Origin of the sequence: Aquabacterium sp. CECT 9606, assembly GCF_918741295.1 — a bacterium.
Classification (GTDB): Bacteria; Pseudomonadota; Gammaproteobacteria; order Burkholderiales; family Burkholderiaceae_C; genus Aquabacterium.
The window spans coordinates 794,994-849,694 of sequence record NZ_CAKKNB010000001.1 but is presented as its reverse complement, the minus strand read 5'-3'; the positions used below and the strand labels follow the sequence as shown (position 1 = coordinate 849,694).

Below are 54,701 nucleotides of genomic sequence, written 5' to 3'. Positions count from 1 at the left end.
GCGGTGGCCTGTTGCTGTGGGTCTTTGCCCGCAGCAACTGGAGCGTGATGTTCCTGTGCATGGCCGCGATGCTGGCGATCACGATCGTGCCCGTGTTCAGCCTGCGCGAACCACCACCGCACGCCGAACACCACGCGCGCCCGGGTGGATGGTCCCTGGCCATTGCCTGGGTGCACCGCGCGCTCAGGCCCGGCATGCTCGCCATCGCGGGCCTGATCTTTTGCTACCGCTTTGGCGACCAGATGGTGAGTTCGCTGATCGTGCCCTTCCTCAGTGACCAGGGTCTGGGCAAGGAAACCATCGCCGGCATGAAGGGGGCGGTTGGCTCGGCCACCAGCCTGGTCGGCGCGGTGATTGGTGGCTGGCTGACCTTCCGAGTGGGCCGACGCCAGGCCCTGCTGTTCAGTGGCCTGGCCCAGGCCCTCGGCTTTGGCTTGTACATTGCTGCGGCAATGGGCTTGGGTGGTGTTGAACTGCTGTGGACGGCCACCATCGTCGAAGGCCTGGTGGGCACCATGGCCTCAGTGGCGCTCTTCGCTTTGATGATGGACGCTTCCGACCCTTTTCACGCTGGCACTGACTACACCCTGTTGGCCAGCGTGGTCGTGCTGGTGAGCAGCCTGGGCGGCATCGCTGGAGGCTTGGCCGGCGACCTGCTGGGTTATGCACCGGCCTTCACCATCGGTACTTTGCTTGCGGCCACGGGCTGCGTGTTCGTCGTGTACTGGCTGGACCGTCACCCCACCCATGAACGGGTGGCACAAGCCTGGCTATGAAATCCCAGCGGCGAGCCTGAGCTCAGGCTTCAGGGCCTTGTGGCTTCATGCCCAACTCATCGGCCATGCGCAGCACCAAAGCACGCAAATTGGCCAACTCCAAGGCCATGTCGGACTGCCGGGCCTTCAAGGCCACCAGCTCTTCGGCCAGCACCGACTCTTCGCCTTGCCCTGTGGCCAATGTCGCCACGGGCATCGCCACTTCACCACACAGCAAATGTGCCCAACGCGACTCGCGGGCACCCGGCGCACGCGGCAGTTTGACGACCATGGGCTGCGCACGCTCGGCCAGTTCGTCCAGGAAGCCTTCCACCGACGAGACATCGGCAAAGCGGTGCAGCCGCTCAGTATGCAAGCGCAACTCGGCCGAAGTTTGCGGCCCGCGCAAGGCCAACAAGGTGAGCAAGGCCACGGCCTGGCTCGGTACGCCCAGGCCACGCGCCGCATTGTGTTCAAAGCGGACCACGCGGTTGCCGCTCACCTCATTGACCAAGCTGAGCTCGCGCAGGCCTTCAATGGCTTGCAGCACCTGGGCCTCGGTGGCCTGCATGACCGGGTCGCGCGCGGTCTTCTGATTGCAGCCCAAGGTCAAGGCGTTGAGCGACAAAGGGTAGCTGTCAGGCACGGTGTGGTGCTTTTCGACCAGCACACCCAAGACGCGGACTTCAAGTGGGGTGAGTGTTCTCATGGGATTCAGAACGCCTCGCACAAACAATGCGCGCTCACGCTGAAGGGCTTGCGGCCGGTGGCCATGTCATTCACCAGCCCCAGGTCGCGGCGCAGGTCGCGCGCCACTTCGGGGGGCGTGCCCAAGGGCATGAGGCGGAGGTCCCACTGATTCGCCCACGCCAAGGCGGCATCGCCCCCCAAGGCGCGCAGCAAGCCCGCCAATCGGCCAGGCTCACGCTCAATGTAGGCCACGCGGTACCCCTCGGACAGCTTGGCGCTCACCGCCGCCGCCTTCAGGGCATCACCATACGAGCCCAGCTTGTCGACCAGCCCGCGCTCTTTGGCTTGAGCGCCCGTCCACACGCGCCCTTGTGCCACCTCGTTGATCTTCTCGGGCGTGGTCTTGCGGGCCTGTGCCGCCTTGGCCGTGAAATCAGCGTAGATGTGGTCGATGGTGGACTGCACCATGCTGGCAAAACGGGGGTCGAGCGGACGGCGTGGGTCCCCGGCGCCACCCAGCCAGGTGGTCGGGACACCGTCCGTGTGCACGCCCAACTTGTCCAAGGCCTGGTCGGCCGTGGGCAGCAAGGCGAACACGCCGATGGAGCCTGTGATCGTCGCCGTGTCGGCGATCACCTGGTCGGCCGCCATGGACATCCAGTATCCCCCCGAGGCCGCCAGGTCGCCCATCGACACGACCACCGGCTTGCCAGCCTGGCGGGTCAATTCCAGTTCGCGCCGGATCAGTTCCGAGCCAAACGCACTGCCGCCGGGGGAGTTGACCCGCAGCACCAGGGCCTTGATGTTGCTGTCTTCGCGGGCCTTGCGGATCAGGTTGGCGGTGGAGCGACCACCCACCACGCCCGCGGGGGCCACGCCATCCACGATCTCGCCTTCAGCCACGATCACGCCCACGGCATCACCGGTGATGGGCTGATGTTGCCGGGCCAAATAGTCGCCAAACGAAATCTGCCGGAAGCCTTTGGCGGGATCTTCGTCCTGGGCGCCGCGCTGGACGAGCAATTGGCGCAACTCGTCGCGCGTCTTGATGCCATCCACCAACTTGGCCTGCAATGCCAGCTTGGCCGAGTCACCAGAGACCGCCGCCAGTTGCTCGGGCGCCCCGTCGATGTAGGCCATCACGGCGCCCGCCGGCAGCTTGCGGGCTTTCTCGACCCCACTGGTGTAGGTGTCCCACAAGCTCTTGTACAGGAAGGATTCGGCCTCTTTGGCCGCTTGCGAAGACGCATTGGCGATGAACGGTTCGGCGGCACTTTTGTAAGTGCCCACGCGGATCAGGTTGACACTGACGCCGACCTTGTCCAGCGCATCGCGGTAGTAGTTGCGGTAGCGGCCAAAGCCTTCCAGAAACACCATGCCCATGGGATGAACAAACACCTCGCTGGCATGCGCGGCGAGGAAGTACTGGCGCTGGTCGTAGCTGCTGCCCCAGGCGATCACCTTCTTGCCGCTGGCTTTGAAACGGTCCAGCGCAGCGGCCACTTCACGCAAGGTGGCCAAGCCTGTGCCTTGGAAATCATCCAGCACCAGCACCACGTGCGCGATGTTGGCATCCTTGGCCGCCGCATCCAGCACCGTCAGCAGATCGCGCAGCTGAGTCTTCTGCATGTCCTGCCCGCGCACCTGCTGCATGGCGGTGGTCCGAAGATCTCCCGCGTCCTGCTCCACGACCAAGCCTTGCAAGTCCAGAACCAAGGCGGTTTTGTCGGACAAGGCCGGCCCCCGGCTCTTGAACACGGCCACCACGATCATCACGATCAGCAACAGGAACACCAGATTGAGGATCAACCGGCGACCGGCATCCAGCCAGGACCACAGCTTGCCGAACCAGGACAGCGCGGATGCGCGATGAGGATGGGACATTCAGACTCCAGCAGGAAAAATGAGGAAGAAACTCAAGCGAGGTCAAACCACACACCCGCGCACAAACCCAGACCAACCAGGTACAGCAACCACGTCGACGGCACGGCGTAGGGGTAGAACATCAGCGCCACGCCCAACCATTTGGTGCGAGGCCGCTGCGCCTTTTTGCCATGCCAGTACGCCGCCATGCCGAGGATGCCAAACAGGATGGCGCCGACAATGTAGGCGGGGCTGGGCAGGGTCAAGCCCATCGATTGCAAAGTAGCCAGGGTGTCCATGCGGCCTATGATGCCGCTTTTTGGGCCGCCAGGCGTGTCAGCACTGCCAGCTTTTCATCCGGGCTCATGTTGCTCCAACGGGCGATCTCGTCGAGTGTGCGGCCACAGCCCGCGCACACCGCCCCCTCCATGCGACACACCTTGGTGCAGGGGCTGGCAGGCGGCTCAAGCGGCAAGCTGTTCACGGTTGGCGCGGGCCCAACACCCGCTCCGTGTCTTCGCCCAGGGTCGGCGCGCGCCGCGAGATCAAACCCGGCGTGGCCGACAGCTTGGGAATCACGCCGGGCACCTGCACGGTCAGGCCATCGTGGGTGGTCACGGGCACGATCATGTCGCGCGCCAGGTAATGCGGATCCTCCGCAATGTCGCGCGCGGAATAGATGCGGCCCACAGGCACGCTGACGGCATTGAGCACGTCCACCACCTCGCTCACGGGGCGCTGTGCGGTCCAGGCGCCAATGGCTTCGTCGATCTCGCCAACGCGCTGGACACGGCCCGGGTTGGTGGCCAGCTCGGCATCCACCGACAAGTCCGTGCGGCCAATGGCGATCATCAGGCGCTTGAAGATCGAGTCGCCATTGCCGCCAATCACCACCATGCCATCGGCACAGGGGTAAGCGTTGCTGGGCGCGATGCCGGGCAAGGCCGAACCCGCGGGCTGGCGCACGGCACCAAAGGCGCTGTACTCGGGCAGCAGGCTTTCCATGCAATTGAACACGGCCTCGTACAAGGCCACGTCCACCACCTGGCCTCGGCCTTTGGGCGCCGCCGCGCTGACGCTGGCATGGCGGGCCTGAAGGGCCAGCAACACGCCGATCACGCCATGCAGGGCCGCCAGGGTGTCGCCCAGGCTGACACCGGCACGCACGGGCACGCGACCGGGTTCGGCATTGAGGTAACGCATGCCGCCCATGGCCTCGGCCACCACGGCGAAACCAGGGCGCTCACGGTAGGGGCCGGTCTGGCCATAGCCGCTGATGCGCAGCATGATCAAACCCGGGTTGGTGCGGCTAAGCTCATCAAAACCCAAGCCCCATTTTTCCATCGTGCCAGGCTTGAAATTCTCGATGACGACGTCGGCCTCGTCGATCAGGTGGCGCACGGCCTCCCGGCCTTGCTCGGTGCGCAGGTCCAGCACCACGCTTTGCTTGTTGCGGCTTTGCACCTGCCACCACACGCTGGTGCCTTGGTGCAGCATGCGCCACTGGCGCAAAGGGTCGCCGCCAGGGCTGCCCTCGCTGGCCGGCGGTTCGATCTTGATGACATCGGCCCCGAAATCGGCCAGGGTTTTGCCAGCAAAAGGGCCAGCGATCAGCTGGCCCAATTCGATCACCTTGATGCCGGCCAAAGCCTGCGGTGGGATGGGAGAAGAGGTCTGCGCAGTCATGGGCGCCGATCCTACCTCCACTGCCTCATTTCTTGGCGGCGGCAGGCTCCGGATCGGTCACAAAGCCGATTTTGCTCAAGCCGGCTTTCGACGCATCGGCCAAGGTCTCGGCCACGGCCTTGTAGGCCACGGCCTGGTCAGCACGCAGGTGGATTTCCGGCTGCGTGGGCTTCTGGCCTTCGATCACGAAACGCTGCGCGGCTTCCTCGCGTGTCAGGGCCTGGTCGTTCCAGTACCGCACGCCATCGGCGTCGATCGAGAAGTTGATCTTCTCGGCCTTGGCCGACACGACTTGCGAGCTGGCCTTGGGCAGCTCCAGCTTCACGGAATGGCTGAGCAAAGGCGCGGTCACGATGAAGATGACCAACAGCACCAGCATCACATCGATGAGCGGCACCATGTTGATCTCGGCCATGGGCGCGCCGCTGCTTTTGCTGTCAAAACTGGCGAAAGCCATGGTGTGCTCCTCAGTTGCCTGTGGTGTTGGTGACCTTCAAGGGATGCACGTTGGCATTGGTCTTGAGCGTCTGGCCGGTCGACAGGAAGGTGAACAACTCAAAAGCGAAGGCATCGAGGCGAGCGCCCCAGACGCGGTTGCTGCGGGTCAGCCAGTTGTAGCCCATCACGGCGGGAATGGCCACGGCCAGGCCCACGCCCGTCATGACCAGGGCTTCGCCCACGGGGCCAGCCACCTTGTCCAGCGTGCCGGCACCCGTGGCGCCAATGGCCAGCAGCGCGTGGTACACGCCCCAGACGGTGCCGAACAGGCCCACGAAGGGCGCGGTGGCGCCAATGGTGGCCAACACGGCCAGGCCGCTTTCCAGGCGCATGGTTTCTTCGTCCAGCACCTTCTTGATGGTGCGGGTCAGGAAGTCCTGGGCCGAACCGGCCTCTTCCAGCTTGGCCGCGCCATAACGCGCATGGTGGGCCTGGGCGTGCATGGCGTGCGAGGTCAGGTGGGCAAAGGGCTCGCTCACGCCATGCGTGGTGATCTCATGCTGCACGGCTTCCAGCGAGGTGGCGTTCCAGAAAAAGTTCAGGAAAGTCCGGCTGCGGCGCTGGCGCAGGACCAGTCCCACACCCTTGGTGATGATCAGCGCCCACGACAGCAGCGACATGACGACCAGGATCACGAACAGGCCCTGCCCGACGACATCGGTGTTCTTGATGAAGTGCCCGAAGCCCATCTGCGCGGCGGGATTGCTGGCCTCGACCACGGAGGTGGTGGTGACAGGTGTGGTGGTTTCGTTCATGGTCGGTCAACGCTCTTCGAGATTGAAAGTAATGCTGTGGGGTACCCAGACGCTGCGTGGCACACCCGCTTCAAGGTAGGGCTGAAAACGAGCAGCGTTCTCTGCAGCCACTGCCGCGCGATCCAGGCGGGGATAGCCCGACGATTTGGTCACCTTGACTTCTTTGGCCCGGCCTTGCTCGTCGACCAGGATCAACATGGTCACCGTGCCTGATTCGCCCAACTCGAGGGACGCTGGCGAATAAATCGGCTGTGGCTTGACCAGGAAGCGCACGGCGGACGACGGCAAGGTCTTGGGAGGTGGCGGCACAGCCGGCTCAGTGGACGGCGCGGCACTGGCGGCCGGTGCCGCCGCTGCGGCCGGCGTGTTCTGCACCGGCGCGGGCGTGGGCACTGCCGGCGCAGGAGTGGGCTCGGGCGCCGCCACAGGCACCTGCATGTCTTTGGGCTGCGGGGGCCGGTTGGCGGCCAACACCGGGGGCTGAGTCTTCTGAGGTGCCACTTGCGCCACGGGTTTGGGGGCGGGCTCGGGTTTGGGCGGCTCCAGCTTGGGTGGTGTGGGTGGGGCCAACTGCACCACGTCATCGGTGATCAAACTCACCATCAGCGGTGCCGGATCCGGGGGAACCGCTGGCAGCTTGGAGGCGTGCCACACCACGGCGGCCACCATCCCGTGCAGCAGCACCGCCACCGCTGTCAGCGTCCAACGCTGGTTGCGGGACAAGTCCGCGCGCGGCGTGTATCCGCCGCCGCCCGCCAATGAAAACTGAGTCAACACCATCTGGCGACTTTAACATTTATTGCAATTGAGAATCACTCACATCCAGTGAATCAGTCGGACATCCACCCATTGCGGGGGGGTGCTTTACACACTCGAGGCGGGCACTCCTTCATGGGAAAATCGCTGGCTGACAAATCCGCACGAATACACAGGGAATCCATGAACAACGAAGCCTTGCTGGCGCCCATTGCCGGCGGTCTGCCCTGCGGCGCAGACCTCTCCTTTTCCGCCGAGTTCGACCAGATCGCCGAAATGCGGCGCGAGGACGACCCCACGCTGGACCAAGGGGAATGGGTGACCGCCTTGAAAGTGGCCGACTGGCCGGGCGTGGTGCGGCAGTGCTCCCAGTTGCTGAGCCAGCAGACCAAGGATTTGCGCTTGGCCCAATGGCTGACCGAAGCGCTGGCCCTGACCCAGGGCTACGCGGGCCTGTTGCAGGGCTTGCAGTTGTGCACAGCCCTCTGCGAACACCACTGGGACGACCTGCACCCGCAGGCCGACGATGGCGACATGGACCAGCGCGTGGGCAACATGACCTGGCTGCTGCAACGCCTGGTGAGCCTGGCCCACACCCGGCCCCTGGCCCGGGGACGGCAAGGCGCGGTGTATTCCCTTCAAGACATGGCGGCCGCGCACCAATGGCAGACCCAACTGGAACGCTCCCCGCAGGGCGCCCGTGCGCAGGCCAGCGACCGCGTCACGCTGGAGCAATTCATGCGCGCCCTGCGCGAAACACCGAAAGACCAACTGCGCGCCACCTTGCAAACCGTGCAAGCTTGCGAGCAACAGCTGTTGGCTTGGCAATCGGTGGTGGACTCGAAGCTCGGTCAGCAGGGGCCTTCTTTCGTGTCAGCCAAGGACGCCCTGTCAGGTGCGGTGCACGACATCGAACGCCTGGCACGGGAGGTGGGCGCCTTGAACGCAATCCCCAACGAGGAGCTGGCGGACATCGGCGAACAAGCAGCGCCTGAATTCAACGGCGCCACGGCGGCGCACGATTCCTCGGCGTCCGGACCGGTCAAAGGCCCCTTGCGCAGCCGCACACAGGCTTTGCAGCAACTGCGCGATGTGGCCGCCTTCTTTCGGCGCACCGAGCCCCACAGTCCTGTGGCCTACCTCGCCGAAAAAGCCGTGAAATGGGGCGACATGCCATTGCACGAATGGCTGCGCAAGGTCGTCAAGGACCAAGGTTCGATGTCACACCTGCACGAACTGCTGGGCGTGGAACCCGAAGAAGGCGAAGCCGGTCTGTGACCTGAGCAGCTCCGCCCACCTTGGTCGCTCAGGGCTCCACCCTGAACTCGATGCGCCGGTTGCGGGCCCGGCCTTCTTCGGTGGCATTGCTGGCCACCGGCCGATCAGGCCCCAGCCCTGTGGTGCCAATTGCGTCGGCCACCAGCCCTTTGCTGACCAGGTAGGTCTTGACCGCTTGTGCGCGCGCCAATGACAGCGCCACGTTCGCCACACGGCCGCCTTGTGCATCGGTGTGGCCAATGACCTCGACCTTCTTGCCTTTCAACTTGGACAGGGCCAGCGCCATCTCGTCCAGGATGCCGGTGCCGGCCGGCCTCAAGACCGCGCTGCCCGCTTCGAACTCGACGATGCGGTTGCCCAAGGTCTGGTCCACCAGGCTTTGCTCCTGCGCCGCCACGCGTAAACCATTGCGCACGGTGTAGGTGGGGTTGAGCGAGGCAGCCATGTCACTGGCCATTTGCTGGCGCACAGCCTCGTTGGCCACCTCCCCCTTCAGGTCGATGGTGTTGCCTTGCACGCTCAACTGCCCACGGCTGACCTGCTTCAATGAGGGCGACAGCACCTTCTGAAGGTTCTGAGACCACTGCGGGGGCGCCACCACCGCGCCCAGGGTCAACTGGTCGACCACCCGGTCTGCGCCGTAAAGCTCGCGCAGACGCGACACCACTTGCACGCGCGTGGCCTCGTCGGGCACGGTGCCGGCAACCACCACCTGATTGGGGCCCAGCACCTGCGCCCCTGTTGCGGGTGCCATTGCAGGTGCCGTGGTTTGGGCGCCGACCACCGCGCAGCACAGTGCCAGGGACCAGGCCAGGACTTTGGTGTGCTTCATGCTCGTCATACTCCCAAAAATATCTCTTCGAAGGTGCGCAGGGCTTGGGCCAAGGACAGGGCCGGGTCGCGCAGGTAGTTCGACAACTTGCGCAGGCCGTAATCGTCTTCCAGGCAGTCTTCCACCCAGTCGGCCTGGGTGACCTCGACGGTGTCGCGTTGCAAGGCCTCGGGATCGATGACCGAGCACAGCGAAGCCGCCGAAGCGCCCTGGAAACACAGGATCATTTCAGGGTGGGTGGTGTGCGTGGTCACGAACAAACCCAACTCCGCGTCCACGCGCTTGAAAAAGCCCAGGATGAATGACAGCCAGAAGCAGGCTACGGACCATCGCAAGCCCGCATCCCCCGCCAAGGGCAGGCGCAGGCCCTTGTGCAGTTTGCCGGCGCCTTGGGCCATCACTGGCTGCAGCAAGATGCCCAGCGCCAGCAAGGTCTGGCGCACCGACACCCGCGCGCCCGAGGCCGCCAGCATCTGCTCCAGGCTGGCCACGGTGTGCGTGTCCAGGAAATCGCCCAACTCCTGACGCGGCCCCTGGGTCTTGAGCTCCCCCTCGATGGGCGCCGTCAAGCTGGCCTGGGCGTGCGCGAGGTCCGTGGCGGCATGGGCCACCCGAGCGACCTGCTCCAGGCGGGCCCACAAGCGCGCCAGCACCAGGGGGCCGTGCTGGATGAAATCCAACGGGTCCGACACATCGAACACACCGGCGGTGATGAAGGGAAAGCGCCGCCCTGACGCATCCTGGCTGGCCAGCCAGTGGCCCGCCAGGCCCACCTGGCTGTGCAAGCCCAGGATGGCGAATTGCACGGCCGGGCTTTGGTCGTAGACCAGCTTCCAGCGCGGGTCGGCCGACAAGCGCTCCATCGTTTGCGCCTGCCACTGGTCCAGGCTCTGTATGACCGAAGCATGGTGCGCACTGCGGACAAAGTCGCCCCGCGAAGGCAGCTTGCCAAAGTACAAGACCTGGGTTGAACGAGGGGCCGCGCTCATGGCTTGGCCTCGGGCTTGATCGAAGCCACGGTGGACTCGGCATCGCCTGCGACCATCGCCGGCAAAGCGCCGGGACGCCCGGTGCCAGGGGATGCGCCTGCCGCCGTGGTGGTTGGGGCCGCTGCGGGCGCAGAGGCGTTGGAGATGATGCGCAACTGCAAGGCCACGGCCAGCGCGCCTTGTGGCCAGCGCAGTTCAAACGCACCGCTGTCGGTGCGCTTGCGTTGGGCGGTGTTGATCATCTTCTCGAGGCCATAGCGACCAGGCTCGTTGAAGAACTCCACCGTGCGGCCATCGTAGGTCACCCCGGAGATCTTGACGCCTGGCGTGCCTGGGCCAGGCCACACAAAGTGCGACCAGGTCGCTGCGGCATTGCGGTAACGCAGTTGCTGGCCGTCGATGTCCACGGTGTACTCGGTCAGACCCGGCACCGCTTGCGGCAGAAGCTCAAACACCGTCTGGGCCTCAGCGGCCGCTGCGCCGCCCGCACCCGAGCTGCTGGCGCCTGCGCCTTGGCCGCTCAATGGCGCCACCCAGGACGACAAACCGCCAGAGAAGTCCGGCAACAAGCGCACGCCCATGTCGGCCCAGGTCCGCGGGCTGACCGTGTCGCCGCGACGCACCACCAGGGCCGCCAGCGACTGCTCCACGAACTTGGCCACGGCGCCCTCCGAACCGAAGACCTTGGCCACCTCGACCGGACTGGCTTCCACCTTGGAAGCCCGGTCGAACGGGTACTTGGCCGACAAGGTTTGCTGGTAAGGCTCAAAGACTTGTGCCATCCACACGCGGTTCAGCTCGGACTCGGTGGGCCGCACGATGACGGCGAAGGCCTGCATCAATGGCCTCACCAGCAAAGGCCGCAAGGTGGCCTTGGCCGAGTCGCTCATGCCATTGAGCATCTGCTCGTCCACCAGCTTCAGGGCATCGGCCAATTCGGAGCTGCCCTCCAGGGTCTGCACCATCAACTGTCGCGATGCTGGACCCGGGTCGCCCTGATTCTTCATCTGGTTGAAACGGGTGCGGATCTTGGACAGTGCATCCAGATAGCTGCGCACCAAGGTGGCACCGCCATCGCGCGGCATCATCAGGCGGTTCAGGCCGACGAACTCCTTGCCGATGGGGCCCAAGGGGATCTCCGACGTGGGCATGGCCACATTGACATTGACCGGCACGGCCGAAGGGGCCATGCGCAAGATGGATTGTTTGAACCAGTCGACAAAGCCACGTTGGCCCAACGCCAGTTTGTCGTTCAGCAACGAGGGGTTGTCCCAGGCGGTCTGGTCGTACAGCGTGCGCATCAACAAGCCCACGGGCGAGGCCGCCGGGTCGCCCAGGCGGTTCATGTGCGCCACGGCCTTTTCAAACGTGCCGAACTCTTGCACGGTGATGCCCTGCATGAACTTTTGCCATTCGCGCACGTACTCGGTCTTGTACAACTGGGTCAGCGCCTTCTGGATCTGCTCCGGGCTGCCTTCCAGGGTCAGGTCGTCGCTGGACGCGGTCTTGAGCACCCAGTCGGTGGCCTGCAGTTCGTTGTTGGCGGCGTTCTTGAAGGCGTCCTTGACGTACTGGTCCCAGGCTTCCTTGGTGAAGGTGCCGGAGATGGCGTAGCTGCCCGCGACGATGGGCCGATCGGGATCGCTGATCAATCGGGCCACGGTCATGGGCGCGAAGCGCGTGGCGGCGCGTGCCTTGATCTCGGCGTAGACGCGCTCACGCGCCGGCATGCCCTTGATCACCCGGCGCAGATTTTCGCGGGTCTGGTCCAGCAATCCGAGATTGAGGTCTTGTTGAGGAAACGCGGGATCGGCCATTTGCGCCAGCGCGAACGACATGATGTGCTCACCGCTTTGAATCAATCGATCGCGCGGCATGGTGCCGCGATTGGCCTCCAGCCAGCTGCGCCAGAAGCGTGTCAATTGGTCGCTCATGTGGCCCGACTCCAGGCGCGAGCGGTCGCCCAGCATCAGGTAGGCCTTCAGGGCGTTGTAGGCCTCGGTGACATTGGTGCTGGACGCGCTGGCGTAGGCCGACTCACCCGCGGCGCTGGCAGTGGCGGTGACGCCCGAAGCAGGAGGGGCAGCCGCCACAGGGGCGCCCTCGCCCACCCGCTGGATGGGCCGCAAATCATCCGCGTGGGCATTGACATCAGCAAGGTAGGCCGCGATGGATTGCTCCACCGGCTTGAGCATCACCGCTTGCAGGCCAGCAAAGTATTCCTGCTGCAAACGTGCCTCGATGGCCTGCCCTTGGTACAAGCCCAAGCCCAGCGACCAAGGCCGGCTACTGCGGTACTGCTGCATCTGGGCCAAACGGTCTTGCAGGATCTCAAGCGCTTCAAGGCGAGACTGCAGGTCGACACGCCCTTCTTGCACGCGCTGTGCCTTGGCCAGATCGGCCTGCACATTGCTCACCAGTTGGCGGTTGCCCAGGTAGGACCAGGTCCACGTGCCCAGCAAGGCACCCAGCAGCACGACCCCGGCCAGGAAGCAGGCGTAGCGCAGGTGAAGCTTGTGGCGACTGGTGTATTGCTGCACCAGTTGGCGGTCGGCAAAGATGACTTTGGAGAACAACTCCTTGAGGAAGAAGCCACTTTGCGAATACACCTTGGAGGCCATGCCCGGCTGCAACTGCAGGGCGAACTGCTCGGCCACACGCTCGCTGGCCCGCCCTGTGGATTGCCCCTCCTGCACGGCGCTGGTGAAGTAGAAGCCCCGGAAGATGGGCCTGAACTGGTAAGGGTTCTCTTCAAACAAGGTGGTGATGAAGGTGCGCAAGGATGACTTGAGCGCCGCGAACTCCAGCGGGAAGGTGAGCACACCGGGCGGCAGTTGCTCGCCGCGGTGCAGCGACATGCGCGCCACCGAGGCTTCTTTCAAGCCTTCGTACAGCTCGTCAAAATGGTGGTCGAACGCGGCCACAGCATCAGCCTTGCCGGTGGTGTCGTACGGCAGTGTGGCACCCCACACCTTGTCGCGCTCGCTGCGGTCACGGTCTTCAAAGAAATCCACGAAACCCGAGATCAGATCGGCCTTGGTGAAGACCACGTAGACGGGGGCGAACACCTCCAGTTTTTCCGTCAGCTCCTGCACGCGCTGGCGCAGCTTGCGTGCCAGTTCGATGGCGAACTCGGGCTTGTTGGCACCCAGCTCGGCCACGCTGGCCGCGATGATCACGCCGTTGATGGGTGCCTTGGGCCGGTGCTTCTTCAGCAGCGACAGGAAGCCCAGCCATTCGCTGCGGTCCTCTTCGTGCACGGCGTAGCGGCCTGCCGTGTCCAGCAGGATGCCTTCGGTGGTGAAGAACCAGTCGCAGTGGCGCGTGCCACCAATGCCCTGGATGACGTTCTCGGTGTTGTCGGCAAAGGGAAACTTCAGGCCCGACTTGACCACGGCCGAACTCTTGCCTGCGGCCGGGTTGCCGATGACGGCGTACCAGGGCAACTCGTACAAGGCGGCCGAGCCCGAGGTTTCGCCCAGCTTGGACGACTTGATCAGCTTGACGGCATCCACCATGCGCTCGCGCACGGCCTGCACTTCATCGCGCTTGTCCTTGCCCGCCGACTTGACGGCCTTGTCGGCCTCGGCCTGTAGCGCTTGCTCCAGCTGCGACGATGCCTTGGCCGCTTTGCCCCGGCGCACGGCCCACACGATCAGCCAAGCCAGGGCCACCAGGCCCAGCACGGCCACGGCCCAGATCAAACCCAGTTGCAAGGTGTCGGCACCCAGGAACAACAAGGCGGCCAGGGCCGCGACGCCCAGCACCGTCAGGACCTTGGGGTTGAGAAAAAACTGCCAGATTCTCTGCATGGTTCCAGTCCAGATCGATCAGGTCTTGGCTTGGGCCGATGAAGGCGCCCAAGTCCAGGGAGTTAAAGCCAGCGCCACCCGCTCGTGGGAGGCCTGCACCAGCACCGCCAGCGTCACGCCAGGGGCATCGCCTTGTTGCACCATGCCCGTGGCCACGGCGATGGGCACCAAGGCACCGGCCAGTCCTTGGTCTGCGCAAGCCTCGCCAATGCGGGTCACCGACAACATCGGGTCCAGTTGGGGGGCCAAGCCTTGCAAGGATTCGAAGACCTCGGCAGTGCGGCTGGCACGGTGGTCGGCATCGGTCACCACGTGGGCCAGGTCATCAGGCAGGGCCGAACACACGCGCAAGGCCTGCCCCATGGCGTCTTGCAACACACTGGCGCCCACGCGTCCAGCAGCATCGGCCGATTTGTCGCGCCGCAAGCGCACGGGTCGGTACAGGCGCGCAGGCGGCGGGATCTGCTCATCCAGGCCGGGCCAATCGGCCGTGGTCAACAACAAGCCCGCCGCCGCCTCACCGGGGATGCGGGCGGTTTGATGGGCTCCGGTGAAGAGTTCGCCCACCGACTGCCGCCGTTCAATTTCTCGCTCATCGATGGCGCTGTCGGCCACCAGCACCAGGCACCATTGCGGCAGGCCATCGCGCGACCACTGCAGGGTTTGCTGGTCCAGCAAGGCCCACAAGCCATCGGCGTGGTCCAGGGCATGCACATGCAAGGCTGGCGATGCCAATACCTCGCAACGCATGCGCAACCAGGCGGACGCGTGTTCGCGCTCGGCTTCGGTCCAGGAAGACGGCAAGGCCAGGCGCACGGTCAAGCGGGGCAACGACTGGCCATGGCGTGCGCCAGTGGTGGCTGCAGACGCCATACCACTGAGGTGCGCGGGTCGGACCAGGTCCATCGAGGCGGCCGCAGGTGCCTCATCGACAGGCCAGTCGTCCGCGAGCATCAGCACGCGCTCCAGCAATTGATCAGCGGGGGCTTGCAGCAGGCTCAATGCGCGCACCACGCGGTCGCCCACCTCGGGCGGCAGCGCTTGGCGCAGGCCGTCCACATCCAGATCCGGCAGACGCGCCGTGAACACGGGGGCGCCATCCACATCCTGCAACTCAGGGTCCAGGCCAGGGCGAACTTCGCCTGAGCGGACTTGCGAGAGGGCCTGCTCGGGTGTGTCTCCGGCAAACAAGCGCACCGCGGCTTGCACCACGGCCACGTTGAGCCGCCGCTCGTCCACCGGCGCCACGGCCGGCGTGGCTGTGGCAGCCGCGGGCGGTGCCTTGAGCACCACTGGCCTGGCCGCGTTGACCCTCAAGCGGGCCACACCCCACACCGCCACCCACAGCGCTGCCGCCAACACCACGGGCAACACGAACAACTGGCCCACGATCTCCGGGCCCGAGACATCGCGGCCTGCCATCTGCCATTGCCACAGGGAGACCAACCAGACCAGCGCGCCGATTGCCAGGCACAACAGCCCTGCCTTCAACAACTTGCTCATCTCAGATGCCGGTGGATACCGCCTGGGCCGCGATCAGGGTGGCGCCACAGGCGCACTTGTCGCCATGGCGCGCTGCGGGTTGGCCATCGATGATCATGGTGGCGTCGCCCGACACAATCACCGTGGTGCCGTGGCCCCGATGAGGGCAAGTGACCTGGTCACCCACGCGGGCGATGCGCTTGCCGTGGGTGTCGGTCACACCAGAAGCGCCCACCACCGTGCCGCCATGGTCGGTGCTGTCACCCAGAACAATGAAAGGACGCCCCATGTCGTCTGACTCCCTGTGTGTTGTCGTCGTGGCCCGCACTTGCAGCAGGCAGGGGCGCAGTCTAATGGCGGATGTCCATGGTCCTTCCCCCCCGTTGGGGCGGTGCTTGTTACTTTCTGTTTCGGCGCCACTCGACGTGGCCGAAGTCCATCATTCGCCAACGGCCACCCCAGGTCAGGCCCAATTCTTCGGCAACCTGGCCATAGAGCTGGTAGCCGCGCATGGCCCACGGGTCTTTTTCAGAGATCACCAATTTGCCCTCGCGCAGGAATGCGCAATCGGCCGCCAGGCCATGCTGGTGGTAGCTCTGCCAGGCGCCCGCATTGGTGACATGCGCTCCTTGCGCGGCCAGCAGGTTCTGACGCTCGGGGCTGCGGTAGCCTTCCAGCAAGGCCATGTCGTAGCCATGGCGCTCCTTCATGATTTTGAAGGCCATGAGCACACGCTGAACAAAGGCCTCGTCCATCCGATCCCAACGGCGGTCGGCGCTGGACAGCATGGGGCGCACCACCTCGACCTCGGCCGTGGTGAAGGCCTCGGGCGGCAAAGGCGGTGGAGGCACCAATTGCTCGCCTTGAAGAAGGTGGGCCACGTGGTGGTTCCCATCGTCGGCAGTGGTGTCATCAAAGGCATCCAAGGTGCGGCCCCCATGCAAGCCGCCGCCCCACCACCACACGCCTGCAGCCGGCAGAACCAGCAGGGCGCTGCCCAGCAGCACCCACGGCATCACACGAGCAGGGCATTGATGGCGTCTTTTCCAGGACGCGCTAAGCCAGCTCAAGGCTGCTCGTCGCCCCGATGGAAACACCAGGCATGCGAGGCCCAGGCAGCCCAAGACGAAGTACCCAAAAATCCACCCTGCCAGCATATTGTTGTAACGATTGTTTGCAAAAAGACGATTGGCCGCTTCGGTGTGTCGCACGCTTCGTAGAATCCGCGCTTTGGCGACACCACAAAAAATCAACACAGGGAGTTGGCGTTGAGCTACCCATCGGGCGACCATCAAGCCCCCAAACAAGGACAAGGTCAACGACCCAGTCTGGACCGCCCCAGCCTGTTCGCGGGCATGGACGACGAGCCCACCGCCGAGGACCACCAACGCGTGCGGATTCTATCGACGCTTGAGTCAACCCGTCATGCCTCGCGCCCCAGCCGCACCAAAGGCGGAAGGCGCACCAGCAAATCCCACCGCCGCAGTTGGCTGCAAGGCGCGCTGTGGGGCGCGATGGGCGTGGGTGTGCTGGCACTGATGGCCGGCTTCGTCATGGTCATCCAGGACAACAAGCCAGCGATGGCCCAGGTGCTGCCAGCGCCTGCCGCACCACCTCACGCGCTCACTGCCGCCAGCCTTGAGGCCAACGGTCCCGCAGCCGCAGGCCCGGCCGTGATCGAGACCACGCATGCCGACGCGCCATTGGCGGCACCAGACATGGACGCCACAGCATCAGCCACGCCCGCTCCGGCCACCGCCAAGCCATCCGTGGCCATCGCGGCGGTCAGCAGCAGCACCGTCATCCAGCCCAAACCTGGCAAAGGCGCCACCACCGCCAAAAGCCAAGATGAAGATGTGGCCTTGCTGGAAGCCATGTTCGCGCACACGGGCCGCAAAGCCCAGCCCAAGCCAGCCGCGCCCAAAAACTGAGGCATTCCCCCCGCAAAGCCGGGGCTGCCAGGCATTGAATGCGCACAAGGCCGTGGGGCTTGATAGCATCGGCCATCTGCAGACTGCTTGCTTTGCCAGCCTTGAAAGCGCGCCATGACCATGTCCAACCTCCGCGCCATCGACGCGGCCCCCGATGAAGACGAAGGCACGCCCGTGTCCGTCAAGATCCGGGAACGCCTCAAACAAGCGCAACAGCGCTTCCACGCCAACGACAACATCGCCGAGTTCATTGAGCCCGGCGAGCTTGAAAAGTTGCTGGACGAGGTGCAGGAGAAGATGGCTGGCGTGCTGTCCAGCCTGGTGATCGACACCGACAGCGACCACAACACGCAGGACACCGCACGCCGCGTGGCCAAGATGTACCTGCACGAGATCTTCAAGGGCCGCTACCATGCCTCGCCTGCCGTGACGGAATTTCCCAATGCGGAACGCCTGAACGAGTTGATGATCGTTGGCCCCATCACCGTGCGCAGCGCCTGCTCGCACCACTTGTGTCCCATCATGGGCAAGGTCTGGATCGGCGTGATGCCCAACGAGCACTCCAACCTGATTGGCCTGTCCAAATACGCACGCCTGATCGACTGGATCATGAGCCGCCCGCAGATCCAGGAAGAGGCCGTCACGCAGGTGGCCGACCTGCTGCAGTCGCGCATGCAACCCGATGGCCTGGCCGTGGTGATGGAGGCCGACCACTTCTGCATGCAGTGGCGCGGCGTCAAGGACATGGACTCGAAGATGATCAACAGCGTGATGCGGGGCTCCTTCCTGAAGGACCCCAACCTGCGCCGCGAATTCCTCGCCCTGGTCAACCAGAAGAAAGGCTGAGGTCACACCATGCTTGTTCGACTGCTCTATGCCAGCCGGGCCGCCAAGCCCCTGTCCCCCGACACCATCGAGACCATCCTGTCCGCCTCGCGCAAGAACAACCTGGCGTTGGGCGTGACCGGCCTGCTCTGCCACAGCGGCGAAATCTTCATGCAACTGCTGGAAGGTGGCCGCGATGCCGTCAACCAGCTGTACACCAAGATTGCCAATGACCCGCGCCACGGCAACGTCATCCTGCTCGACTACGAAGAGATTGACGAACGCCGCTTCGCCAGTTGGACCATGGGCCAGGTCAACCTGAGCAAGGTCAACCCCTCGATCCTGCTGAAGTACTCGGAGCGGCCGGTGCTCGATCCTTACGCCGTGCCCGGCAAGGTCTCCCTGGCGCTGCTGGATGAGTTGATCGTCACCGCGTCCATCGGTTGCAAAAACAGCTGAATGGCGGACCACGACGGCGCGTCCGGCGCCCTGCCCGGCACCTTGCTGGGCCTGGATTTTTCGTGCGCGCCCTCGTCCCGCAAGCCCTTGACCCTGGCCTGGGGACGGCGCTCGGGTTCGGTCGTCAAGCTTGACCGCCTGGACGAGATCACCACCCTGTCCGGGCTGGCGCAAGCACTGGCGGATGCCCACGACGTGCTGGCCGCTTGCGATTTTCCCTTCGGCCTGCCGCGGCCCTTCGTGCAGGCCTTGTGTGATCACCCGCCCGCTGATTTCCCGGCCGATCACCTGGAGCGTCTGAAACAGGCGATCACGCAAAGGCCGGGCCCTGCACCCACCGCTGCACAGTCGTTGATCCAGGCCTTGCATGCCCATTGCCAGGACCGCGCCGGCTTTCAGCGCCTGGTCGATGGCTGGGGCCAGACCTGGGATCTGCAACGCGGCGAGGGCACCAAGCTGCTGCACCGCCCCACGGACACCGCCATGCCGGGCATCAGCAGCACCAGCCCTTTGCAGACGCGCTACGTGCCCGTGGGCAAGATGTACTTCGAAGGGCTGATCAGGTTGGTGCAAGCCGACTTCAGCCTGCCGGGCTTGCGCCAAGGCCGCCCCGATGCCCTGGCTTTCGAGGGCTACCCTGGCTTCCTGTCTGGCGAAGTGCTGGGCCGGCGCAGCTACAAAAGCGATGCCACCTCACCGCCCGAGCAACAGCAGGCCCGGCTCATCGCGCGCATGGACCTGGTCGATGCGCTGGAGCAAGGCCGCACCCGCTTGAACCTGCGTTTGAAGCTCACCCCGGGCCAGCGCGACTTCATCGTGTCGGACGCCAAAGGTGACCGCCTGGACGCCGCCCTGTGTCTGGTGCAAGCGGCCTGGGCCCACCGCGAAGGCGAACATCCCACCCACTCATGGGGCCTGCCCAAAGCCGTCGACCCCATCGAAGGATGGATACTCACAGCATGACCGAGACCACCACTTTCCACGACCACCACGGCCAGCCGGCCATCCAGATCCAATCGCCCGATGGCGCCCAAGCCACGGTGCTGCTGCATGGCGCCCATGTGGTGTCCTGGGTGCCCGCAGGCGGCACCGAGCAGCTTTACCTGTCGCCCCAAGCCGACTACAGCGCGGGCAAAGCCATCCGCGGTGGCATCCCGGTGATCTTTCCGCAGTTCGAGCAAAAAGGCCCGGACCGCAGCCTGCCCCGCCATGGCTTCGTGCGCAACCGCGCCTGGCAGCTTGAAAGCCAGCGCCAAGGCACCGGGCACGCCCAAGCCACCTTGCAACTGTCGGACAGTGATGAAACCCGGGCGCTTTGGCCGCATGGTTTCGAGCTGGAGTTGACTGTGTCGGTCAGCGGCGCTCAATTGGAGCTGGAGCTGTACGTGCGCAACAGCGGCAGCACGGTCTGGCCTTTTTCAGCGGCCTTGCACACCTACCTGGCCGTGTCCGAGCTGAACCGGGTGCGCCTGCATGGACTGGAAGGCCACTCATACATCGACAACCTGCTGAACAGCGAAGCGCTGGAAGATCACCCCGAGAAAAGCTTCTCGGGCGAGTTCGACCGCATCTACGAAAAGGCCAGCAGCCTGCTGCTCACCGAAGGCAAGCGCCGCGTGCAGATCCAGTCGGACAACCTTCCCGATGCCGTGGTGTGGAACCCAGGGCCGGACAAGTGCGCCGCCTTGAGCGACATGCCCGCGGATGGCTGGCAGCACATGCTGTGCGTGGAGGCCGCCCGCATCCTGCAGCCCAAGACGCTGTCGCCGGGCGAGGAATGGACCGGCCGCCAGTGCCTGACGTTCTCAGTTGCCTGAACCTGAGGCCAGCAACTGCTTGATGTCCGAGGTCAGGGCATCAATGCCCAAGCCGTAGCGCACGAACAGCCGCACATTCCCGCTGGGGTCGAACACGAAGCCGCCCGCGGTGTGGTCCATGGTGTAGCCCTTGCCATCCTGCGTGGGCACCTTCTGGTAGAACACCTTGAACTCGCGCGATGCCGCGTTGACCTCGTCCAGTGAGCCGCGCAAGCCGATGAAGCTGGGGTCCATGCCAGTCAGGTAAGCCTTGAGCACTTCGGCCGTGTCGCGTTCTGGATCGATGGTGATGAACACGCCCTGCACGCGGTCGCCGTCCTTGCCGAGCCGCCGCTTGACCTCGGCCAGTTCGGCCATGGTCGTGGGGCACACCTCGGGGCATTGCGTGAAGCCAAAGAACACGAACACCACCTTGCCCTTGAAATCGGCCAGGCTGCGCTTCTTGCCATCGAAATCGGTCAACGACAACTGTTTGGCGTAATCGGCACCCGTGATGTCCACGGACTTGAACGCGCCCGATGGAGCCGGTGCGGTGGCCACTGGTCCACTGGCGCCAGCAGTCGCGCCAGTGCTGTCGGCACGCCGATCACAGCCCGCCAGAAACACCGAAGCGCCACCCACGGTCAAAGCACAGGCCAGGGCCAAAGAAGACTTGATGTTGCGCATGGGTGTCTCAGATCGGCACGTAGTGGTCCACCAGCAAAGCCGCGAACAGCAGCATCAGGTAGATGATGGAAAACTTGAAGGTCTGGCGCGCCAGCTCGTCGCTGTAATGGCGCCAGAGGCGGAAGGCATAGGCCACGAACCACAGGCCCAGCACCAGGGCGGACACCAGGTAGATCCAGCCGCTCATCTGGTACACGAAGGGCAGCAAGGTGCCCGCCAGCAGCACGAAGGTGTAGAGCAGCACGTGCAAGCGCGTGAACTCATTGCCGTGCGTGACCGGCAACATGGGCAGGCCAGCGCGGGCGTAATCCTCGACCCGGTACAGGGCCAGCGCCCAGAAGTGCGGCGGCGTCCACAAGAAGATGATCAGGCAGAGCATCCAGGCTTCAGGGTCGACCGAACCCCGCATGGCCGCCCAGCCCAGCACTGGCGGCATGGCGCCCGACGCGCCCCCGATGACGATGTTCTGCGGCGTCAAAGGCTTGAGCACCACGGTGTAGATGATCGCGTAGCCCACGAAGGTGGCCAGGGTCAGCCACATCGTCAAGGCATTGACCCACACGATCAGGATGACCATGCCAAGGATGCACAGGCCCGCACTGAACAACAGGGTTTGCGTCTTGGTGAGCTCGCCGCGCGCCGTGGGGCGCCAGGCCGTGCGCTTCATGCGTGAATCGATCTGCTGCTCGATCAGGCAATTGAAGGCCGCCGCCGCCCCGGCCACCAGCCAGATGCCGATGCACGCCGCCAGGGCCGTCAAGGCTTCCGCCTGAGTGGGCATGCCAGGCACCGCGAGCAACATGCCGATCACCGCGCAAAAGACGATCAATTGCACCACGCGCGGCTTGGTCAGCACGTAGAACTGCTTGAAGCGCGAGGGCAAGCTCATCGCGGCGGGGCTGGAGGCAACGGATTCAGTCATGTGGGGGTTCGCAGGGTCAGGCCCGATTTTAAGAGGTGCGCGTGGAAATCGGGACCCCGCGCGGTTGTACCAGCAAACGCACCAACCACCACACCAGCAGGGCCGCGCCCAAGGTGTGGCCCAGGGCCGCCGCCAGCGGCCAGCCCAGCACCACATTGCTCAGGCCCGTGGCCAACTGCCAGGCCGCCAGGGCCCACAAGCCGATGGCTTCGCGGCGCCACCGGCGGGCACGCCACAAGCCCCAGGCCAAAGCCACCATGGCGCCCAACACCAGCACGGCGGCCAGACGGTGGACCATGTGGATGGCGGTCAAGCCCGCCAGTGTGATCTGCGCTCCCAGGCCATCGCCGCCCAAGGGCCGCAGCAGGCGGAAACCAGTTTCAAAATCCATGGTGGGCCACCATTGCCCCTGGCACAGCGGCACCTCGCTGCAGGCCAGCACCGCCGAATTGGTGCTGACCCAACCGCCCAAGGCCATCTGCATCACCGCCAGCGCCAGCACCACCAAGGCCCCAAGCCGCAGCGGCGACTGGCGCCAGGCCTGGGTGGTCGATTCGTCCGCCTTGTCCAAGGCCCGTGCTTGTGCGGTCAACAAGCCCACGCCCAGCAAACCACCCAGCAAATGCCCGGTGACCACCAGCGGATACAGCTTCAAGGTGACGGTGAATGCGCCAAACGCCCCCTGTGCGCACACCCACACGAAAGTCAGCGTGGGCCACCAGGGCGACAGGCTGCCGGCCTTGCGGCGCCCCCACCAGGCGGCCACCATCAAGCCCGTGATCAAAGCGCCCACGCCGGACGCCAGGTAACGGTGGATCATCTCTATCCAGGCCTTGCCATGCGTGACCGGGCCGCTGGGCAGGGCCGCTTGCGCCTGCTCGATCAGGGACCGCGCACCCACTGGGCTGTTGTGCCCATAGCAACCAGGCCAATCCGGACAACCCAGGCCTGAATCCGTCAGGCGCGTGAAGGCGCCAAACACCACCAGGTCCAGGGTGAGGAACAAGGTCGCCAAAGTCAAGGCGCGTTGCCAGGCCGGCCAGCCTTGAAGCCCTTCACGGCGCCCTTTCACCACCACCCAGATCAGGGGCAGCACCGCCAGCAAGGCACCCACCAGGGCCACTTCCAGTGCGGGATTCCAATCGATCCAACCACCCATGCCGCGCTCCAGCCCGCCTCAGCGGCCAGCCTCGTCCCAGGAGTCGTTGGCTTTCATCAGGCGGCTGAGATCCCGCTTGACCTTGCTCATGTCGGGCTGCGCCGGGAAGCGCATCATCCACGCGCCCTTGGGGTCCACCAGGTAAAAGTGCGCGCTCAGGGGCTGGCCTGCTTCCGGGGTGAACCACTTGGCCAGATCGCTTTCGGGCGTGCGCAGCACGGTCGTGCCTTCCAGGCCGGGCTTGATGGCATCACGCACCGGGGCATCGTCCGTGATGAGCCAGACGCGGTCCACGCGGTCCTTGTCCTTGCCCAGCGTTTCACGCACCTGGCGCTGGTAATACAAATGCTGTTCGCACGCGGCATCACAAGCACCGCCCGCGACAGTCACCAGCAGCCACTGGCCCTTCAGTGAAGACGCCGCCACGGGCTGGTTCTGCAGGTCCTTGAGCGGCAGCGATGCATCTGCGGGCATGTCGCGCATGGGCAGGATCAAGGTGCCGTAGTTGGCACGGCCCTCTGGACGGACCACGTAATAGGTCAGGTAAGAGGCCACCACCGGTGTGGCGCAGATGGCCCACACCAGCAACATCTTGAGCCGGCCCAGGCGTGTGCGCTGCCCCAGGTCGGCTTGCGGCGCCGAGGGCAGGCTGTGAACGCTCATTTGCACCAGCGGATCACCGCGTTCGGCGGCGGAGGGGGCTGAGGAGTTGGAACCAGACATACAGTCCTGTGATCAAGGCGGCCAGGGCGAACCACTGGACCGCATAAGCATGGTGTTTGCCGACATCGGAGGCCAGGGCTGGCCAATCGCGCCGCAAAAGAAAGCCCGATGCTTCGGAGACGACTTGGCCAGACAAGGACGTCTCGGGCTGCAACTGAAGCACCACGGGGGGTGCCACCGCCCGGCCCATCACGGCCGGCAAGGTGGCGAAGTCGATATTCTGGACGATGGCGGGGCCCGACGACGCCGGCAGGGCCAAATCAGCGCCGAGGCTGTAGGCGCGGGACAGGTCGGGTACCAAGCGACCCAGCAGTTGCACGGGCCCGGCGGGGGTCGAGAACGGTGGGATCTGGGCGCGGTTCTGGGCATTGCGTGGCACCCAGCCGCGTTGGACCAGGAGCACCTGGGCCGCACACGGTCCGGGACGTTTGACTTGCAGGGCGGTGACAACGTAAAAGCCCGCCCGGCCATCCATGGCTCGGTTGTCCAGCAACCAGGTGTGCTGCGGTAGCCACTGGCCTTGCAACACCACGCGCCGGTTCATGATGAGCCCCGCATCGGCCTGCACGCCGCACGGCAAGGCCGTGACGCCCAGCGCGGGCAAGGCGTCCCGCTCGCCCACCGCCGCTTGCCGAGCGAGTTTTTCATCGGCACGGTGCAATTGCCAGCGCCCCAGGGACAAGGTCAGGGCAACCGCCAGCACGGCCGCCACCAGCACCAAAACCTGGCGCGAGCGCGGGGTCATTGGGCGCCCATCCGCGCGGCCCTGCCGACATAATGTCTCACCATGAAAATCATCATCACCTTCGCATTGCTGGCCATCATCGCCGCGCTTGCCATGGCAGGCCGGGCTTTGCTCAAGGACGGCCGAGACGGCGCCCCCAAAAGCAACCGCATGCTGCACGCCCTGGCTTTGCGTGTGGCCCTGTCCGTGGCATTGTTCCTGTTCATCTTGTTCAGCTACAAGATGGGCTGGATTCACCCTACCGGCATCCCGCTTTGAGCCGCTGAACACCGCCCCTCACGTCAAAAGAGCGCCACCCGGGCGCTCTTTGCTTTTGGGGAAAGACCCGTGCCCCGTGCCGGGCCGGGTCCAACCGGCTTACATCCAGTAAACGACGATGTACAAACCCAACCAGACCACGTCGACAAAGTGCCAGTACCAGGCCGCGCCTTCAAAACCAAAATGGCGTTGCGCAGTGAAGTGGCCCTTGTGCAAACGCAGGGTGATGAACAGCAACATCAAGGTGCCGACGAACACGTGGAAGCCGTGGAAGCCGGTCAGCATGAAGAAGGTCGAGCCATAGATGCCCGAGGACAGCTTCAGGTTGTAGTGCACATACGCTTCATAGTACTCGTAAGCTTGCAAGCTCAGGAACAAGGAGCCCAGCAACACCGTGAGCCACATGAAGGCAATGGTCTTGCCCCGATGATCTTCACGCAAAGCATGGTGGGCGATGGTCAGCGTGACACCCGACGTGAGCAGCAACGCCGTGTTGATCGTGGGGATCGGCCAGGGGCCCATGGTGCGGAAGGCTTCCACGGTGCCAGCGGGCGAGGCGGTGGCACCCGCGACCATGCTGGGCCAAAGCGCCTTGAAATCGGGCCACAACAAGGCGTTCTCGATGTTGCCCAAGGCCGGCAAGGCGTATTGGCGCGCCCAGAACAAAGCCCCGAAGAACGACGCAAAGAACATCACTTCCGAGAAGATGAACCAGGCCATGCTCCAGCGGAACGAGACATCGATGCGGTCGCTGTACATGCCGCTTTCGCTTTCATGGATGGCATCGCCAAACCAGCGCTTGAGCGTGAACAGCCACCAAGCCATGCCCAAGGCCACCGAGTAAGGCCCCCACTCGACACCATTGACCCATTGCCCTGCGCCGAGCACGACAAAGAACAGCCCGATGGCCGCCATCACAGGGTGGCTCGACGGGCCTGGCACGAAGTAGTAGGGAGCTTGCCCTTTGGGAACCGCTGCCGACATGTTGTTCTCCTGGATACCGTTACTTGAAAAAATTGAAGACAGAAACCATCAATGCGCCACGCCACTCGCCACGACCCAGCGCACAAGCAGAACCAGCACCGTCACAAACACCGCCCCACCCAGCAACCCGGCCACGATCAGGTGGGCAGGCTTGATCCGGGCAATGTCCTCCGCCTGACCTGAGGCCTTGCGGATGCCCAAAAAAGACCACGCCACGGCTTTCACCGTTTGAGTGAATGAGCCTTTGGGTTGCTCGCTCACACGCCCCCCTTCGGCGCCGCGGGCACCTTGCCGCCCACCTCGAAGAAAGTGTAGGACAAGGTGATCGTGGCGACGTCCTTGGGCAATTGAGGATCGATCACGAACACCACCGGCCAGCGTTTGGTCTCGCCCGGCTTGAGGATGTACTCGTTGAAGCAAAAGCACTGCAATTTGTTGAAATGAGCGGTCGCCTGCTTGGGTGCGTAACTGGGGATGGCCTGCGCAGCCATGGTCCGGTTCTGCGTGTTGCGGAACTCGTACATCACGGTGGTCAACTGCCCCGGGTGCACCTGCAGCGACCGCACTTCGGGCTTGAACTCCCACACCCCGCGGGCGTTGGCATCGAACTCGACCGAAATGGTGCGGCTCAGGTCGACCTGGGTGTTGGGCCGGCTTTTGGCTGAAGCCCCAGGGATCACCTGCTCGGTCAGGGACAACACATTGATGCCCAAAGCTTTGCAGATCGACTTGTACATGGGCACCATGGCGTAGCCAAAGGCGAACATGAGGCAGGTCACCACCACCAGCTTGCCCACCATGCCCAGATTGGCTTGGCGCAGATGCAGCATCCGGGCAGACAGGGTGGCGGGCGTGGGGCTCATGGTGCGTCAGTGCTTGAGCAAGACCAAGCGCGTGATGAAGCCCACGAAAAAGACCAGGGCCACCGAGCCCAGGATCAAGCCCAGGCGCAGGTTGCGCGAACGCAATGCCTTCTTGTGGCTGTCAGAAGTGGGCTGGGCCATCTTGAGTCCTGCTCAGCCAATCACGCGGGTGGCCGAGGCGTCCAGCTTGGGCGGATTCTCGAAGGTGTGGAACGGCGCTGGCGAAGGGATCTCCCATTCCAGGCCTTCGGCACCATCCCACGGACGGGCCGGGGCCGGCACGCCCTTGCCACGCATGGCCGGGATCATCACGCCGAAGATGAAATACACCTGTGCCAGGCCGAAGGCAAACGAGCCGATGGACGCCAGCTCATTGAAGTCGGCGAACTGCATGGGATAGTCGGCATAACGACGCGGCATGCCAGCCAACCCCAGGAAGTGCATCGGGAAGAAGGTAACGTTGAAGGCGATCAGCGACCACCAGAAGTGCAACTGGCCTTTCCAGTCAGGGATCATCACGCCAGTCCACTTGGGCGCCCAATAATAGAAGCCGGCAAACAACGCGAACAGCGAGCCGGCCACCAGCACATAGTGAAAGTGGGCGACCACGTAATAGGTGTCTTGCAACTGCGTGTCGATCGGGGCCATCGACAGGATCAGGCCGGTGAAGCCGCCCATCGTGAACACGAAGATGAAGCCCACGGCCCACACCATGGGCGCTTCAAAGGTCATGGAGCCACGCCACATGGTGGCCACCCAGTTGAAGATCTTCACGCCCGTGGGCACCGAGATCAGCATGGTGGCGTACATGAAGAACAACTGGCCAGTGACGGGCATGCCAGTGGCAAACATGTGGTGAGCCCACACGATGAAGCTCAGGATGGCGATGGAGGCCGTGGCATACACCATGGACTCGTAACCGAACAGGCGCTTGCGGGCGAAGGCCGGGATGATCTGGCTGACGATGCCGAAGGCCGGCAAGATCATGATGTAGACCTCGGGGTGGCCGAAGAACCAGAAGATGTGCTGGTACATCACCGGATCGCCGCCGCCAGCGGGGTTGAAGAAGCTGGTGCCGAAGTGGCGGTCGGTCAGCGTCATGGTGATGGCGCCGGCCAGCACGGGCATCACGGCGATCAGCAGGTAGGCGGTGATCAGCCAGGTCCACGAGAACATCGGCATCTTCATCAAGGTCATGCCGGGCGCGCGCATGTTCAGGATGGTCACGATGATGTTGATCGAGCCCATGACCGAACTGGCGCCCATGATGTGCATGGCGAAAATGCCGGCGTCCATCGATGGGCCCATTTGCAGGGTCAGCGGCGCGTACAGCGTCCAGCCGGCGGCAGGCGCGCCACCGGGCATGAAGAAGGAGCCGACCAGCAGCAGCGAGGCGGGAATCAGCAGCCAGAAGCTGAAGTTGTTCATCCGCGCAAAGGCCATGTCGGACGCGCCGATCTGCAGCGGGATCATCCAGTTGGCCATGCCCACGAAGGCCGGCATGATGGCGCCGAACACCATGATGATGCCGTGCATGGTGGTGAACTGGTTGAACAGCTCGGGGTTGAACAGCTGCAGGCCAGGCTTGAACAGCTCGGCGCGGATGCACAGGGCCAGCACGCCGCCGATCATCAGCATGGTCAGCGAGAACAGCAAATACAGCGTCCCGATGTCCTTGTGGTTGGTGGCGAACACCCAACGGCGCCAGCCGTGCGGGTGGTCGTGTGCGTGATCGTCGTGCCCGTGGGCGTGACCGCCGTGATCAATGACTGCGCTCATGTCGAATCCTTTACGTATCTTGTCAGGTCAGCGCCGCGTCACTGACGGGCAGTGCGCACTTCGGCAGGCTGCACGACCTGCCCGGTCTTGTTGGACCAATGATTCTTGGTGTAGGTGATGACGGCCGCGATTTCCGTGTCCGACAGTTGCTTCCAAGCCGGCATCAGGCCATTGTTCTGGCCGTGCAGCAACACCTGGATCTGAACGTTCTTATCGTCGCTGAGCACCTTGGGCGATCCATCGAGCGGCTTGATGGCACCGCCGCCCTTGCCGTTGGGCTGGTGACAGGCAGCGCAATTGGACGTGTAGACCTTCTCGCCACGGGCGATGAGGTCTTCTGGCGTCCAGACCTTGTTGGGATCGTCGGCCTTGGATTGCATTTCCTTGAGCTGCCCCTGCACCCAGGTGCTGTAGTCGGCTTCGGAGACGACCTTCACGTGGATGGGCATGTAGGCGTGTTCCTTGCCGCACAACTCGACGCACTGGCCGTAGTAGTCGCCGATCTTTTCAGCACGGAACCAGGTGTCGCGCACGAAGCCGGGGATGGCATCCTGCTTGATGCCGAAGGCCGGCACCATGAAGGAGTGGATCACGTCGTTGGCGGTGGTGATGATGCGCACCTTTTTGTTGACCGGCACCACCAGGGCGTGGTCGACCTTCAGGAGGTAATCATCACCCTGGGGGGTGCCTGCGTCGGACAAGGCGCGCTGCGAGGCATCCAGCGTGGACAGGAAACCGATGCCTTCGCCTTCGCCCTTGATGTAGTCGTAGCCCCACTTCCACTGGTAGCCGGTGGCCTTGATGGTCAGGTCGGCGTTGGTGGTGTCTTTCTGGGCCACCACCACCTTGGTGGCGGGCAGGGCCATGCCCACGACGATGATGAAGGGGATCACCGTCCAGATGATTTCAACCGTGGTGGACTCGTGAAAATCGGCGGACTTGGCGCCCTTGGACTTGCGGTGCTTGAAGATGGAATAGAACATCACCCCGAACACACCGACGAAGATGAGGCTGCAGATCCACAGCAGGAGGTAATGCAGGTTCTGCTGCTCGAGCGCGATCTTGGTGACCGCGGGATGCATGTCCAGCTGATTCACCGCCGGGCCACCCGGCAGGCTGTTCACAGCCCATGCCGAGGAACTGGCCGCCAAAGACGACAACGCCGCGGTGACGCTGAACGCACAACCGACCGCCCGTCCTGCGGACCACCGACTCACCTGATGCCCAAGATCCTTGATCATTTCTTCGCTCGTCTATGGTTGAACTTGTTGTTTGAGAGGTCTGTTTGCGAGAGGTCTGCCAGGCGCAAGAACGCGACACGAGGGTCACGGTCGGGCGCCTCAGTCCTCCAGGTGCTTGAGCGCCCAGCGGAACTCGTCCGCCAGCTGTCGCCGGTGTTGGCGCTGGACGAACTCGCCCACCACCACGCTGCGCCCCTGCCCAGACAATCGCACCAGGGAGCCGTCGTCCCGATCGGGCTCGACGCGCACCCAGCGCGGGTTGAATTCGACACAGTTGGTGCGGCCACCGCTTCGGCGCTCGACCCGCAGCAGGTTGGGGCGCATCGCAATGTACTCGCGATCAGCGGCATGCCGCGAATACATGAGTACCGCGGCCATGACCGCCAGCATTTCCATGAATGCAAAGGGCAGCACGAAGGCCGCCCCGAAATACCAGAATCCACCCGCCAGACCGACCGACACCAGGCACAAGGCCGCATAGACCGACCACACCTGACGCGCGCTGAGCGCGCCATCGCGCTGAAGAAGCCACTCGACTCGCCAGCTGGAGGGGTCGGGCGTCGCCATGGACGCCGCTCCCTGCACCAGATTCAGCAAAGGGCGCCACACCCCAAAGCGCAGGGCGGCTGAGGACATCATGGGAACTGGGGACAAGGCGGCAGGCATTTACGCCACGGCTCCAAGGCCACAAAGGGCGGAAAAGGGCGAAACACCCGGAAAAAGACAGGCTTCGTGGGCCCGCCTCAATGATCCATTCATTTTAGCCGGGGTCTGTCGCTATCTCAACTTGCCGGGAATTTACTTTTGCTATGGCTAACCCGTGATTTTGCGGGATTCGCAACGTTCAGGATTTGGCCGAACCGTGCCGGATCATCGCTTTCATGTCATCGAGGGATACCCGGGTCTCGGCGGCGAGTTGCGGGCGAGGGGCGGGCTTGATGGCATGGCCGTAGACCAACTCGATCGTCAAACCGAGGCGACCGTCGGGGCGCGTCAAACCTTCAGAGAGCACTTTCAGTAAACGGGCTCGCCATCGGGGTGTCCGCAAACCTTGGAACCGACCCTGGGCAACATTGCCGCCCCAGGTGCGCCATTCGGCCAGCATCTGTTCGGCGGAGGCCCAGGTCAACGTGATTTGCTCCATGTCCATGACGGGGTCGGCGAAACCGGCCTCGACCATGGCATCACCCAGGTCATGCATGTCAATGAAATTGATGGTGGGCAGGGGCCAACCCAACTCGCGGTAAAGCTGGCGAAGTTCGCGGGCGGTGTCCGGCCCCAAACCCGAACACATCAGGAAACCGTCCACGGCCAGGGCTTGGTGCCATTGCTTCAACAACTGTGGCAAATCGGGGTAGGCGTGCAGCGCCATGTTGGCCCACACCATCTGCACGCCGGGTGACCACGGAGCGACGGCCACAGAATCACCCAGCACCACCGGATCCACGCCTCGGCGCCAGGGCGCCCACCAGCTCTTGGGCGCCTGCGCGCGCCATTGCTCGCGACTGCGCTGCTGCAACTCGGGCACGGGCTCACACACCCAGCGCTGGGCTTTCGGATAACGGGCCTGCACTTCGCTGGCCCCGCCCCCCAGAAAACCGCCCCAATCCAGCCATTGCAGCGGCTGGAGCAGGATGATTTCCAGCTTGGAGGCCAAACGGCGGGCCACCTCTTGGTACAACCATGGCGCCTCAGGCAAGCGAGACAGGCGCCGGGCCTGGTGCAGCAAAGCCTTGGACTGGGGCGCGACGGGATCGGAAGAAGGGGCGGACATGGGGCACCGGTGACTGCTAAGCCCCCTACAGGGCGATGGCCTGCAGGCGGGGCGCTCAGTATATTGACTGGATGCTTTCCTTGCCTGGCCCTTCTCTTCGTTGGCACTTGCCCTGGCCAGGCTTGTGCGTGGTTTGCCAAAGGGCGCAATGGCAGTCCGTTTGCCGGCACTGTCTGTCGGCATTCGCGCCCCAACGTCTGCGCTGTCAGCGGTGCGCCCTGGCCTTGAAGGATGGCCAGACAGAGTGCTTGGCCTGTGATGACTACCCGCCCGAGTTTGACCGCGCCTTGGCCGCGGTGGACTACACCTCGCCCTGGCGCGAGCTGATCGCGCGGTTCAAGTTCCAGGGCGACGTGGCGCTGGCCAAGCCCCTGGCCATGCTGATGACGGCCCGCATGAAGACGCTGCCCGCGCGGGCTCGGCCTCAGGTGATCGTTCCCACGCCTTTGTCAGCGCCGCGATTGCGTGAGCGCGGCTACAACCAGTCATGGCAACTGGCCCGGCACCTGTCACGGCAGACAGGCATCCCTGCCCTGCCCCAAGCGCTGCGCCGCGTGACGGACACGCCCAGGATGATGACACTGGACGCCGATGCCCGCCGACATCAGATCCGCGGAGCATTCGAGGTCAACGCCCTTTTTCGCCGCGCCTTGGTTGGCCGCCACATTGCCTTGGTGGACGATGTGCTGACCACTGGCGCCACCGTGGACGAGATCACCCGCACATTGCGGGACGCGGGCGCGCGCAGCGTGTCGGTGTGGGTGGTGGCCCGCACCCCGGCGCCGGGCGCCTGAATCCAACCGCCGTGTGTGGCCGAGCGCTTGGCGCGCTGGTATTTTTTTAGAATGGTCTCTTGACGTAACAGGGGCAGGCACGCTGGTTGCCACGCATTGGCATTGATTCACCAGAGAGCCTTTCATGCGGACCGTCATCTTTTCGATTCTGTCGGTGGCCGCCTGTGCCTCACACGCCGCTCAACCCGACTGCCTGCCAGCCGCCCTGGCCTTGTCCACCACCCCGGTCGGACAACCTGTGGCGCGTCACATTGACCGGCCCAGCCTTTTTGTCGCGTCCAACCATGGCTTGGCCGCCTATTGGTTCTGCGAAGGCCCGAATGGCCACATCACCTACTGGGAGGTGCATGGCACACCCAGGGCCATCCTGGAAGCGGGCGGCGCGCGCGTCCTGGAAATGCTCTACATCAAGGACCGGGATGCATCCTTGGCCAAATTGTCGGCAACGCCATGCCACCGCGCGGACATTGCCGATCCCGACGAACGCCAGTTGTGCAAGGAACTGCTGGACGACATCAGGGCGCAGTGGCCTCAAACCTCGGCCACCACGCCCCCTTGAAGACCAGCCTGGATCAACGGTAGATCTGTTCGCCGTTGTAGCTCTTCCAGCTTTGCTCGATGTGGCTGGCATCGTCATCCGAACGGGGCTTGAAGCCCATCAGGATGCCGCCTTCCTTGATGCCAGTTTCATACTTCTTGACGCGCTCTTCGGGAATGCCCAAACCGATCAGCGCACCGATCAAACCACCACCGGCCGCACCCGCGCCGGCCCCGGCCAGGGCGGCGGCCAAAGGCCCGGCCACGACGATGCCCAAGCCTGGCACCAGCAGTGTGGTGCCCATGGCCGCGACGGCCGCCGCGATGGCGCCCACGGTGCCGCCAATGGCCCCACCGATGCCCGCGCCTTCAGCCGCCTTGCTGCCGAGCTCGGTTTCCCGCGACGTGGTGGTGGAGAAGAGCCGGCTGCGGGTGTCGTCTGACATCACCAGGTTCACATCGTCCTTGGTGTAGCCCCGCTCGGACAGAGATTGGTAAGCGCGTTCGGCGCTGTCGCGGTCCTTGAAAAGACCGGTGACAAAGGGGGTGTTGGTGTTGGCCATGGTGGCTCCTCAGCGTTGAGTTATGAACACCCTCAGCACGGCAAATGGCGGGCCCATGAGCTGCAAACGCCGCAACAAGCCTCGGCGAAGACCTCATCTGCGCCGATTGGGCCCACTCAAGACCTTCAAAATCGCGGCAGGCGCCGAGCTTCAACGGGCGCCTTCATTTTGAAAGCGATGGTAAAAAATGCCGATCAACGCAGCATCTACTACACGCGAGCGTGCGGTGCCCCTGTACTTCCTGGGGCTGGGTTTCATCATGCTGGGCGCATGCCTGATGGACTACTTTGACTCACTGGTGCCGATGGCCGCGTGCGCCTCAGCCGGACTGATGCTGAGCGCGCCTTTGATCAAGCAGCTCGGGCGGCGTTTCCTGGCTGCCCGTGTGAGCGAGCGATAAGCTGCCCAATTTGAAGCGCCTCCTGGGCGATCTCACGCAGCATGCCGGTGGCTGAGACGTGGTAGCCGCAGAAGTACAAATCCTGAGCCCGCTCCAGGGCTTGGCCGCTGGCCACGGGGGCGCCGCCCTCGCCCAAAACGCCGTCTCCCACCTCCAGCCATGACTGGACATTTGGGCGGTAACCGGTGGCCAACACCACGGTGTCAAACGCTTCATCCCTCCCATCGCTGAACACCACGCCTTGCTCGGTGAAGCGCTCAATGCCGGGCCTGACCTGGACCTGCCCCTGCTTGATCAACTGGATGGTGCCCACGTCGATGAAGGGGACGCGCCCATGTTTTCGAATCTGCGTGATGGGGCCCTCGTCGGGTTGCCGCAAACCGTATTGGGACAGATCCCCGGTGAGCATGCGCATGACGGGCGCGTTCAAGGCATCGGCCCATTGGGGCGGCAAGGCTTTTTGCAGAATGCCGATGGTCAGGAATGGGATGCCGAACACCTCACGGCGGATGACGTTGACAGGGCTGCGCACAGCCAGGGTGGGCTGCGCACCATGCTCGTGGAGATCGATGGCAATTTCGCCGCCCGAGTTGCCCAGGCCGACCACCAACACACGCTGACCTTTGAGACTGGCGCCATGGGTGTAAGCCGAGCTGTGCAGGATCTGGCCCTGGTAGGCATCCATGCCGGGCCACGCAGGGCGCTGCGGCTCGCGGTTGTAGCCAGCGGCCACGACCAGTGATCGTGCACGGTAAACGGTGTCTTGTGAATGGATCTCCCAGTCACCCTCGGTGCGGCAAGCACGGACGATCTTCTGTCCGTGAAGGGGCTGGATCTGGTGATGCCGCGCGTAGGCGTTCAGGTAGTCCACCACCTGCTGGCGCGAAGGGTAGCGCGGGTAGGACTTGGGGAAATCATAAAAGGGCAAGGCCGAGTGGGCCTTGTCGGTGTGCAGGTGCAGGCGGTGGTAGTGCCCAAGCCAGGATGAGCCCACATGGTCGTGCTGCTCCAGCACGATGCAGGGCACCTTTTTCTTTTGCAGGCAGGCGGCCACGGCCAAGCCTGCCGGGCCGGCACCCACCACGACCACGGCCGAGGTTCGGCTTGCAGGGTTCATGTGTTGATGATTTCCTGCGCGGCACGTTCGCCGGAGCGCACGGCCCCTTCCATGTAACCAGTCCAGATGGACGAGGTCTCGGTGCCGGCCCAGTGCAGCTTGCCAACGGGTGCACGCAAGCTGGGCCCAAAGCCTGTCAGCACACCCGGCGGGAAGACACCGGTGGGCGCGCCACCGCTGAAATTCTCGGCCTGCCAGTTGTTCTCCATGTAGGCCAGGGGCGTGGCCGCCTTGGGGCCGAAGAACACCGCCAGGGCCTGAAGCACCTTGGCCTTGCGAACCGCAGGCGCCATCAAGGCGGCATCGCGCGCATCCTGGCCATCGATGAAGGCCATGATCACGCCAGGTGCGCCCGCCGTGGGCTGGGTGGTGTCGAACACGATCTTGGGCAGGAAAGCATCGCTGGTGACCTGGCCGCTGAGGCCTTCGTCGCGCCAGAACGGGCGGTCGTAGACCACGTGGACCTTCCAGGCCGAGCCCATGGGCACGCGTTGCATCATCTGCAGGCGCACCTGGGTGGGGCCGTCCAGCGGCTCGTAGCTCAGCCGCGAGGCCATCCAGGGTGACATGGCCACGACGGCACGCTGAGCCCGCACGTTGAAGCCATCGCCCGACACCGTGATGCCGCCGCCATCTTGCTTGACCGAGCGGGCCGCCGCGCGGAACAGGATGCGGCCACCCAGCTCGCGCGCCATGCCCAGAGCGATGGACTGCGAGCCGCCGACGATCCGGTCCTGTTGTGCGCCGCCTTGGGTGCTGAGCAGGCTCGTCAGGCCGCCACCCGAGTGAACGTAGTGCAGCATGTACAGGAAGGAGATGTCGCGCGGCTCGGTCGACACCAGGGACAGCACGCACAGGCGCAGCAGGTTTTTGGCATCGGCGGTGAACAGGTTGCGGTCCATCCAGGTCTGCATGCTTTGCGAATCCCATTCGGCCGCCTTGAGCGCGGTCCAGGGCGCATCCAGCGGCACCTGCTTGGCCATGGCGTCGATCTTGAGCATGGTGATCGCCGTCTCGCTGGTGGCCAGCAAGTTGGACCAGGGCAGCACGCCCGTGTAGGTGCTGCGCTTGCCATTGGCGTAGTTGATCAGCTTGCCCGTGTCGTAGACCGGGTAGGTTTTCAGGCCCAGTTGCTGGACCAGCGCATACATGCGGTCTTGAGTGGGCCCAATGAAGGCGGCGCCGCCCTCGACCACGTAATTGCCAAATGGGGCTGGCAGGTTCTGATTCCAGCAGCGACCTCCCACGCGATCACGCGCTTCCAGCAACAGCACCTGCCGCCCCGCGGCCACCAAGGCCCGGGCACAGGCCAGGCCGGAGTAGCCGGCACCGATGATGACGACATCGGTGTTGTAGTCGCCAAGGGCGCTGGGGCCGGTGACCGCCTGCGCTTGCCCGCCCGACATCAAGGTGGAGGCGGCTGACGCCGTGAGGGTGGCGAGCACATGGCGGCGGTGGACGGTGGGTTGGGTCATGGGGGCCTCACAACCTTGAAACAAGGCGTTATAAAAAAACAGTGTTTCCAGACTATTCGTGAAGAGAATCACAAGTCATCCATGAAAACCCTGGGCGGCCCCTGGCGCCCCGCGAGCAAGGGGATGGGCGATGACCAGATGATTTGCGTGATGGAGTGGACAGCGACCCCGCGGAAGGTGAGCACGCCAGCGACCTTGGGCCATGATGGGTCACAGGCCCACCATCACCAACCATGGCGCACAGCTCCCGCTCATCCCGATCGCAGAAGAAAATCAATTGGTTCACCGCCTTGGTGAACGTGGTGCGCGGGCTTTTTGTGGCGCAAGTGCAGTTGGAGCGTCGGCAAGGCAAGTTGCACGTGGTGCTGCAAAAATCGAAAGGCGGCAAGGCCGCCGCGCAGCGCGCTCAGGGGTCTCATGCCAAATCCGGCGTGGCCAAACCACTGCCAGCGATGGGCGTGGACGCAGCGCAACTCGAGCGCATGCAGGAAGCCCTGACGCAGGTGTTGGACCAGCATGCGGGCGCGCGCAAAGTCCTCAGGCACCTGGGCTACCTTGAACATGTGCTGGGCCGCAAAGGTGCGCGTTGTTTTCTGGAGCTGCCGGTGGATGCGCTCAAACCAGCCTTGCTGCAACTTCGGTCCGTGATGGGCCAGCAGCCCAGCCAGGGATTGACCGAAGTGCACGCCTGCCTGGTGGTCACGGTGGTTGACCGGGACATGCCCGACGACAGCTCGGATTCCGGCCGGTTGTCCGTGTTCAACGTGGACGACAAGATTCAAGTGCGCGAGGTCAGCCATGCCGACTTCGTGAATGCCGACCGGGCATGGGCCCAGTCGGAAGAAACTGCCAGCTGAGTTGGCTGTGGATCTGGCCGCCCCTCACTGGGCCAGCCAACAACAAAAAACCCGACCTGCTTTAAAGCAGCGTCGGGTTCATGTTTTGGTGGGCGGTGCAGGGTTCGAACCTGCGACCCCTGCCGTGTGAAGGCAGTGCTCTACCACTGAGCTAACCGCCCGAAATTGGTCATTTCGGCTCCGCCTGGGTGCTTGGCGAAGACCAATACTATAGCACGGCTTCGAGCGTTTTCCAAATTGTCTTGCCACCGCTGGCTTTGTCGATGTCGGCCAGCGACTTGTCGAAGGCCTCGGCTTCGGCGGCGCTGGGCTCGATCACGCGCAGCACGAACTGGCTCAGATCCACTGCAGCGGCATCCAGGGCGGCCTGGCTGCCCTCCTCCTCGCCACCAGCGTCGATCAACAACGCATCCTGGCCGCGTGTCATGTTGATGTAGACGGTGGCCAGCAACTCGGCGTCCATCAAGGCGCCGTGCAGGGTCCGGTGGGTGTTGTCGACTTCCAGTCGTTTGCACAAGGCGTCCAGCGAATTGGACTTGCCCGGGAACATCTCGCGCGCCATCACCAGGGTGTCGAGCACGCCTTCGATGTGGTCGGCCATCACGCCCTTGTTCACGCGGCGCAGTTCGGCGTTCAGGAAGCCGATGTCGAAGCTGGCGTTGTGGATGATCAGCTCGGAGCCGGCAACATAGTCCAGGAACTCGTCGACCACGGCCGCGAACAAGGGCTTGTCGGCCAGGAACTCATCGGTCAAGCCGTGGATGCGGACGGCGTCTTCGTGGTTGGGGCGCTGAGGGTTCAGGTAGAAGTGCAGGTGTCGGCCAGTGAGGCGGCGGTTCACCATTTCCACACAACCGATTTCGATGATGCGATCGCCCGATTCGGGGCTCAGGCCAGTGGTTTCGGTGTCGAGGAAGATCTGGCGGGACATGGGGCGCAACTCAAGGAGTTTGGGGGCGGAGGCTGAACACTGTATCAGCCAACCGTCCCTGCGCGCCCATCTCAGATCAGACAGCTTGGTAGCAGGTGAACCCGTTCAATTGAAGCTCGGGAGCCACCGAGGTGCCAGCGTTGTTCAACAAGTCGGTCACCGAGGTAAGGTCGCCCGTGCCGGGGGCACAAGCCAAGGTACCGTTGCTGTTCAAGGCTGGGGCCTTGGCGCGCTCCAGGGTATTCACACCCACGAAGGGCTGCCATTTGAAGTCACTCAGGGTCAAGTCTGTTCCCAAGTTGAAGTAATCGGTCTGCAAGGCGCTGGACAGCAAGAAGCCTTTGCCAACAAACGAGTAGCCGCCACCCAGCTCATACATGCCGGAGCGGTGACCGCCCACCAAGCGCAGGCGCAACTTGTCGAAAGCGATGCTTTGCATGCTGAACGGGAAGGTGGTTTCCAGCCGCGCGCCTTCAACCCTGCGGCGGGTATCGGTGCGCAAGGAGCGTACGCCCAGCACCAGCTCGGGGCCGGCGCCAAAGGCCCAGTTGATGCCGGCAAAGGCCTCGGTGGTGTCGCGCTTGCCGCCACCGGAGGTGGTGGCGCCGGACAAAGTCGGCAGGGCGCACGACGTGCCGGAATTTCCACAAATGAGCGCCCCGGCATGGGCCGACAGAGGCGGCAAACCAGCTGATAGCCCGCTGAGCACCAGCATCGAAAGGCGCAAAACGCCAGAACACTTTTTCATGAAACTCTCCTGACAGTTGAAAAATCAACCCGCCTGGAGAACTCTGTCGATCGATCTCAGTGCCACCGCTTGGATGGTGAGTGACGGCGACTCCCCTCCTCCAGAGCTGGGAAACGTGCTTCCGTCACATATTAGTAAGCCAGCCCAGCCATGAATTTGCGCTAGATCATTGGTCACGCTGATGGCTGGTGATTCGCCCATGCGGCATGTGCCAAAAACATGGGTGCTGCTGAAATCGTCATAGCTGCCCAATTCCTGGCGCAGTTCACCGCAGCCGGCGGCCTTGAGAACGGCGCGGCAGGTCTGCGCCATGAAACGCAAGCGCAGGCAGGCCATCTCGTCGACCTGGGATTGGATGCGAGCCAGGGGCATGCCATGCGCATCGCGTTGCGTCGGGTGCAGGTCGATGAAGGAGCCGGGGTTGGGCAGACTTTCGCCAATCGCGCCCACGGCCAGGCCCCGCCCCACCGTCTCACGCAGGCGACGTTTGTGCTCCACACCCCACCCTTCGAGCATGCGCGTGGCGTAGGAGACCGGGCCTTGCAGGCCGGTGTCCAGCGTGGCTGAATAAAAACGTGCCCCGCCAACGACGCCAGGTATCGCATCAGGGCGATTGAAGTCCCAGCAGATGGCATCCGCCGGCAGACCCGCAAAACTGGACTGGGGCTGCGGATGCAACGCCAGCGATGTCCAGTGCAAAGTTTCCAGAAAATGCCGGCCGACTTGCCCATGGTCGTTGCCGATGCCCTGCGGCGCCATGCGCGACCGGTTGGCAAGCAGCAGCCGCGGCGTTTCAATGGCGCCCGCAGCCAGCACCACCAGGCCAGCACGTTCCGTGTGTTGGCGGCCCTGGGCATCCACATAGCGCACGGCCGTCACCACACGTTGCCGGGCATGTTGCAGCTCCAGCACCGTGCAGCGGGCCCGCACCTCGCAGCGCCCAGATTGCAAGGCATGGCGGATGAAGGTCTGATCGACAGAACCTTTGTCACGACGCGGGCAACCGCGTGAGCAACCGCCGCAGTAATTGCAAGGCGGTCGCCCATCGTAGGCCTCCGAGAGCGCCGCGCGGGCGTTGGGCATCCAGCGTTGCCCCAGGCTGTGCGCGGCCGAGGCCAAAGTGCGCGAAGCATGGCACAGCGGATGCGCAGGCAAAGGATAAGGCTCGCTGCGCCAACGGTCACCCGCGTCTGTCGGGCCGGCCACACCGATGAGCCGTTCGGCCTCCGCGTAATAGGGTTCCAGTTCAGCGTAGTCGAAAGGCCAGTCGGCGCCCACACCATGCTGGCTGCGCAGTTTCATGGCATGTGGGTTAAGCCGGTGAGCCTCTCCCACGTAATGCAAAGTGCTGCCCCCCACGCCGCGCACATGGCTGTAACCACCACGGATGGCCCGGTGCTCGGTCTGCACCAGGCGGCCGGTTTCGTGGTGCCAACTGCGCAGATCGTCCCATTGCGGATCCAGCTTCTGCATGGTGCCGTAAGCATGGCGCCCGGAGCTGCCAGGCTTGCTGGGAAAATAGCGCGCCTCCCAATCAGGCTTGGTCAATCCGTAGTCCTTGTCCGGATCAAACCAGGGGCCCGCCTCCAGCACCAGCACGCGGGCACCCTTCTGCGTCAGGCGCCAGGCTGCAGCCGCCCCGCCTGCCCCGGCCCCCACCACGATGGCATCAAAGTTGGCGGCCATGCCCGCTAGTCCAGCGCAAAGCCCATGGGCTGCGGAGGCCGGTCAAACGGAAAGCCATTCAGCGCGGCAGCTTGGGTGTAGTAGTGCGTGAAGGCCTGCTCACGGATCAAATGGAAAAACCGGCGCTGCGGCGACTCCCAGGGTGCTTGCGACATCCAGCGCACCAGGACCTCACGCTCACTGTGATCCAACGATGCAAAGCCCTCGCCATACCGATCAAGCCATTGGCACACCCGCTCAACCAATATCTGTCCTTCGAGCGTGCTCCCAGCCTCGCTCCAGACCTGCTGTGCCACGCCCAAGGCCGAAGCGGCGGGGCTGACATCATCGGCGGGAATCAGGTGATCGATGAAGGGTGACAAGGCCACAGGCATGGTCGACTGCTCCGGGCGACGACCTACCCTCGTGCGCTGGGCGGTCCGGGTCGTGCCCACGGCATCAGCACGGGCCAACCAACCCAACATGCCGCCGGCCAACAGGGCACCCAGCAGCCAACGGCGCCGCAGTTGCGGCAGCACAGGCCAGGCGCTCTGCGGCCGGCGGGGCATGGTCAGTGGTTCTCGCGCGCGTGGTTGATCGTGTACTTGGGGATGTCCACGACCAGGTCCTTGCTCGCCACGATGGCCTGGCAGCTCAGGCGCGAGTTGGGCTCCAGGCCCCAGGCGCGGTCGAGCAGGTCCTCCTCGGTCTCGTCCATCTCGTTCAGGCTGTTGAAGCCCTCGCGCACGATGACGTGGCAGGTGGTGCAGGCTGCGCTCATGTCGCAGGCGTGTTCGATGGCGATGTTGTTCTCGAGCAGGGCCTCGCACACCGAGGTGCCGGGCGCTGCAGTGATGCTGGCGCCTTGGGGGCACAACTCGGCATGGGGCAGGATCTTGATGATGGGCATGGCGGCGTCAGGTCAAACTTGGTCGATGGTGCGGCCGGCCAAGGCCTGGCGGATGCCGCGATTCATGCGTTGGGCAGCGAAGGCTTCGGTGCCTTGGGCCAGGGCCTTGGTGGCGGCCTCCAGGGCCTCCAGATCACCCCAGTCGCAACGCTGGCCGACCTTGCCCATGAGGGCATCGATCTCGGCGCGTTGCTCGGCGTTGAGCAGGTCGCCATCGGCCGCCAAGGCGGTGCGGGTGGCTTCGAGCATGCGCTCGGCCTCGACGCGCGCTTCGCGCAGCGAGCGGTCCTTCATGTCGGCCTCGGCCGTGGTGAAACCTTCACGCAGCATGCTGGCCACCTGGTCGTCGCTCAAGCCATAGCTGGGCTTGACGACCACCGAGGCCTCGACGCCTGAATGCTGCTCACGCGCGGTGACGCTGAGCAAACCATCGGCATCCACCTGGAAGGTCACGCGGATGCGCGCAGCGCCAGCGGCCATGGGTGGGATGCCCCGCAGCTCAAAGCGCGCCAGAGAGCGGCAATGCTCGACCTGCTCGCGCTCGCCTTGCAGCACGTGCACGGCCAGGGCTGTTTGCCCGTCTTTGAAGGTGGTGAAGTCTTGTGCCAGGGCGCAAGGGATGGGCGTGTTGCGCGGAATGATGCGCTCGACCAGACCACCCATGGTTTCCAGGCCCAGCGACAGGGGCAGCACATCCAGCAAGAGGTGGTCGCCCTTGTCGTTGTTGCCGGCCAGTTGATTGGCCTGGATGCCGGCGCCCAGGGCCACCACTTCGTCAGGGTTCAGGTCGGTCAGAGGGGGTTGGCCAAAAAATGCGCCCACCGCATCGCGCACCGCGGGCATGCGCGTGGAACCGCCCACCATGACCACGCCCTTGACTACATCAGGCTTGACCTTGGCATCGCGCAGCACACGTTTGACTGCGACCAAGGTGCGGTCAATCAATGGCTTGGACAGCTCTTGCAGGCGCTCACGGGTGATGCTGACCGACAGCATGCCGCCCGACAACTTGCACGACAGGTGCGCATGGCCATCGGTGGACAGCTTCTCCTTGACCGCGCGCGCAGCCACCAGCACGGCGCGCTTGTCTTGCGGCGTGATGGCCTCCATTTTTGCGTCCATCAGGGCGGCTTCGGCCAAGGCATGGTCGATGTCGTCGCCGCCCAGGGCCGAATCGCCGCCAGTGGCCACGACCTCGAACACGCCGCGGCTGAGTTGCAGCAGCGAGATGTCAAAGGTGCCGCCGCCCAGGTCGTAGATGGCGTAGAGGCCTTCAGAGCGATTGTCCAGGCCATAGGCGATGGCGGCCGCCGTGGGCTCGTTCAACAGGCGCAACACGTTCAAGCCGGCCATCTGCGCCGCGTCCTTGGTGGCCTGGCGTTGGGCGTCGTCGAAGTAGGCGGGCACCGTGATGACGGCACCGAACAGGTCATCGTTGAAGGTGTCTTCAGCGCGCTGGCGCAAGGTGGCCAGGATCTCGGCCGACACCTCGACGGGCGACTTGACGCCCGCCACGGTGACCACGCCCACCATGCCGGGCTGGTCTTCAAACTGGTACGGCAGGCTCTTGGCATCGGCCAGGTCGGCCAACTGGCGGCCCATGAACCGCTTGACCGACACGATGGTGTTTTGTGGATCTTCAGCCTGCTGGGCCAGGGCATCGAAGCCGATCGCGCGGCGCGTCTTGCCTTGCGTGTCGAGCAGGTAGCGCACGGCCGAAGGCAGGATGACGCGGCCTTGCTCATCGGGCAGGCATTCGGCCACCCCACTGCGCACGGAGGCCACCAGCGAATGGGTCGTGCCCAAATCAATGCCCACAGCGATGCGCCGCTGGTGAGGGTCGGGCGACTGCCCAGGTTCGGAGATTTGCAACAAGGCCATGGGTGCGCGGCTCAGAGGCCGTCTTCGTATCGTTCTAATCGCAGGTTGATCTCATCGCTCAGGCGATCGATGAACATCAGGGCACGCACTTCCAGCGCGGCTTGCGTGGGGTTGGACTGGGCATCCAGCAATTGGGTGATCCTGCCCAGACGCGCTTGACGTTGGCCGCTGACCTGGGCCTCCAGCGCCTGCACGTCCTCGGCCGAACCCGCCTCTTCCAGGGCTTCACGCCATTCCATCTGCTGGATCAGGAAGTCGGATGGCATCGCGGTGTTGCTTTCGCTTTGCACCGGCACGCCGGCCAACTCGCACAGGTAGGCCGCGCGTTTGAGCGGGTCTTTCAGGCGCTGGTAGGCCTCGTTGACGCGCACCGCCCACTGCATGGCCACGCGCTGTGCGGCGCCACCCTCGGCCGCGAAGCGATCAGGGTGGACCTTGGCCTGCAGGGCCTTCCACTGCGCGTCGAGCAGGGCACGGTCCAGGGCGAAGGCATGGGGCAAACCCAACAAGGTGAAATCGTCGGCGTCCAGGTTCATCGCGATGAGCTCAATTCACAAAGCAAAACCCCACCACAGGGTGGGGTTGCGGCCAAGGCGAAGGACATGTCAGACGCGGAAGGACTCGCCGCAACCGCAACGGTCCCGCTCTTTCGGGTTGTTGAACTTGAAACCTTCGTTCAGGCCTTCGCGGGCGAAGTCCAGCTCGGTGCCATCAATGTAAGGCAGGCTTTTGGGATCGACCAGGATCTTGACGCCCTGGTTCTCGAAGACGATGTCTTCCGGGGCGACCTCATCGGCGAACTCGATCTTGTAGGCCAGGCCCGAACAGCCCGTGGTCTTGACGCCCAGGCGCACACCCACGCCCTTGCCGCGGCGGCCCAGGTAGCGGTTGATGTGGCGCGCGGCCGCTTCGGTCAGCGAGACCGACATGCCTTGAGCACCCGCCTGCGCATCGGAGGCCAGCTCGGGCAAGGGCCCATTTCCGGGGCCGCTGGTGCACGACCCGGAGGCGGTGCTGGCGGTGGCTTGATCAGGCTGCATTTTTGGCCTTGTAGTCGTTCACGGCGGCTTTGATCGCATCTTCGGCCAAGATGGAACAGTGGATCTTGACCGGAGGCAAAGCCAGCTCTTCAGCGATTTGCGTGTTCTTGATGGTGAGCGCTTCGTCCAACGTCTTGCCGCGCACCCATTCGGTGACCAGAGAACTGGACGCGATGGCCGAACCGCAGCCATAGGTCTTGAAGCGCGCGTCTTCGATCACGCCGGTTTGCGGGTTGACCTTGATCTGCAGCTTCATCACGTCGCCGCAAGCGGGGGCGCCGACCATGCCGGTGCCCACGGATTCGTCGCCCTTGTCGAAGGCGCCCACGTTGCGGGGATTTTCGTAGTGGTCAATGACCTTGTCGCTGTATGCCATGGTAGTACTCCAAGAACGGTGTGAGCGTAGCGCGTTGACGCGAAGTCAGTGCGCCGCCCACTGAATAGTGCTGATGTCGATGCCGTCTTTGAACATGTCCCACAGGGGAGACAGTTCGCGCAGCTTGGCCACGCGTTCCTTCAAGGTCGACACGGCGTAATCGATTTCTTCTTCGGTGGTAAAGCGGCCGATGGTCATGCGCAACGAGCTGTGCGCCAGCTCGTCGCTGCGGCCCAGGGCGCGCAGCACATAGCTGGGCTCCAGGCTGGCCGAGGTGCAGGCCGAGCCCGACGACACGGCGATGCCCTTGATGCCCATGATCAGCGACTCACCCTCAACGTAGTTGAAGGAGATGTTCAGGTTGTGCGGCACGCGGTGTTCAACATCGCCGTTGATGAAGATCTGCTCGATGTCTTGCAGGCCCTTGAGCAAACGCTGCTGCAAGGCCTGGATGCGCGGACCCTCGGTGTGCATTTCTTCTTTGGCGATGCGGAAGGCTTCGCCCATGCCCACGATCTGGTGCGTGGGCAAGGTGCCCGAACGCATACCGCGCTCGTGGCCGCCACCGTGCATTTGCGCTTCCAGGCGCACGCGCGGCTTGCGGCGCACATACAGCGCACCAATGCCCTTGGGGCCGTAGGTCTTGTGCGAGGCCAGGCTCAACAGATCAACCGGCAACTTGGCCATGTCGATGTCGACCTTGCCCGTGGCTTGCGCGGCATCCACGTGGAAGATCACGCCTTTTTCGCGGCACAGGTTGCCCAGTGCGGTGATGTCCTGGATGACGCCGATCTCGTTGTTCACGAACATGACCGAAGCCAGGATGGTGTCGGGACGGATCGCGGCCTTGAACTTCTCGAAATCGAGCAGGCCGTTTTCTTCGACATCGAGGTAAGTGGCCTCGAAGCCTTGGCGCTCCAGCTCGCGGAAGGTATCGAGCACGGCCTTGTGCTCGGTCTTGACCGTGATGATGTGCTTGCCGCGGCTTTGGTAGAAGTGCGCTGCGCCCTTGATGGCCAGGTTGTTGGACTCGGTGGCGCCCGAGGTCCACACGATCTCGCGCGGGTCGGCGCCGATCAGGTCAGCGACCTGCTTGCGGGCGTTTTCAACCGCTTCTTCCGCATCCCAGCCATAGGCATGGGTGCGTGAGGCGGGGTTGCCGAAGCGCTCGCGCAGCCAAGGGATCATGGCGTCCACGACGCGCGGGTCCACCGGGGTGGTGGCGCCGTAGTCCATGTAGATCGGGAAGTGCGGGGTCATGTCCATAGTGGGGACTCTTGGGAACTCAACTGTGCCGCCCACGGATCTGCAATCGCAGACCGGGGCCGCAGGTACATCAAAAAAAGCCTGCGATTATCGCCCGGCGACTTATTTCGCGAGCGTTGACCCCAGGGCGAACACCGAATTGGGGGCCGTGATCTTGATCGGCTTGACCACGGGTTGCGTCGAGATGGCGCGCTTGATGGGCTGCGCTTCAATCGACACGCCCTTGGCCAGCTGGTCTTCGACCAACTTGCGCAGGCTGATGGAATCGAGGTACTCGATCATCTTGTTGTTCAGGCTGGTCCACAGATCGTGGGTCATGCAACGGCCGCCATCGTCGGCGCCCATGCAGTTTTCCTTGCCGCCGCAACCAGTGGCGTCAATCGGCTCATCGACGGCCACGATGATGTCGGCCACGGTGATGTCTTCGGCCTTGCGGCCCAACGAATAACCGCCGCCCGGGCCACGGGTGCTTTCGACCAGCTCGTGGCGGCGCAGCTTGCCAAACAGTTGCTCAAGGTAGGACAGGGAAATCTGCTGCCGCTGGCTGATCGCAGCCAGTGCAACGGGGCCCGTGTGCTCGCGCAGGGCCAGATCGATCATGGCGGTGACGGCAAAACGCCCTTTGGTGGTCAAACGCATGGCTCTTCTCCTTGTGGTCAGAATCTCGACGCCTCAGTCCTGGGCAGGGTAAACCAGAAATGAAACCAACCGGGGATAACCGGTCGGCTCGGGGCGTGGTCAATCCCGAGTGAATGAGTCAATTATAGAGAAACCCACTAATTTAGTCAACCAATGGCGAGGGAAATCCCTTGGTTTTCGCCAATGAGCCCGATCGCTTTTAGCTATGCACGGGCCGCCATGGCGCGGAGCCTTTGGTGCAAATGGTCAACCAAGCCTTCACAAGCAGCTTCGATCAAATCCAGCACCGCCTCGAAGCCTTCCGGACCGCCGTAATACGGGTCGCCCACCACTTCACTGCCCAGCAAAGGTGAACGCGCCGGGATGAATTCGGTCAGGCGCCGCAGCTTGCTTTGGGCTTCCACACCTGGACAATTTTTTTGCAATGCCGCCAGGTTGTCCCAGTCCATGGCCAGGATCAAGTCGAACTGATGGAAATCACTTTGCTGCACCTTGCGTGCCCGCAGGTGGTTGAGCTTGTAACCCCGCCGCAGGGCATGGGCCTGGCTGCGGTCATCGGGCGGGCTGCCCGCGTGCGAGCCCAGCGTGCCTGCGGAATCGACTTCAACCAAAGCACCCAGGCCGGTCTGCGCGAGCTTTTGGCGCAGCACCGCCTCGGCGGTGGGCGAACGACAAATATTGCCCATGCAGACCATCAGAACACGCAGCTTGGGGCCGCTGGGCGAGGCAGTCAAAGAAGCATTCTCAAGGGACACAGTGGGCGAAAAATGCAGTCAACGGATTGGGATTGTCGCGCTCTTTGATGGCCCTTGCACCAGCCAGGACGCTCAATGTGCGCGCAAAACGGCCGATATGGACGCAGGGGCCGTGGGGCCCCGATTGGCCAGGCCCGATGTATCCCACACAGCCCGTCTTGTTTGACGCACCACCAGGATCCGCATTCGCGCGACTGATCATGGGCCCGCTCGGGCCAGTGCAGGACGGTGTGCGGCGCATTGTGCTGACCCTGCCCAGTTACGCGTTCATCACCATGCTGCTGGTGGCCTGCACCGGCATGGGCTATGTGGCGCCTTGGCAATCCAAGCTGGTGATTGGCTACAACGCGGTGGGCATCGCTGTGTTTTACACACTGGTGCGCAGCGGCATGAGCGCCAGGCTGGCCCAGGATCCGTCGCTGGCCTTTCAGCGTGTGCTGTTCAACGCGAGCATGGTGACGCTGGCCTATGCGCTGATCCCCATGGCGCGGGGCTTGGCCCTGCAGTGGCTGTGCCTGACCATCCTGTTCGACATGCGGCGCCTGAGCAAAGCGCAGATCCGGCTGGCGGCGGCCAGCGCTTATGCCATGCTGGTGGCCACCGTGCTGCTCATTCTGGAGTTCGCGCCGTCGTCCATCGACATGGGCACCGAGTTCGTCAACGTGGCCATGGCCAGCCTCACGCTGTGCGTGCTGTTGGCGGTCACGCAGATCGGGCAAGGGGTCAACCAGCACCGCAAACAACAACAGCTGGAATTGGAGCGCACGGTGACGCAACTGAATGCCTTGTCGATCCGCGATGGGTTGACCAAATTATTCAACCGACGCCATTTCCAGACCTTGCTGGACGAGGAGGTGCGGCGCAGCCACCGCTGCCACCGCCCATTCTGCGTGGCGATCCTGGACATCGATTTTTTCAAACGTGTGAACGACCAGCATGGCCACGCCATTGGTGATGTGGTGCTCCGCGAGGTCTCACGCCTGGCTCAGGGCGCCGTGGGGCCGACGCATGCACTGGCCCGTTGGGGTGGCGAGGAGTTCCTGCTGCTGATGCCCGAAACGCCCCTGCCGGCGGCCATGGAAACGCTGGAAGCCGTGCGCCGTGCCGTTGGTGAACACGACTGGGGCCAGCACGCCGAGGGCTTGAGCGTGACGCTGTCGGGCGGGGCCTGCCTGCATGCGGGAGATTTGAACGTGACCCATACCCTGGAGCGGGCCGACCGGGCCCTGTACCAAGCCAAACGGGGTGGCCGTGATCAGGTCATGGCGGCCAGCGCATGATGGCCCGGTGGTTGTCTGATCTGGTGGTGGGCCAAGACCCCCGCATGAAGGCCCGGTTGGGCCTGTGTCTGGTGTCGGTGGTGATTTATGTGTGCTGGCTCGCCGTTTTGCTGGCCTACGCCGTGCCGAGGCAGTTGATTTCCCCCGCAGTCGCGCACTTCTTCTTGGGCTACATCACCCTGGCGCTGTGCGTGTTCTACCCACTGGTGCGCAGTGGCATCACGCGCACCTGGGCAGACCCGGGCCTGGTGGCCCCTCAGATCTTGTGGGCCAGCGGCGCGATGATCATTGGCTACGCAGTGGCGCCGATGGTGCGCTCCGCCGCTTTCCAGACGCTGTGCCTGATCCAGGTGTTCGGCTTCTTGAGCTTGCGCCCCAAGGTGGCCGCCTGGACCGGCGGGCTGACCACCGCCATGCTGGTCAGCGCGTGGGTCGCCATGGCCATGATGAGATTGCCCGATGTGGATCTGCGTGCCGAGGCCTTGAAGATTTCGGCGTCCTGCTTCGTGCTGGTGATGATGACGTTTCAATCGCGCAGCTTCGGGTTGATGCGTGAGCGCGCCTTCAATGAAAAGAAATCATTGGCCGCCGCGGCCGAGGCACTGCGCCGCATCACCCTCCACGATGGCCTGACCGGCCTGCACAACCGGGCCCACATGCAAGAACGCCTGGAGGCGGAAGCGCAGCGTGCGCTGCTGAATGGGCACCACTTTTCAGTGGCCCTGATCGACCTGGATCACTTCAAGATCATCAACGACACGCATGGCCACGCGGTGGGCGACGAGGTGCTGGTGAACTTCGCGCTCCAAGGCAGTGCCGTGCTGCGCGAAACCGATGCCATTGGCCGTTGGGGTGGCGAGGAGTTCCTGGTGCTGATGCCGGAAACCGAAGCGGCCAACCAGGCCCAGATCGCCATGGCGCGCTTGCGGGAAACACTGCGCTCGACCCGGATGAGCCAAGGCGCCGTGGACCTGCGCGTGCGCTTTTCATGTGGCGTGGCCACCTGGAGCCACCAGGACACGATCGCGCAGGTGCTGGAACGGGCCGACCAGGCCTTGTACCGCGCCAAAGCCCAAGGGCGTGACCGCACCGAGCTGGCGCCGCCGCTGACGCCCGGAACTACCCTTGCTGCCCGGCCTGAATCGGCACAATGTGATCGCTGACCACCGCGCCAAAGGCTTGTTCCTTGAGCAAGCCCAACTGGTCTCTCAAACGAGCCGCCTTCTCGAACTCCAGGTTGCGCGCGTGCTCCAGCATCTGCTTTTCCAGCTGCTTGATGCGCTTGCCCAGGTCTTTCTCGTTCAAGGCGGGCGCATCGGCCATGGATGCCGTCAATGCTTCAGCGGCACGCAGATCATCCTTGGCCGCGTTGGACATCACCCCATCGATCATGTCCTTGACCCGCTTGTTGATGGTCTTGGGCGTGATGCCGTACAGCTCGTTGTGCGCGATCTGTTTGTTGCGCCGCCGCTCGGTCTCGCCCATGGCCTTGCGCATGGACTCGGTGATCTTGTCAGCGTACAAGATGGCATGGCCATTCTGGTTGCGAGCCGCCCGGCCAATGGTCTGGATCAAGCTGCGTTCCGAACGCAAAAAACCTTCCTTGTCGGCATCGAGGATGGCGACCAGTGACACTTCGGGGATGTCCAACCCTTCGCGCAGCAGGTTGATGCCCACCAGCACGTCGAAGGTGCCCAGGCGCAGGTCGCGCAATATTTCCACGCGCTCGACCGTGTCGATGTCGGAGTGCAGGTATCGCACCTTCACGCCATTGTCAGCGAGGTAGTCGGTGAGCTGCTCGGACATGCGCTTGGTGAGCGTGGTGATCAACACGCGTTCGTTCTTCTCGACCCGGATGCGGATCTCTTGCAGCACATCATCGACCTGGTGCACGGCGGGGCGCACCTCCACCACCGGATCAATCAGGCCGGTGGGGCGCACCACCTGCTCGACCACCTGCCCGGTGTGCTGCTTCTCATAATCGGCCGGGGTGGCCGAGACGAACACCACCTGACGCATCTTGCGTTCGAACTCCTCAAACTTCAGGGGGCGGTTGTCCAAGGCCGAAGGCAGCCGGAAGCCGTATTCCACCAGCGTGGTCTTGCGCGAGCGGTCGCCGTTGTACATGGCACCCAGCTGGCCGATCATCACGTGACTCTCGTCCAGGAACATCAGCGAATCGGCTGGCATGTAGTCCACCAGGGTCGATGGCGGATCACCGGGATTGGCGCCGGACAAATGGCGCGTGTAGTTCTCGATGCCCTTGCAGTGGCCGATCTCCTGCAGCATTTCCAGATCGAAGCGTGTGCGCTGTTCGACTCGTTGGGCCTCGACCAGCTTGCCGCTGCCAACCAGCTCTTTCACGCGCTCGTTCAACTCGTGCTTGATGCCTTCGATGGCGCTCAAGACCTGGGCGCGCGGCGTCACATAGTGGCTGGAGGGGTAGACCACGAAGCGCGGGATCTTCTGCCGAATGCGCCCGGTCAGCGGGTCCAGCAAGGACAGCGATTCGACCTCGTCGTCGAACAACTCCAGCCTCAGCGCCAGTTCGCTGTGCTCGGCCGGGAAGATGTCGATGGTGTCGCCCCGCACGCGGAAGGTCCCTCGCGTGAACTCCACGTCATTGCGCTTGTACTGCATGCGGATGAGCTGCGCGATGATGTCGCGCTGCCCCATCTTTTCGCCCGTGCGGACGATGAAACGCATCTGCGTGTAGTCCTCGGGCTTGCCGATGCCGTAGATGGCCGACACAGTGGCCACGATGACCACGTCACGGCGCTCCAGCAGGCTCTTGGTGGCGCTCAAACGCATCTGCTCGATGGCCTCGTTGATGGCGCTGTCCTTCTCAATGAACAGGTCGCGCTGCGGCACATAGGCCTCGGGCTGGTAGTAGTCGTAGTAGCTGACGAAGTACTCCACCGCGTTCTTGGGGAAAAACTCGCGGAACTCGGCGTACAACTGTGCTGCCAGGGTCTTGTTGGGCGCGAACACAATGGCCGGGCGCCCCTGCCGGGCAATCACATTGGCCATGGTGAAGGTTTTGCCCGAGCCGGTCACGCCCAGCAGGGTCTGGTAGGCCAGGCCGTCTTGCACGCCTTCGCACAGCAGGTCGATGGCCGCGGGCTGATCACCCGCTGGCGGATAGGGTTGATAGAGCTGGAACGGCGAGTCGGGAAAACTCACGAATTGGCCGGTTTGCCCAGTGTCGCCCACGTCTTTGGGCGCCTGGGCGGCAAGAGAAATATCAATCAGATCTGACATGGAGGGCGCAGGTCGATAAAATAATGGGTTTGCCCGAGTCGTCGAACGCGTCGAGCCTCGTGGTGTGTACTGGTTTCAGCTTATCCCAACCGATCAAGGACTGCTTGCATGGCCTCGCTATTCGCCACCGTTGAAATGGCTCCCCGGGACCCGATCCTGGGCCTGAACGAACAATTCAACGCCGACCCCAATCCCGCCAAGGTGAACCTGGGCGTGGGCGTGTACACCGACGACCAGGGCAAGCTGCCCCTGCTGAAATGTGTGGCCGCCGCCGAGCAGCAAATGCAGGAAACGCCCAAGGCCCGGGGCTACCTGCCCATCGAAGGCATCGCCGCCTACGACAAGGCCGTGCAAGCATTGGTGTTTGGCGCGGAGCACGCCGCCGTCAAGGCCGGCCGCATTTCGACCGCGCAAGCCATTGGCGGCACGGGCGGGCTGAAGCTGGGCGCCGATTTCCTCAAGCGACTGAACCCTGATGCGCAGGTCTTGATCTCTGATCCCAGCTGGGAAAACCACCGCGCCCTGTTCGAGAGCGCCGGGTTCAAAGTGGGCACCTACCCCTACTACGACGCCGACAAAAAGGGCGTCAACTTCGACGGCCTGCTGTCCACCTTGAAGGCCGCCGAACCCGGCACCATCATCGTGCTGCACGCGTGCTGCCACAACCCGACTGGCTATGACCTCGAAGACAGCCAGTGGGAGCAGATCATCGCCGCTGTCAAGGACCGTGGCCTGGTACCTTTCCTGGACATGGCCTACCAAGGCTTTGGCAACGGCATCGCCGAGGACGGCAAGGTCGTCATCAAGTTCCTGGACGCCGGCCTGAACATCTTTGTGTCGACCAGCTTCTCCAAGAGCTTCTCGCTGTACGGTGAGCGCGTCGGCGCCCTGAGCATCGTCAGCGAATCGGCCGAGGAAGCCGCCCGCGTGCTGAGCCAGCTCAAACGTGTGATCCGCACCAACTACTCCAACCCGCCCACGCACGGCGCGCAAGTGGTGGCCACCGTGCTGACCACGCCTGCTCTGCGCACGATGTGGGAAGAAGAGTTGGCCGCCATGCGCGACCGCATCAAGCTGATGCGCGGCGCGCTGGTCAGTGAGCTGAAGGCCGCTGGCGTGGCCGATGACCTGAGCTTCATCACCCGCCAGAAGGGCATGTTCAGCTACTCGGGCCTGAACGCCACGCAAATGCAGCGCCTGCGTTCGGAGTTCGGTATCTATGGCGTGGACTCGGGCCGCATCTGCGTGGCCGCGCTGAACAACGGCAACATCAAGGCCGTGGCGGCCGCCATCAAGGCCGTGCTGTAAAGCGTTTGATCGCCGCATTGACAAAGAAAGGGGCCTCACGGCCCCTTTTGTTTGCCCGGCTGAAACCGGTGCGGGCCGATCAACCCAATTTGACGATCTTGGCCACCGAAGGCACGCCCGCTGAGTTGAAGACGAACAGCATGTAGTAGCCCGGCGGCGCGGCATTGGAAGAGCTTGGCGCCTGGATCGTCAGCGTGTTGCCCGACACCGTGTAGCCCAGGTCCATGAAGCGCTGGTCGAAATCGAGCGTGTGGGTGACTGAGCCTGTCTTGATGAAGGTCACGCGGCTGACGCCGGTCGAGTTCACCGTGGCCGTGAAGTTGGCGCCCCAGGTGGTGGTCGTGGGTGCAGTCTGGATGACTGGGCGCACCGCCATCGACGTGCCGCTGTACAGGTAAGGCGGTGTGTAGATCTCGGCGTTCAGGTTGGTGGCCGGGCCGGGGGCGCCACCACCGCCCGTCAACACCGTGGCGTCGGGCAGCAGCAGCGAGACCGAGTGGTACAGGCGCATCTTGCTGGCCGTGGCCGCCAAGGTCCAGGCCTTGGTGGCCGGGTTCCAGATCTTGGCCTGGTAGGCCACGCCATTGGCGACGTTGTCCACCATCGAGCCACCATTGACCAGCACCTGCCCGTTGGCCAGCACCGTGGCCGAGCCGTGGTAGCGGTCCTGGCCCACGCCCGTGACCGTGGTGGCCGTGGGCGTGGCGCCGTTGATGTCGATGCTCACGGCCTTGTTGTACTTGCGGAAGGACAGGATCTTGCCGGGCGCGTACATCACGCTGGGCAGGTAGTAATCGCTGACGGCCAATTTGAGGGGAGTGGCAGCCACGGAACCATTGCCGGAGGCGTCCACGTAGTAGGTACCGCCCCAGATGGTGGTCACGAAGACCTTGCCATTGGGGGCTTGGTAGGCGCGAGGGTAGCTCCAGTTGCGGGTGCCGTAGGCATCGTCGCTGGTGGCGCCACTCAAGGTGGTCCAGCCTTCGCCATCGGAATACAGCTCGGGCGTGGGCGCAGGCGTGTTCGGGTCGATGCGGCCGCCCAACACCAGGATCTTGCCGTTGGACAAGGTCACCACGGTGGGGTACCAACGCAGGTAGCTCATGCGCTGCGGCGCGGCGTACATGGCGTTGTAGCGGTAGTCGAAGAAGTTGACGTCGTCGGCGGAGTAGTTGCGCACGTTCTTGACCGTGCGGTCGCCGCCCGTCAACAGCACCGCGCCGCTGGAGGGCACGATGACCTGCGCGCTGCAGAAGATGTCGGTGCCAGTGGTGTTGGGCAACAGCAGGTGCGCATCGGTGCCGGTGCCCTTGCTGGGATCCCAGACGTCGTAATTGAACTGGCCGGTCTGCACGC

Annotated in this window: 59 protein-coding genes and 1 tRNA gene (2 of these 60 cut by a window edge); 15 read left to right on the top strand and 45 right to left on the bottom strand. The window is 63.9% G+C overall.

Translation table 11 applies throughout. From position 1 onward, the window contains the following. Positions 1 to 776: the 3' portion of an MFS transporter gene (locus LQ232_RS03960; RefSeq protein ID WP_230179073.1), read on the top strand. 490 nt of this gene lie to the left of the window's left edge; the window shows 776 of its 1,266 coding nt (coding positions 491–1,266); the start codon falls outside the window, past its left edge; it ends in the stop codon at positions 774 to 776. Positions 777 to 798: 22 nt separating this feature from the next. Here LQ232_RS03960 and LQ232_RS03955 read toward each other — a convergent pair whose 3' ends face one another. The 8 genes from LQ232_RS03955 to LQ232_RS23570 all read right to left on the bottom strand — a co-directional run bounded on the left by LQ232_RS03955 (position 799) and on the right by LQ232_RS23570 (position 7,027). After that, positions 799 to 1,464, bottom strand: a complete 666-nt coding sequence (locus tag LQ232_RS03955; RefSeq protein ID WP_230179072.1) for a YceH family protein — start codon at positions 1,462 to 1,464, stop codon at positions 799 to 801. Between the two features lie 5 nt (positions 1,465 to 1,469). Next, positions 1,470 to 3,329: a signal peptide peptidase SppA gene (sppA, locus tag LQ232_RS03950; RefSeq protein ID WP_230179071.1), complete on the bottom strand. Its 1,860-nt coding sequence runs from the start codon at positions 3,327 to 3,329 to the stop codon at positions 1,470 to 1,472. A 32-nt stretch (positions 3,330 to 3,361) separates the two neighbouring features. Then, positions 3,362 to 3,607, bottom strand: a complete 246-nt coding sequence (locus LQ232_RS03945) for a hypothetical protein (RefSeq protein WP_230179070.1) — start codon at positions 3,605 to 3,607, stop codon at positions 3,362 to 3,364. A gap of 5 nt (positions 3,608 to 3,612) precedes the next feature. Next, positions 3,613 to 3,792 carry a DUF1289 domain-containing protein gene (locus LQ232_RS03940; protein WP_230179069.1) on the bottom strand — a complete coding sequence of 60 codons (180 nt, stop codon included), beginning with the start codon at positions 3,790 to 3,792 and terminating at the stop codon, positions 3,613 to 3,615. Further along, positions 3,789 to 4,994 (bottom strand): CaiB/BaiF CoA-transferase family protein, encoded by a 1,206-nt coding sequence (locus LQ232_RS03935; protein ID WP_230179068.1) that lies wholly within the window; start codon positions 4,992 to 4,994, stop codon positions 3,789 to 3,791. The genes LQ232_RS03940 and LQ232_RS03935 overlap by 4 nt, the downstream gene beginning before the upstream one ends. Before the next feature lie 25 nt (positions 4,995 to 5,019). Further along, positions 5,020 to 5,451 (bottom strand): biopolymer transporter ExbD, encoded by a 432-nt coding sequence (locus tag LQ232_RS03930; protein ID WP_230179067.1) that lies wholly within the window; start codon positions 5,449 to 5,451, stop codon positions 5,020 to 5,022. 10 nt (positions 5,452 to 5,461) lie between these two features. After that, a complete protein-coding gene (locus LQ232_RS03925; RefSeq protein WP_230179724.1) occupies positions 5,462 to 6,181 on the bottom strand; it encodes a MotA/TolQ/ExbB proton channel family protein in 720 nt (239 codons plus the stop codon). Positions 6,182 to 6,253: 72 nt separating this feature from the next. After that, positions 6,254 to 7,027, bottom strand: a complete 774-nt coding sequence (locus tag LQ232_RS23570; RefSeq protein ID WP_230179066.1) for an energy transducer TonB — start codon at positions 7,025 to 7,027, stop codon at positions 6,254 to 6,256. 159 nt (positions 7,028 to 7,186) lie between these two features. Here LQ232_RS23570 and tssA point away from each other — a divergent pair, with 159 nt between their 5' ends. Beyond that, entirely contained in the window at positions 7,187 to 8,281 is a 1,095-nt protein-coding gene (gene tssA, locus LQ232_RS03915) for a type VI secretion system protein TssA (protein ID WP_230179065.1), read from the top strand. 28 nt (positions 8,282 to 8,309) lie between these two features. Here tssA and LQ232_RS03910 read toward each other — a convergent pair whose 3' ends face one another. From LQ232_RS03910 to LQ232_RS03885, 6 genes are all read right to left on the bottom strand, one after another. Further along, positions 8,310 to 9,113 carry an OmpA family protein gene (locus LQ232_RS03910; protein ID WP_230179064.1) on the bottom strand — a complete coding sequence of 268 codons (804 nt, stop codon included), beginning with the start codon at positions 9,111 to 9,113 and terminating at the stop codon, positions 8,310 to 8,312. Positions 9,114 to 9,118: 5 nt separating this feature from the next. Beyond that, a complete protein-coding gene (gene tagF, locus LQ232_RS03905; RefSeq protein WP_230179063.1) occupies positions 9,119 to 10,102 on the bottom strand; it encodes a type VI secretion system-associated protein TagF in 984 nt (327 codons plus the stop codon). Further along, positions 10,099 to 13,914, bottom strand: a complete 3,816-nt coding sequence (gene tssM / locus LQ232_RS03900) for a type VI secretion system membrane subunit TssM (protein WP_230179062.1) — start codon at positions 13,912 to 13,914, stop codon at positions 10,099 to 10,101. Before tssM ends, tagF begins: the two co-directional genes overlap by 4 nt. An 18-nt stretch (positions 13,915 to 13,932) precedes the next feature. After that, entirely contained in the window at positions 13,933 to 15,417 is a 1,485-nt protein-coding gene (locus tag LQ232_RS03895) for a hypothetical protein (RefSeq protein WP_230179061.1), read from the bottom strand. A gap of 1 nt (position 15,418) precedes the next feature. Further along, positions 15,419 to 15,685: a PAAR domain-containing protein gene (locus LQ232_RS03890; protein WP_230179060.1), complete on the bottom strand. Its 267-nt coding sequence runs from the start codon at positions 15,683 to 15,685 to the stop codon at positions 15,419 to 15,421. Between the two features lie 109 nt (positions 15,686 to 15,794). Next, positions 15,795 to 16,553: a M15 family metallopeptidase gene (locus LQ232_RS03885; protein WP_230179059.1), complete on the bottom strand. Its 759-nt coding sequence runs from the start codon at positions 16,551 to 16,553 to the stop codon at positions 15,795 to 15,797. Positions 16,554 to 16,664: 111 nt separating this feature from the next. Here LQ232_RS03885 and LQ232_RS03880 point away from each other — a divergent pair, with 111 nt between their 5' ends. The 5 genes from LQ232_RS03880 to LQ232_RS03860 all read left to right on the top strand — a co-directional run bounded on the left by LQ232_RS03880 (position 16,665) and on the right by LQ232_RS03860 (position 20,428). After that, on the top strand, positions 16,665 to 17,327 hold the full coding sequence (locus tag LQ232_RS03880) for a hypothetical protein (protein ID WP_230179058.1): 663 nt from the start codon (positions 16,665 to 16,667) through the stop codon (positions 17,325 to 17,327). Between the two features lie 114 nt (positions 17,328 to 17,441). Further along, complete coding sequence (folE, locus tag LQ232_RS03875; protein WP_371820091.1) at positions 17,442 to 18,173, top strand: GTP cyclohydrolase I; 732 nt, start codon at positions 17,442 to 17,444, stop codon at positions 18,171 to 18,173. Between the two features lie 9 nt (positions 18,174 to 18,182). Next, the gene (locus tag LQ232_RS03870) at positions 18,183 to 18,611 is read left to right on the top strand and encodes a BLUF domain-containing protein (protein ID WP_230179057.1); all 429 of its coding nucleotides are present in this window, start codon (positions 18,183 to 18,185) and stop codon (positions 18,609 to 18,611) included. Continuing rightward, a complete protein-coding gene (locus LQ232_RS03865; RefSeq protein ID WP_230179056.1) occupies positions 18,612 to 19,574 on the top strand; it encodes a DUF429 domain-containing protein in 963 nt (320 codons plus the stop codon). Beyond that, positions 19,571 to 20,428, top strand: a complete 858-nt coding sequence (locus LQ232_RS03860) for a D-hexose-6-phosphate mutarotase (RefSeq protein WP_230179055.1) — start codon at positions 19,571 to 19,573, stop codon at positions 20,426 to 20,428. Before LQ232_RS03865 ends, LQ232_RS03860 begins: the two co-directional genes overlap by 4 nt. Here LQ232_RS03860 and LQ232_RS03855 read toward each other — a convergent pair. The 5 genes from LQ232_RS03855 to LQ232_RS03835 are packed head-to-tail and all read right to left on the bottom strand — an operon-like array spanning position 20,417 to position 24,643. Next, positions 20,417 to 21,094, bottom strand: a complete 678-nt coding sequence (locus LQ232_RS03855) for an SCO family protein (protein ID WP_230179054.1) — start codon at positions 21,092 to 21,094, stop codon at positions 20,417 to 20,419. The genes LQ232_RS03860 and LQ232_RS03855 overlap by 12 nt on opposite strands. Positions 21,095 to 21,101: 7 nt before the next feature. Further along, positions 21,102 to 22,016, bottom strand: a complete 915-nt coding sequence (gene cyoE, locus LQ232_RS03850) for a heme o synthase (protein WP_230179053.1) — start codon at positions 22,014 to 22,016, stop codon at positions 21,102 to 21,104. 28 nt (positions 22,017 to 22,044) lie between these two features. After that, the gene (locus LQ232_RS03845) at positions 22,045 to 23,175 is read right to left on the bottom strand and encodes a heme A synthase (RefSeq protein WP_230179052.1); all 1,131 of its coding nucleotides are present in this window, start codon (positions 23,173 to 23,175) and stop codon (positions 22,045 to 22,047) included. A gap of 18 nt (positions 23,176 to 23,193) precedes the next feature. Beyond that, a complete protein-coding gene (locus LQ232_RS03840; protein ID WP_371820088.1) occupies positions 23,194 to 23,898 on the bottom strand; it encodes an SCO family protein in 705 nt (234 codons plus the stop codon). Next, positions 23,852 to 24,643, bottom strand: coding sequence for an SURF1 family protein (locus tag LQ232_RS03835; protein WP_230179050.1), 792 nt, complete (start codon positions 24,641 to 24,643; stop codon positions 23,852 to 23,854). Before LQ232_RS03835 ends, LQ232_RS03840 begins: the two co-directional genes overlap by 47 nt. Positions 24,644 to 24,685: 42 nt before the next feature. Here LQ232_RS03835 and LQ232_RS03830 point away from each other — a divergent pair, with 42 nt between their 5' ends. Then, positions 24,686 to 24,901: a DUF2909 domain-containing protein gene (locus tag LQ232_RS03830; RefSeq protein WP_230179049.1), complete on the top strand. Its 216-nt coding sequence runs from the start codon at positions 24,686 to 24,688 to the stop codon at positions 24,899 to 24,901. 99 nt (positions 24,902 to 25,000) lie between these two features. Here LQ232_RS03830 and LQ232_RS03825 read toward each other — a convergent pair whose 3' ends face one another. From LQ232_RS03825 to LQ232_RS03790, 8 genes are all read right to left on the bottom strand, one after another. Then, entirely contained in the window at positions 25,001 to 25,885 is an 885-nt protein-coding gene (locus tag LQ232_RS03825; RefSeq protein ID WP_230179048.1) for a cytochrome c oxidase subunit 3, read from the bottom strand. A gap of 48 nt (positions 25,886 to 25,933) precedes the next feature. Then, the gene (locus LQ232_RS03820) at positions 25,934 to 26,110 is read right to left on the bottom strand and encodes a DUF2970 domain-containing protein (protein WP_371820134.1); all 177 of its coding nucleotides are present in this window, start codon (positions 26,108 to 26,110) and stop codon (positions 25,934 to 25,936) included. A gap of 32 nt (positions 26,111 to 26,142) precedes the next feature. Beyond that, a complete protein-coding gene (locus LQ232_RS03815; RefSeq protein ID WP_371820086.1) occupies positions 26,143 to 26,748 on the bottom strand; it encodes a cytochrome c oxidase assembly protein in 606 nt (201 codons plus the stop codon). A gap of 6 nt (positions 26,749 to 26,754) precedes the next feature. Continuing rightward, complete coding sequence (locus LQ232_RS03810; protein ID WP_230179046.1) at positions 26,755 to 26,889, bottom strand: cytochrome oxidase small assembly protein; 135 nt, start codon at positions 26,887 to 26,889, stop codon at positions 26,755 to 26,757. Positions 26,890 to 26,901: 12 nt separating this feature from the next. Then, positions 26,902 to 28,527 carry a cytochrome c oxidase subunit I gene (gene ctaD, locus LQ232_RS03805; RefSeq protein WP_230179045.1) on the bottom strand — a complete coding sequence of 542 codons (1,626 nt, stop codon included), beginning with the start codon at positions 28,525 to 28,527 and terminating at the stop codon, positions 26,902 to 26,904. 38 nt (positions 28,528 to 28,565) lie between these two features. Beyond that, positions 28,566 to 29,687: a cytochrome c oxidase subunit II gene (gene coxB / locus LQ232_RS03800; protein ID WP_230179721.1), complete on the bottom strand. Its 1,122-nt coding sequence runs from the start codon at positions 29,685 to 29,687 to the stop codon at positions 28,566 to 28,568. A 180-nt stretch (positions 29,688 to 29,867) separates the two neighbouring features. Beyond that, a complete protein-coding gene (locus LQ232_RS03795; RefSeq protein WP_230179044.1) occupies positions 29,868 to 30,407 on the bottom strand; it encodes a DUF2244 domain-containing protein in 540 nt (179 codons plus the stop codon). 205 nt (positions 30,408 to 30,612) lie between these two features. Further along, the gene (locus tag LQ232_RS03790; protein WP_230179043.1) at positions 30,613 to 31,542 is read right to left on the bottom strand and encodes a methyltransferase domain-containing protein; all 930 of its coding nucleotides are present in this window, start codon (positions 31,540 to 31,542) and stop codon (positions 30,613 to 30,615) included. Between the two features lie 248 nt (positions 31,543 to 31,790). Here LQ232_RS03790 and LQ232_RS03785 point away from each other — a divergent pair, with 248 nt between their 5' ends. After that, the gene (locus tag LQ232_RS03785; protein ID WP_230179042.1) at positions 31,791 to 32,336 is read left to right on the top strand and encodes a ComF family protein; all 546 of its coding nucleotides are present in this window, start codon (positions 31,791 to 31,793) and stop codon (positions 32,334 to 32,336) included. 124 nt (positions 32,337 to 32,460) lie between these two features. Further along, on the top strand, positions 32,461 to 32,895 hold the full coding sequence (locus LQ232_RS03780) for a hypothetical protein (protein WP_230179041.1): 435 nt from the start codon (positions 32,461 to 32,463) through the stop codon (positions 32,893 to 32,895). 13 nt (positions 32,896 to 32,908) lie between these two features. Here the strand turns inward: LQ232_RS03780 and LQ232_RS03775 are convergent, their stop codons facing one another. Next, positions 32,909 to 33,436: a hypothetical protein gene (locus LQ232_RS03775; RefSeq protein ID WP_230179040.1), complete on the bottom strand. Its 528-nt coding sequence runs from the start codon at positions 33,434 to 33,436 to the stop codon at positions 32,909 to 32,911. Positions 33,437 to 33,623: 187 nt separating this feature from the next. Between LQ232_RS03775 and LQ232_RS03770 the strand changes: the two genes are divergently transcribed. Beyond that, positions 33,624 to 33,836, top strand: a complete 213-nt coding sequence (locus LQ232_RS03770) for a hypothetical protein (RefSeq protein WP_230179039.1) — start codon at positions 33,624 to 33,626, stop codon at positions 33,834 to 33,836. On the opposite strand, the gene LQ232_RS03765 is transcribed toward LQ232_RS03770, so the two are convergent. Both LQ232_RS03765 and LQ232_RS03760 read right to left on the bottom strand, forming a co-directional pair. After that, a complete protein-coding gene (locus LQ232_RS03765) occupies positions 33,787 to 34,953 on the bottom strand; it encodes an NAD(P)/FAD-dependent oxidoreductase (RefSeq protein WP_230179038.1) in 1,167 nt (388 codons plus the stop codon). The two genes, LQ232_RS03770 and LQ232_RS03765, sit on opposite strands and share 50 nt — an antisense overlap. Then, positions 34,950 to 36,428 (bottom strand): FAD-dependent oxidoreductase, encoded by a 1,479-nt coding sequence (locus LQ232_RS03760; RefSeq protein ID WP_230179037.1) that lies wholly within the window; start codon positions 36,426 to 36,428, stop codon positions 34,950 to 34,952. The genes LQ232_RS03765 and LQ232_RS03760 overlap by 4 nt, the downstream gene beginning before the upstream one ends. 233 nt (positions 36,429 to 36,661) lie before the next feature. On the opposite strand from LQ232_RS03760, the gene LQ232_RS03755 reads away from it, so the two are divergent. Next, positions 36,662 to 37,285, top strand: a complete 624-nt coding sequence (locus LQ232_RS03755) for a hypothetical protein (protein WP_230179036.1) — start codon at positions 36,662 to 36,664, stop codon at positions 37,283 to 37,285. 86 nt (positions 37,286 to 37,371) lie between these two features. On the opposite strand, the gene LQ232_RS03750 is transcribed toward LQ232_RS03755, so the two are convergent. The 13 genes from LQ232_RS03750 to LQ232_RS03690 form a co-directional block, all read right to left on the bottom strand. Further along, positions 37,372 to 37,446 (bottom strand) — tRNA-Val (locus LQ232_RS03750). Between the two features lie 47 nt (positions 37,447 to 37,493). Further along, positions 37,494 to 38,216, bottom strand: a complete 723-nt coding sequence (gene dnaQ, locus LQ232_RS03745) for a DNA polymerase III subunit epsilon (protein WP_230179035.1) — start codon at positions 38,214 to 38,216, stop codon at positions 37,494 to 37,496. 76 nt (positions 38,217 to 38,292) lie between these two features. Beyond that, positions 38,293 to 38,964, bottom strand: a complete 672-nt coding sequence (locus LQ232_RS03740) for a hypothetical protein (protein ID WP_230179034.1) — start codon at positions 38,962 to 38,964, stop codon at positions 38,293 to 38,295. 24 nt (positions 38,965 to 38,988) lie between these two features. Continuing rightward, the gene (locus tag LQ232_RS03735; RefSeq protein WP_230179033.1) at positions 38,989 to 40,650 is read right to left on the bottom strand and encodes a GMC family oxidoreductase; all 1,662 of its coding nucleotides are present in this window, start codon (positions 40,648 to 40,650) and stop codon (positions 38,989 to 38,991) included. Between the two features lie 5 nt (positions 40,651 to 40,655). Beyond that, positions 40,656 to 41,198 carry a gluconate 2-dehydrogenase subunit 3 family protein gene (locus LQ232_RS03730; protein WP_230179032.1) on the bottom strand — a complete coding sequence of 181 codons (543 nt, stop codon included), beginning with the start codon at positions 41,196 to 41,198 and terminating at the stop codon, positions 40,656 to 40,658. A gap of 2 nt (positions 41,199 to 41,200) precedes the next feature. Then, positions 41,201 to 41,539, bottom strand: a complete 339-nt coding sequence (gene fdx, locus LQ232_RS03725) for an ISC system 2Fe-2S type ferredoxin (protein ID WP_230179031.1) — start codon at positions 41,537 to 41,539, stop codon at positions 41,201 to 41,203. Positions 41,540 to 41,551: 12 nt separating this feature from the next. Beyond that, positions 41,552 to 43,420, bottom strand: coding sequence for a Fe-S protein assembly chaperone HscA (gene hscA / locus LQ232_RS03720; protein WP_230179030.1), 1,869 nt, complete (start codon positions 43,418 to 43,420; stop codon positions 41,552 to 41,554). Between the two features lie 11 nt (positions 43,421 to 43,431). Beyond that, the gene (gene hscB, locus LQ232_RS03715; protein WP_230179029.1) at positions 43,432 to 43,956 is read right to left on the bottom strand and encodes a Fe-S protein assembly co-chaperone HscB; all 525 of its coding nucleotides are present in this window, start codon (positions 43,954 to 43,956) and stop codon (positions 43,432 to 43,434) included. Between the two features lie 69 nt (positions 43,957 to 44,025). Further along, positions 44,026 to 44,349, bottom strand: coding sequence for an iron-sulfur cluster assembly protein IscA (iscA, locus tag LQ232_RS03710; protein ID WP_230179720.1), 324 nt, complete (start codon positions 44,347 to 44,349; stop codon positions 44,026 to 44,028). A gap of 100 nt (positions 44,350 to 44,449) precedes the next feature. Next, a complete protein-coding gene (gene iscU, locus LQ232_RS03705) occupies positions 44,450 to 44,836 on the bottom strand; it encodes a Fe-S cluster assembly scaffold IscU (protein WP_230179028.1) in 387 nt (128 codons plus the stop codon). A gap of 45 nt (positions 44,837 to 44,881) precedes the next feature. Beyond that, positions 44,882 to 46,102 carry an IscS subfamily cysteine desulfurase gene (locus LQ232_RS03700; protein ID WP_230179027.1) on the bottom strand — a complete coding sequence of 407 codons (1,221 nt, stop codon included), beginning with the start codon at positions 46,100 to 46,102 and terminating at the stop codon, positions 44,882 to 44,884. A 102-nt stretch (positions 46,103 to 46,204) separates the two neighbouring features. After that, positions 46,205 to 46,741 (bottom strand): Fe-S cluster assembly transcriptional regulator IscR, encoded by a 537-nt coding sequence (gene iscR, locus LQ232_RS03695; RefSeq protein ID WP_230179026.1) that lies wholly within the window; start codon positions 46,739 to 46,741, stop codon positions 46,205 to 46,207. A 203-nt stretch (positions 46,742 to 46,944) separates the two neighbouring features. Then, positions 46,945 to 47,475, bottom strand: coding sequence for a low molecular weight protein-tyrosine-phosphatase (locus LQ232_RS03690; protein ID WP_371820082.1), 531 nt, complete (start codon positions 47,473 to 47,475; stop codon positions 46,945 to 46,947). 221 nt (positions 47,476 to 47,696) lie between these two features. Between LQ232_RS03690 and LQ232_RS03685 the strand changes: the two genes are divergently transcribed. Together LQ232_RS03685 and LQ232_RS03680 are read left to right on the top strand one after the other, a co-directional pair. Further along, complete coding sequence (locus tag LQ232_RS03685) at positions 47,697 to 48,776, top strand: GGDEF domain-containing protein (RefSeq protein ID WP_230179025.1); 1,080 nt, start codon at positions 47,697 to 47,699, stop codon at positions 48,774 to 48,776. Beyond that, a complete protein-coding gene (locus LQ232_RS03680; RefSeq protein WP_230179024.1) occupies positions 48,773 to 49,939 on the top strand; it encodes a GGDEF domain-containing protein in 1,167 nt (388 codons plus the stop codon). The genes LQ232_RS03685 and LQ232_RS03680 overlap by 4 nt, the downstream gene beginning before the upstream one ends. Here LQ232_RS03680 and uvrB read toward each other — a convergent pair. Beyond that, positions 49,896 to 52,037, bottom strand: coding sequence for an excinuclease ABC subunit UvrB (gene uvrB / locus LQ232_RS03675; RefSeq protein ID WP_230179023.1), 2,142 nt, complete (start codon positions 52,035 to 52,037; stop codon positions 49,896 to 49,898). The two genes, LQ232_RS03680 and uvrB, sit on opposite strands and share 44 nt — an antisense overlap. A gap of 108 nt (positions 52,038 to 52,145) precedes the next feature. On the opposite strand from uvrB, the gene LQ232_RS03670 reads away from it, so the two are divergent. Then, the gene (locus LQ232_RS03670) at positions 52,146 to 53,345 is read left to right on the top strand and encodes an amino acid aminotransferase (RefSeq protein ID WP_230179022.1); all 1,200 of its coding nucleotides are present in this window, start codon (positions 52,146 to 52,148) and stop codon (positions 53,343 to 53,345) included. A gap of 79 nt (positions 53,346 to 53,424) precedes the next feature. Here LQ232_RS03670 and LQ232_RS03665 read toward each other — a convergent pair whose 3' ends face one another. Next, positions 53,425 to 54,701, bottom strand: partial view of a glyoxal oxidase gene (locus LQ232_RS03665; RefSeq protein ID WP_230179021.1) — the 3' portion only. Its footprint extends 292 nt past the window's final position; only the last 1,277 of its 1,569 coding nucleotides appear in the window; its start codon lies beyond the right edge, outside the window; it ends in the stop codon at positions 53,425 to 53,427.

Bases quoted from the DNA above. Each gene is read 5' to 3' on its own strand.
- LQ232_RS03760 (WP_230179037.1), bottom strand. From the start codon at position 36,428: ATGACCCAACCCACCGTCCACCGCCGCCATGTGCTCGCCACCCTCACG.
- LQ232_RS03795 (WP_230179044.1), bottom strand. From the start codon at position 30,407: ATGATGTCCTCAGCCGCCCTGCGCTTTGGGGTGTGGCGCCCTTTGCTG.
- LQ232_RS03780 (WP_230179041.1), top strand. From the start codon at position 32,461: ATGCGGACCGTCATCTTTTCGATTCTGTCGGTGGCCGCCTGTGCCTCA.
- iscA (WP_230179720.1), bottom strand. From the start codon at position 44,349: ATGTCGGTCTCGCTGACCGAAGCGGCCGCGCGCCACATCAACCGCTAC.
- LQ232_RS03810 (WP_230179046.1), bottom strand. From the start codon at position 26,889: ATGGCCCAGCCCACTTCTGACAGCCACAAGAAGGCATTGCGTTCGCGC.
- LQ232_RS03685 (WP_230179025.1), top strand. From the start codon at position 47,697: ATGGGCCCGCTCGGGCCAGTGCAGGACGGTGTGCGGCGCATTGTGCTG.
- LQ232_RS03955 (WP_230179072.1), bottom strand. From the start codon at position 1,464: ATGAGAACACTCACCCCACTTGAAGTCCGCGTCTTGGGTGTGCTGGTC.
- LQ232_RS03945 (WP_230179070.1), bottom strand. From the start codon at position 3,607: ATGGACACCCTGGCTACTTTGCAATCGATGGGCTTGACCCTGCCCAGC.
- LQ232_RS03895 (WP_230179061.1), bottom strand. From the start codon at position 15,417: ATGAGCAAGTTGTTGAAGGCAGGGCTGTTGTGCCTGGCAATCGGCGCG.
- ctaD (WP_230179045.1), bottom strand. From the start codon at position 28,527: ATGAGCGCAGTCATTGATCACGGCGGTCACGCCCACGGGCACGACGAT.
- LQ232_RS03930 (WP_230179067.1), bottom strand. From the start codon at position 5,451: ATGGCTTTCGCCAGTTTTGACAGCAAAAGCAGCGGCGCGCCCATGGCC.
- LQ232_RS03755 (WP_230179036.1), top strand. From the start codon at position 36,662: ATGGCGCACAGCTCCCGCTCATCCCGATCGCAGAAGAAAATCAATTGG.
- LQ232_RS03680 (WP_230179024.1), top strand. From the start codon at position 48,773: ATGATGGCCCGGTGGTTGTCTGATCTGGTGGTGGGCCAAGACCCCCGC.
- cyoE (WP_230179053.1), bottom strand. From the start codon at position 22,016: ATGACTGAATCCGTTGCCTCCAGCCCCGCCGCGATGAGCTTGCCCTCG.
- LQ232_RS03670 (WP_230179022.1), top strand. From the start codon at position 52,146: ATGGCCTCGCTATTCGCCACCGTTGAAATGGCTCCCCGGGACCCGATC.
- LQ232_RS03835 (WP_230179050.1), bottom strand. From the start codon at position 24,643: ATGACCCCGCGCTCGCGCCAGGTTTTGGTGCTGGTGGCGGCCGTGCTG.
- LQ232_RS03865 (WP_230179056.1), top strand. From the start codon at position 18,612: ATGGCGGACCACGACGGCGCGTCCGGCGCCCTGCCCGGCACCTTGCTG.
- LQ232_RS03790 (WP_230179043.1), bottom strand. From the start codon at position 31,542: ATGTCCGCCCCTTCTTCCGATCCCGTCGCGCCCCAGTCCAAGGCTTTG.
- sppA (WP_230179071.1), bottom strand. From the start codon at position 3,329: ATGTCCCATCCTCATCGCGCATCCGCGCTGTCCTGGTTCGGCAAGCTG.
- fdx (WP_230179031.1), bottom strand. From the start codon at position 41,539: ATGCCCATCATCAAGATCCTGCCCCATGCCGAGTTGTGCCCCCAAGGC.
- LQ232_RS03935 (WP_230179068.1), bottom strand. From the start codon at position 4,994: ATGACTGCGCAGACCTCTTCTCCCATCCCACCGCAGGCTTTGGCCGGC.
- LQ232_RS03765 (WP_230179038.1), bottom strand. From the start codon at position 34,953: ATGAACCCTGCAAGCCGAACCTCGGCCGTGGTCGTGGTGGGTGCCGGC.
- hscA (WP_230179030.1), bottom strand. From the start codon at position 43,420: ATGGCCTTGTTGCAAATCTCCGAACCTGGGCAGTCGCCCGACCCTCAC.
- LQ232_RS03740 (WP_230179034.1), bottom strand. From the start codon at position 38,964: ATGAAAAAGTGTTCTGGCGTTTTGCGCCTTTCGATGCTGGTGCTCAGC.
- LQ232_RS03840 (WP_371820088.1), bottom strand. From the start codon at position 23,898: ATGTCTGGTTCCAACTCCTCAGCCCCCTCCGCCGCCGAACGCGGTGAT.
- folE (WP_371820091.1), top strand. From the start codon at position 17,442: ATGACCATGTCCAACCTCCGCGCCATCGACGCGGCCCCCGATGAAGAC.
- LQ232_RS03735 (WP_230179033.1), bottom strand. From the start codon at position 40,650: ATGGCCGCCAACTTTGATGCCATCGTGGTGGGGGCCGGGGCAGGCGGG.
- uvrB (WP_230179023.1), bottom strand. From the start codon at position 52,037: ATGTCAGATCTGATTGATATTTCTCTTGCCGCCCAGGCGCCCAAAGAC.
- LQ232_RS03770 (WP_230179039.1), top strand. From the start codon at position 33,624: ATGCCGATCAACGCAGCATCTACTACACGCGAGCGTGCGGTGCCCCTG.
- iscR (WP_230179026.1), bottom strand. From the start codon at position 46,741: ATGCGTTTGACCACCAAAGGGCGTTTTGCCGTCACCGCCATGATCGAT.
- LQ232_RS03890 (WP_230179060.1), bottom strand. From the start codon at position 15,685: ATGGGGCGTCCTTTCATTGTTCTGGGTGACAGCACCGACCATGGCGGC.
- LQ232_RS03870 (WP_230179057.1), top strand. From the start codon at position 18,183: ATGCTTGTTCGACTGCTCTATGCCAGCCGGGCCGCCAAGCCCCTGTCC.
- LQ232_RS03855 (WP_230179054.1), bottom strand. From the start codon at position 21,094: ATGCGCAACATCAAGTCTTCTTTGGCCCTGGCCTGTGCTTTGACCGTG.
- LQ232_RS03830 (WP_230179049.1), top strand. From the start codon at position 24,686: ATGAAAATCATCATCACCTTCGCATTGCTGGCCATCATCGCCGCGCTT.
- LQ232_RS03885 (WP_230179059.1), bottom strand. From the start codon at position 16,553: ATGCTGGCAGGGTGGATTTTTGGGTACTTCGTCTTGGGCTGCCTGGGC.
- dnaQ (WP_230179035.1), bottom strand. From the start codon at position 38,216: ATGTCCCGCCAGATCTTCCTCGACACCGAAACCACTGGCCTGAGCCCC.
- LQ232_RS03775 (WP_230179040.1), bottom strand. From the start codon at position 33,436: ATGGCCAACACCAACACCCCCTTTGTCACCGGTCTTTTCAAGGACCGC.
- tssA (WP_230179065.1), top strand. From the start codon at position 7,187: ATGAACAACGAAGCCTTGCTGGCGCCCATTGCCGGCGGTCTGCCCTGC.
- hscB (WP_230179029.1), bottom strand. From the start codon at position 43,956: ATGAACCTGGACGCCGACGATTTCACCTTGTTGGGTTTGCCCCATGCC.
- LQ232_RS03860 (WP_230179055.1), top strand. From the start codon at position 19,571: ATGACCGAGACCACCACTTTCCACGACCACCACGGCCAGCCGGCCATC.
- LQ232_RS03730 (WP_230179032.1), bottom strand. From the start codon at position 41,198: ATGCCCCGCCGGCCGCAGAGCGCCTGGCCTGTGCTGCCGCAACTGCGG.
- tagF (WP_230179063.1), bottom strand. From the start codon at position 10,102: ATGAGCGCGGCCCCTCGTTCAACCCAGGTCTTGTACTTTGGCAAGCTG.
- LQ232_RS03700 (WP_230179027.1), bottom strand. From the start codon at position 46,102: ATGGACATGACCCCGCACTTCCCGATCTACATGGACTACGGCGCCACC.
- LQ232_RS03825 (WP_230179048.1), bottom strand. From the start codon at position 25,885: ATGTCGGCAGCGGTTCCCAAAGGGCAAGCTCCCTACTACTTCGTGCCA.
- LQ232_RS03925 (WP_230179724.1), bottom strand. From the start codon at position 6,181: ATGGGCTTCGGGCACTTCATCAAGAACACCGATGTCGTCGGGCAGGGC.
- LQ232_RS03815 (WP_371820086.1), bottom strand. From the start codon at position 26,748: ATGAGCCCCACGCCCGCCACCCTGTCTGCCCGGATGCTGCATCTGCGC.
- LQ232_RS03845 (WP_230179052.1), bottom strand. From the start codon at position 23,175: ATGGGTGGTTGGATCGATTGGAATCCCGCACTGGAAGTGGCCCTGGTG.
- tssM (WP_230179062.1), bottom strand. From the start codon at position 13,914: ATGCAGAGAATCTGGCAGTTTTTTCTCAACCCCAAGGTCCTGACGGTG.
- iscU (WP_230179028.1), bottom strand. From the start codon at position 44,836: ATGGCATACAGCGACAAGGTCATTGACCACTACGAAAATCCCCGCAAC.
- LQ232_RS03910 (WP_230179064.1), bottom strand. From the start codon at position 9,113: ATGAAGCACACCAAAGTCCTGGCCTGGTCCCTGGCACTGTGCTGCGCG.
- LQ232_RS23570 (WP_230179066.1), bottom strand. From the start codon at position 7,027: ATGGTGTTGACTCAGTTTTCATTGGCGGGCGGCGGCGGATACACGCCG.